Origin of the sequence: Arthrobacter sp. lap29 (assembly GCF_032458965.1) — a bacterium.
In the GTDB taxonomy this organism is placed as follows: domain Bacteria; phylum Actinomycetota; class Actinomycetes; order Actinomycetales; family Micrococcaceae; genus Specibacter; species Specibacter psychrochitiniphilus.
On sequence record NZ_JAUCEK010000005.1, the window covers coordinates 1 to 56,445 of the forward strand.

The window sequence follows — 56,445 nt, forward strand, 5'->3', positions numbered from 1 at the left end:
TAAGCCGGTCCTCCACCGGGCGCACAGGCCCCTGACCTGCATCATTGTGAAATTCACCCCGACAACGTCCCGTAACACCCGTCCGACCACCCGACCGGTGAAGGGGTGCTATATGGCACACTAAGTCGTATGTCTAAACTACTGATCGGTTACGCACGCGTATCCACGGAAGAACAAGACCTCACCGCGCAGCGTGATGCACTTGCTGCCCTTGGTGTTGGCAGTGAACGAATTTACGTTGATCATGGCTTTACCGGCAGGAACAAGAACCGCGCCGGTCTCCGCGAAGCCTTGGCAGCATGTCGCGGCGGGGATACCTTCGTCGTGACCAAGCTAGACCGCCTTGCCCGTTCCGTCCGCGACGCCCACGAAATAGCCGACGACCTCGCCAGCCGTGAAATCAAACTCAACATCGGCGGCTCTGTCCACGACCCTACCGATCCAATGGGCAAACTACTTTTCAACGTGTTGGCCATGATCTCTGAGTTCGAAGCCGACCTGATCAGCATGCGTACTCGCGAAGGAATGAAAATCGCCAAGGCCAAGGGCCGCCTCCGCGGGAAACAACCAAAGCTCTCCATCAAACAAGAATTACACCTCCTCGAACTGCACGCTGCCGGTGAACACACCATGGGCGAAATAGCCGAGCTGTTCTCCATCGGTCGCTCCACTGTCTACCGGGCCATTGAACGCGGTCGCACAAGGGCAGCCATACATGGCCGAGAAATTCACTAGCTTCAGCACCGACGACCGTGTGCTCGCAGAACGCGTTCGCCTGATCGTGTCTGAAAATGCTCCGGGGCTGCTACCGAAGACCTAGTACGGCATGCCAGCCTATGCGAACAGCAACGGCAAGGTCATTTTCTGCGTCAAGAATTCGGGCAGCTTAACACCCGCTACCCGACCGCCGAGTTCGAGGACGCGGCACGCCTCGATGGCGGGGAGATCTAGCCTGTGTCCTAGGCACTGAAAACGTGGAGCCCGGCAGTTGAGAAAAAGTCACAGAAGTGGTGAAGGTCGCCGTCTCCTAGAAGGGACCGCTTTTAGGGCCGTGCTCGGCTGAACTCAGCCTCGGCTTTTACCTGCGACGATTGAACCATGACGTCTTCCCCCGCAGCCGCACCTCTTCCCGACCAGTCCGCCATCGCCGCTCAGGAGGCACCGCTGGTAAACGGGCGGGTCTTCATGGTGGCCGGACTCGGCGCACTGCTTTCGGCTTTGCTGCTCCTGCTCGGTTCCGGTGACCCCGCCACCATCAGCGCGCCCGTGTTCTTCCTGACCCCGATGATCCCGGCCATCTGCGCCGTACTGCTCTGGCTCTCGCTCAAGTTCACGCCCAAGACGGAGGCGCGCCGCCAAACCACGGCGGCTGCCGGGGCCCTTGCCATTGTGGGTGTGGTGTTCTTCTTCGTGGAATTCTCGGTCCGCTTTGAACTGAGCCTGTACTTCGCGCTCATGTTCCTGGCGTGGGGCGTCCGGCTCAAGTTCGCGCCACTCAGCTGGGCGGCACTGCCCTATCTGGCCGCCGCCATCGTACTGCGCGTGCTCGACTTCCCCGGCGAGGCGCTCGTCCTGGCCGTCCTCGGCGCCCTGACCATCGCCTGGGCGTTCTTCACCGGCCGCCGCAAGGCTGCCGCGGTTACTGCCCCGTAAAGCCGGGCTTCCGTTTGGCCGTGAATGCGGCGAACCCTTCCGCATAGTCTGTTGTAGCTGACAGGGCCACCTGCGCCTCGTTTTCACGTCCGACGGCGTCCCACAGTCCCAGCCGTTCCTGCCGGATCCGCGCAACAAGGGTTTTGCTGGCGTTGAAGGCCTGGGTGGGGCCGGTTGCGGTTTTCACTGCTGCCGCCCGGGTGAAGTCCAGCAGCCCGTCCACCGGCATGGCTCGGCTGAACAAACCGGAGGCCACTGCCTCGGCCCCACTCATGAGCTCCGAGGTGTAAATGAGGTCGAGAGTGCGGTGTGCGCCGAGCGTTTCGGTGAACAGCCAGTGCCCTCCCGAATCCAGCGTGGCGCCTAGGTTGCCGAAGGGCGAACCGAACTTGGCATTCTCTGCCACGTAGACCACGTCCGTGGCTATCAACAGGCCCAGCCCCACACCGAGGCACGCGCCCTGAGCTGCGGCAAAGGTGGGTGCCGGAAATGCCGCCATCTTGCGCAGCAACGGCAGTAGCAGTCCCTCGAGGTAACCGCGGGCATCATCGTTGGCGCCGTCCACCCCGGCAATGTCGCGGCCGGCACAAAACGCCCGTCCCTCACCTCTGATGAGCAGCGCCCGAACGGTGCCCGCGGAGGCGGCGGCAGCAGCGTCGTCGTACGCGGCGGACAGCTCCCCCAAGGCGGCCTCGTTGAATGAGTTCAGCTTTTCCGGGGCGTTCAGCACAATCTCGGCCACGGAATTGGCGATGGACAGCTCAATCACAGGTCCTCCTGGGGATCAGCCGTCGTAGTCAACTGTGACCTCCGGCGTGGTTGGGTGGGATTGGCAGGTGAGAATGTAGCCAGCTTCCAGCTCGTCGGGCTCGAGGGCGTAGTTTTCATCCATCGTCACGTCCCCGGACACCAGCTTGGCGCGGCAGGTGCCGCACACTCCCCCGGCACAGGCGAACGGCACATCCGAGCGCACGCGCAATGCGGCGTTGAGAAGGGATTCGCGGGCGTGGACGGGGCTGCGCAGCTCGGCGCGCAGGCCGTCCAAGGTGAACGTGAGCTTCCACGTTTCCTCGGAGGAGTCGATCAGGACCGGGCGCCCGTGCTGTCCGGCGGGACGGTCCGGGCTTCCGGTGGTGAACAGCTCGAAGCGGATGGCGTCGCGTGGGACGTCCCGTGCCGCCAGCACGTCACGGCAGAGTTGTACCAAATCGAAGGGGCCGCACAGGAACCACTCATCAACACCGTCCGCGTGGATGGCCGTGTCCAGCAGCGTTTCCAGCTTCACCGCATCGAGACGGCCGCTGAGCAGCGGGGAGATGCGCTGCTCGCGCGAGAGCACATGATGGAGGGCAAAGCGTCCCGGGTACCTGTCCTTTAAATCCGCCAGGTCCTCCAAGAACATCACGTCCATGGCTGCCTTGTTCGCGTACACCAGATCCAGCCGGGTCTCATTGTTGCTGGCAAGCAGCGACTTTGCCAGCGCCATGACCGGTGTGATGCCGGAGCCTGCCGCAATGGCCACATAGTTTCCGGCGTGGCGGGCCAGCTCCTCCGGGTGGTTCATACTGTTCAGGATGTTCACGCCACCGTTGACGGCTGCCCCGGCGTGGCGGGAGACGAATGCGCCCTGGGGGCTCATGACCTCAATGACTTCCCCGGCGGCGAGTTCGGCGTTGGCCCAGGTGGAGAACTGCCCGCCGATGTCGCGCTTGATGGCAACTTTCAGTTCCGAGCTGCCGTCCGGGAATTGCACGGGGACGGCGCACAGGGAGTAGCTGCGACGCAATTCCCGGAGCACACCGGCCTCGTCGCGCATTTTCAGGCGCAGGGCCACGTACTGGCCGGGCAGATAATCGTAATGACCGGCGAGCTTGGCGGGGACTGTGAAGGTGACCTCGATGGCGTCCTCGGTCAGCCGCCGCACCTCGGTCACGGTCAGTGTGTGGAACGAGGCCCTGCGCCGGGCGGTGGCGTTCGCTGGGATGCTCATCAGATCACCTTGAAGTAGTCGAACGGTTCTCCGCAGCCGCGGCAGCAGTAGAGCGCCTTGCAGGAGGTGGAGCCGAAGCGGGAGATTTCGCGGGTGTCCAGGGACTGGCAGTGCGGGCATTTCACCTGCAGGGCCAGCCGGATGGGGCCGCTGTGCCCGCCGGCATGGGAGCTTCCGCTGGGCGGGGCGATGCCGAACTTTTCCAGTTTGTCCCGGCCTTCGGCGCTCATCCAGTCTGTGGTCCAGGCCGGGGCCAGCACGGTCACGATCTCCACATTAGATACGCCCGCCTTCTCGAAAGCGCTGCGCACGTCGGCACGGATGACATCCATGGCAGGGCAGCCGGAATACGTGGGCGTGATGGTGACCCGGACCCCGGTTGCGTTGGAGTGTACGGTGTCCACCCCCACGTCCACGGCGCGCAGGATGCCGAGGTCCGCGATGGTGAGGACTGGAAGTTCGGGGTCGCACACGGTGGCGGCGATGTTCCACGCCGTTGCCTGGTCCACCGCGTTTACTGATTTGTGTTTTGTCTGGGCCACGGCGCTCTTCGTTTCAGCCACGGCGCTCACCAGCTTGCCCCGGGATATTCGCGGGCCAGGACCTGCATTTCCGCCAGCAGGTACCCCAAGTGTTCCGAGTGCCGCCCATGCCGCCCGCCGCCGGTGGCCATGGGGTGCGCGGGAACCTCCAGCCCGGCCTCCGCCAGGACAGCAGCAGTGGCCCGGTCAAATTCTTCCTTCAGACTGGAAGGCACGACGCCGGCGTCCCCCACTTCCGCAATCAGCGGATCGTCTTCGAAGAGCTCGCCAACAAACGGCCACATCATCTCCAGCCCTGCGATCATGCGGCGGTTCGATTCCTCCGTGCCTCCGGCGAGGCGCAGCACCCATTGGGTGCTGTGGTCCAAGTGGTAGTCGACCTCCTTCACGGCTTTTCCAGCAATGGCCGCCAGCATAGGGTCGCTGGAGCGGGTCAGCTCCCTATATAAGAGGTACTGGTAGCTGGCGGCAATGAATTGGCGGGCAATCGTGACGGCGAAGTCGCCGTTGGGTTGTTCAAAGAGATGGGCTGAGCGGAATTCAGGCTCGCGGCGGTAATAGGCCAGATCGTCTTCGCTCTTGCCCCATGCGGCACCCGCATAGGTGAGGAAGGAGCGGGCATGGCCCAATTGGTCCAGTGCAATGTTGCCCAGCGCTACATCTTCTTCCAGTTCTGGCCCGCGAGAAATCCAATGCCCTAGGCGCTGGGCCAGGATGAGGGCATCGTCGCCAAGCCGGAGCGCATATTCGGCCACGGCTTCGCGCGGATGCGCCGTTCCTTCGGCTGCTGCCAGCGCAATATCTTCGGGACGCAACGCATTGCCGGGCGTGATCCTCGTGGCGGAGGCGGAGCTGTCGCCGAGAGAGTAGGGCGTGGGGTTCCGGTGAGGGGAGCCGGTGGGGATCATAGGTGTTTCACCCCTTCACTCTTCACGTAGTAGGTGGCGTGACGGTAGTCCTTGCCTTGCGGGGATTCGAAGAACGAGCCCTTTGAATCGGGGTCGGAGGCTGCGATGGCATCGGAGGGGACCACCCAGATGGACACGCCTTCATTGCGCCGGGTATAGAGGTCGCGGGCATTACGCAGCGCCATGGCGGAATCGGGGGCGTGCAACGAACCGGCGTGGACATGGCTCAGTCCACGGTTCGACCGGACAAAGACCTCCCACAGGGGCCAAGCCCTGGCACCCAAGGAGGCGCCCGGCGTCGAACTTTCAGAAGGGGAAGCGGGAGAATTGGGGGTCATGGCTACGCGGCCTCCCTGTCATTCGAAGCGGACTGTTTGGCAGCGTAAGCGGCGGCTGCCTCACGAACCCAGGCTCCGTCGTCGTGCGCGGCACGGCGGCGTTCCATACGCTGGGCATTGCAGGGGCCACGGCCGGCCAGGACCTCTTTGAACTCTGCCCAATCGAGCGGGCCGTAGTCCCAGGACTTGGTGTCCTCGTTGAAGCGGACGTCAGGGTCCGGCAGCTCGAGCTCCAGGACCTTGACCTGCTCGGCGAGCATGCCTACAAAGCGGGAACGGAGCTCGTCATTGCCAAATCTCTTGATGTTCCAGGCCATGGATTTGCTGGTATTGGGCGAATCGGCGTCCGGCGGGCCGAACATCATCAGCGACGGCGCGTACCAGCGGTTCACGGCATCCTGCGCCATGGCCTTCTGCCCGGGTGTGCCGTGGGAAAGCTCCAGCAGGATCTCGAAACCCTGGCGCTGGTGGAAGGATTCCTCCTTGCAAATACGCACCATGGCCCGGGCATACGGGCCGTACGACGCCCGGCACAACGGCACCTGGTTCGTGATGGCGGCACCATCCACCATCCACCCAATGGCGCCCATGTCCGCCCAGCTCACGGTGGGGTAGTTGAAAATGGAGGAGTACCGGGCCTTGCCGGCCAGGAGAGCCTCCGTCATCTCATCCCGGGTGGTGCCCAGGGTTTCCGTGGCGGAGTACAGGTACAGCCCGTGCCCGGCCTCGTCCTGCACCTTCGCCATGAGGATGGCCTTGCGCTTCAGGCTGGGGGCACGCGTGATCCAGTTGGCCTCCGGCTGCATGCCAATGATCTCCGAATGCGCGTGCTGGGACATTTGCCGCACCAGCGCATGGCGGTAGTCGGCGGGCATCCAGTCCTTCGGCTCAATCCGTGAATCCTTGGCGATGACTGCATCAAAGTTGGCTTGCCCGGCGTCATCGACGGCCTGATTCTCTGCCATGGTCTCTCCATTCAGGGCGGCCATTTATAATTACCGACCGTTCGTTCAGGATATAGTGGAGTGCATGGGCAGTCAATGAATCTACGCAGCCTTTGCAGGGCATCCCAAGGTGGCGGAGTGATTCCATTGACAGGCCGCGCACAAGGGTATTACCTAATGAACATTCGGTAGGAAACTTTGGGAGCACACATGGCTGCGGTTGATTCAGGCGTAGGGACCGAAGCGGGGCCCGCCCATGCGATCCTGCTCAATGACCGCGCGTCCAAGTGGCTCGGTATCGAGGTGCTCGAGGTGGCAAATGGGCATGTGGTCATCGCCATGACGCTGCGCGAAGAAATGATGAACGGTTTTGGTTCCACTCACGGCGGGATGATCTTCGCCTTCGCCGATTCCGCGTTTGCCATGGCCTGCAACCCTCCCGGCGGGGACGGGGACAGCGTCACTGTTGCCTCCGGCGTCGACATTAATTTTCTGACACCAACACACACGGGCCAGCGCCTCACAGCCGTCGCGACGCTGCGCCAGCAACAGGGGCGCAGTGGGCTGTACGACGTGCAGGTCTTCACCGGTGATGCCGATTCCCCCACCGTGGTTGCGGAATTCCGTGGCCGCAGCCGTACCATCCCCAAGAAACACCCGCACTGAAAGGCCCATCCCATGACCAGCACAAGCAATGAACAAGGGGCCGATCCTGCCCAGCTGGACCCCGCCGAGCTCATGAGCCGCGACGAGTTAGCGGCGTTGCAGCTCACCCGACTCCAACAGAGCGTGGCATGGGCCTATGACCGAGTGCCCCTCTACAAGCGCAAGTTCGACGACGCCGGCGTCCACCCCTCCGACGTGAAGGAACTGGCGGACCTGGCGAAATTTCCGTACACCACCAAGGAGGACCTGCGGCAGGAATATCCCTTTGGCATGTTTGCCGTGCCGCAAAGCCAGGTGGTGCGCATTCATGCCAGTTCCGGCACCACCGGCCGGCCCACGGTGGTGGGGTACACCAAGAACGACATCAGCATGTGGGCCTCGCTCGTGGCCCGGTCCATGCGTGCCTCGGGGGTCCGTCCTGGCATGAAGGTCCACAACGCCTACGGCTATGGATTGTTTACGGGAGGCCTAGGCGCGCACTACGGTGCCGAGGCGCTGGGCACCACAGTGATTCCCATGTCCGGCGGGCAGACGGAGAAGCAGGTGCAACTGATTCTGGACTTCGATCCCGACGCCATCATGTGCACGCCCACCTACTTATTGACCATCATGGATGCCATGGCGCACGGCGGGATCGACCCGCGGACCACCTCGCTGAAGTTTGCCGTGTGCGGCGCCGAACCATGGACGGAAGAGATGCGGACGGAATTAGAGACGGGCATGAGCCTGGACGCGTGCGATATCTATGGGCTGTCCGAGGTCATGGGGCCGGGGGTGGCCGGTGAATGTGTGGAGACGAAGGACGGCAACCATGTGTGGGAGGACCATTTCATCCCGGAGATCGTGGACGCCTTTGACCACACCACGGCGCTGCCGGACGGCGAAAAGGGCGAGCTGGTGTTTACCTCGCTGACCAAGGAAGCAATGCCCGTCATCCGGTACCGCACCGGGGACCTCTCCCGTCTCATGCCGGGCACAGCCCGCCCGGCCATGCGCAGGATGGAGCGCATCTCCGGACGCAGCGACGACATGATCATCCTGCGCGGGGTGAACATGTTCCCGTCACAAATTGAGGAAATTGCGCTGCGCATCCCGGAGCTGAGCCCGCACTTCCAGCTGGAACTGACCCGCACCGGGCGCCTCGACCAGCTGACCATCCACATTGAACCGAGGGAGAACACCAGCGCGGAGGAGCGCACTGGTGCCGCTGCCACGTTGCAACATCACATCAAGGCCACCATCGGCTCCTCCTGCACCGTGGACGTGGTGGAACCTGGCTCCCTGGCACGCTCCAACGGCAAGCTGCGCCGCATCTACGACAACCGCCCCGAGCCCTGACCCGCTGACCTACCCACCCCCGTGAGAAACTAGGAAACATGCCCAACTCCGCCCCCACCGGTACACCCGCACCTCCCGTCAAACGCGGCAGGCCTGGGTATGACCAGCAGTCAGTGCTGCGAATTGCCGTGGACGTTTTCAACAAGCACGGCTACGAGGCCACCTCCATGGGGATCCTCGCCGAGCAACTGGGCATCTCCAAATCCGCGATCTACCACCACTTCCCATCCAAGGAAGAACTGTTGCGCCAGGCTTTGGAGGAGGCGCTGGGTGGCCTCGAAGCTATGTTGATGCTCGACGGCGCCACGTCCGGAGCGCCCGAAGCCCGCCTCGAGTTTGTGCTGCGGGGGATGATCGCGGTGCTCGCGGACCGACTCCCCTTTGTCACCTTGCTGCTGCGGCTGCGCGGAAACACGGAGATGGAACGGGATGCGATGGCCCGCCGGCGCACCTTCGACCGCGCCATGACCGCACTTGTTGCAGACGCCCAGAACTCCGGAACGCTTCGGGATGACATCGAAGCCGCCTCCATCAGCAGACTGCTTTCCGGAACCATAAATTCAATCGTTGAATGGTACCGGCCAGGCGGGAAACTCACTGCCGAACAGCTAGCCGACGACGTGCTGGCCATGTCCTTTCAGGGGCTGCGCCGCTAATTCGGCCAGCTGCCGGCACAGCCGCTTCCTGTTCGAAATAGCTGATGAGAGGTAATTTTCCCGAACGATTCCTCCACAGTTCGAATAGTTTCTAGAGTTTTCCACATTTCATATATTTCACCGAACAATGTCAGTGCCTACGCGTAATGTTTGTCCTATGGAGACGACGGCAAAGGAGCCCGGTTACACCGGATCCCGGCAGGACGGCAGGGCAGTTGATGGACATGTCCACCATCTGCTGGCACTTGCCGAAGCGCTCGCCACATCTGCCGCCACACGCACGGATCCCAAGGCCTTCGTTGCCGCCCCCTTGGGCGTTGAGCTTGCTTCTCTTACGGACAACGATGTCGCGGCGTGGTCGCAAACCCTTGAGCACTTGAACCGCTTCCTGCAGGGGCTGATCGTACACACCTCCGGCGAACTGGCCGAACGCATTTCAGCCGGACGGTACCAGGAATCCGGGGCACGGACACCCGCAGACTTCCTGAGTTCATCCTTGAAGCTGAGCCGCGCAGAAGCCAACAACCGGCTGCGGCTGGCGCAAAGGTTCCTGCCGTCCACCGACCCACTGACCCACGTGGAGACCGAGCCCAGCCAGCAAACTCTCGGATCGGCCCTCTTCTCCGGCAAAGTATCCATAGAGCAGGCGCTGGTGGTGTCCGGTTTCGTCGACAAAGCCAGCCATCTAGCCAAATCGGGAGTTGTTGATGCCCAAGATGTGTCTTCACTTGAGAGCACGCTCAGCGAACACGCCGAAGTGGAGCCGCCGTATTTCCTACGGCATCTGGGCATCAGAGCGCTAGCGCTGCTTGACCCAGACGGGGAAAAGCCATCCGAGTCGCAACGGTTGGCAAAACAAGGACTTTCCTTCCACCGCCCGTATAAGGGGTGGGTCAGGATGGACGGCTACCTGACCATCAACCAATATGAACAAACAATGGCATGCATCGACTGGGCAACGAACCCCAAGCGGGCGGACAACCAGAGCGAGGAATCTTCCCAATCCCCCACCGAGAACGAGGCGACTCCGGGCGGCACCGGGGCGCAGCCTCCTCAGGAAACTCTGTTGCGGACTCTTCTCGGTGACACCGGTACGGGCCCATCTGCGCCCACAACAGGGCCAGGATGGCGCAGGCGCTTAAATCCGGACGAAATCCCGCCGCGACCGCCGGATGCACCTCCCCATGCGTCACCTCCGGTTCACGAAGGCGATTCATGGTTCTGGATTCCAGGTATCCCGGATCCTGGCCCCCAACCTTCGCCCAAGCAATGGCCCCCACCAGCAAGCCACGCAGCGCAGGAAACCGCAGAAAATTCCGGTTGGTCAGGATCGGATCTCGATGACACGGGTTATCTGGAAGAGGGTGGCTCCGCCGACGGAAGTTCCGCGGAAAGTACGGAACCGTGGCCACATCTGATCAATGGCGTCTCGGTTCCTGCACCAGGATCTGAAGATGCCCTACCCGGGTTGAGCCCCATCGATCCTGATAGCACTGATCCTGCAGTCAAGGACCGGCGCACTCGGGCACAAATGTTGTTGGACGGCATGCTCCATTGCCTCGCTATGGCTGCAGGTACGGGCAAATTGCCCCTGAATGGCGGGTTGAAGACCCAGCTGTACCTGTCACTGACACAAGATGATTTGGACTGCCGCAAGGGAGCGGGGAGTATCGATTCCCCCTACAGCGGACAAGTACCCCTGGCGCTGTTCAACGAAGAAGTGTGCGGCGCTGAAGTCACGGAAGCATTGCATGATAGCAACGGAGCAATCCTGGATGTCGGCCGTACGCAACGGCTTTTCACCTTCGCACAACGGAAAATTCTCGTGGCCAGGGACATGGGCTGCGTGTTCCCCGACTGCATGGCACCGCCGCAATGGACCCAGGCCCACCACATCATCCCTTGGCAGGACGGTGGGCACACCAGCATCGATAACGGAGTCTTGTGCTGCAGCCTGCATCATCATTACCTGCACGACAGGGGATGGACGGTCAGGCTCGACGGCGGCACCGCATGGTTCACGCCTCCTTGGTCCGAAGACATGACCCGCAGGGAACGCCGCAACACCTACCACCACGACCGTGGCCGTCACTAACCGCCCGCATCAGGGGTAAAGCGTGTTTTCCTTTTCCACGAGGGTCAGGACATCGTAGCTGGCCACGATGTCGCCGTTTTGATTGTGCAGCACAGTGTCCCAACACACCTCACCGTAGTCATCGGTGACGCGCGGACTGATTTGCTTGGCCGTGAGGGTAACCCGAATGGAGTCCCCGGGCGCGACCGGTGTCAAAAAGTGCAGGTTCTCCAGACCATAGTTAGCCAGGACGGGCCCCGGCGCGGGCTCGACAAACAGCCCGGCAGCCCAAGACACCAACAAATAGCCGTGTGCCACGATGCCCGGGAAGAACGGGTTCTTCTCCGCGGCAACCGGGTCCGTGTGGGCGTAGAACGTGTCGCCGGTGGACTGGGCAAATGCCGTGATGTCCGCCAAGGTGACCTGCCTCAGCCCCGACGCGAACGCGTCCCCGATCCGCAACTCCGCGAGCGACTTCCGGAACGGGTGCACAGCACCTTCCATCCCGCCATACTCGGGGTCACCAGCAACAACACGATCAGCGCCTGCGTGCCACACCCCGGTCACGGCCGTGAGCATGTTCGGCGAACCCTGGATGGCGGTGCGTTGCATGTGGTGCATGACCGAACGGATGCCGCCCAGTTCCTCACCGCCGCCAGCTCTACCCGGCCCGCCGTGCACCAGGTGCGGAACCGGTGAACCATGCCCGGTTGAGCTGCGTGCATCCTCCCGGTTAAGCATCAGCACGCGGCCGTGGTGCCCGGCAATACCCGTCACCACGGACCGGGCAAAGTCGGGATCGTTTGTGCAGACGGTCGCCACGAGGGAGCCGGCCCCCAGCGCCGCGAGCCGGACCGCCTCGGAGGCGCCGCCGTCGTGCATGGAAAAACCCAGCACCCCGCACACCGGGCCGAATGCCTCCAGGGTGTGCACGGCGGGGGAATCGGGGTCGGCCCAGTCCAGCAGGACCGGGGACATGAACGCGCCCCCACCGGCAGAACCAACGTCAGGGGCATCGAGCGTCCCCCAGGCGAGCGTGCCCCCGGAGTGGAGCATGGTGTCGACGGCGGCGCGAACGGAGGAGAGCTGGTCGAGGGAGGCGAGCGCGCCCATCGTGACGCCTTCGGTGCGCGGGTCCCCCACCACCACGCGCCCGGCCAGCCGGGCACCGATCGCCTCCATCACTGCCGGTTTCAACTGCTCCGGGACGATGGCACGGCGCACTGCCGTACACTTTTGCCCGGCCTTGACGGTCATTTCCGTAACCACAGAGCGGATGAACGCATCAAATTCCGGGGTCCCCGGCACGGCGTCGGGCCCAAGGATGGCTGCGTTGAGCGAGTCCGTCTCGGCGTTGAAGCGGACCCCTCCGGCGGCCACGTTTGGGTGTGCGCGCAGCAAGTTGGCGGTACTGGCGGAACCGGTAAAAGAGACCATGTCGCGGTAGTCCAGCGCGTCCAGGATGCTGCGGGCCGGGCCGGACAGCAGTTGGAGCGAACCCGGGGGCAGTATCCCGGATTCCACCATCATGCGCACGCCGGCAACGGCCAGTTCCATGCTGGGGGTGGCTGGTTTCACCACGGTGGGCACGCCGGCAATGAACGCCGGTGCAAACTTTTCCAGCATGCCCCACACGGGGAAATTGAAGGCGTTGATCTGCACAGCCACGCCGGGGATGCGTGTGTAAATGTGCTCTCCGGCAAACGAGCCGTCCTTGCTGAGCACCTCCAGAGGCCCGTCCACAATGACGTTTGAGTTGGGCAGTTCACGCCGGCCCTTGGAGGAATACGTGAACAGCACGCCAATGCCGCCGTCAATATCCACCATGGAATCACCCCGTGTGGCGCCGGTCCTGGCGGAGATCTCATACAGTTCCTCACGCCGACCGTTCAGATATGTGGCCAGTTCGCGCAGCTTCAAGGCCCGCTGGTGGAGGGTCAACTTCCCGAGCTCAGCCTGCCCCGTTGTCCGCCCATAATGTACTGCAGCGCTCAGGTCTAGGCCTTCGGTTGACACCCGTCCCAGCACCTCCCCCGTACTGGCGTCCAACGCCTCGGTGCCGCCGGATCCTTCCGGTACCCACCATTTGTCCTGGACATAGCTGGGCATCATTTCAATTGTGGTGTTCATGGTGCATTCCTTCGCTCGATTTCGGGCTCAGTCCAGTCGAAAAATCCCTTGCCAGTTTTACGTCCCAACTCGCCACGGGCCACCTTGTCGCGCAAAATCTGCGGTGGCGCGAATCTCTCCCCCAACATCGCTGCCAAGTACTCGGCAATCTCCAATCGCACATCCAGGCCCACGATGTCCGTGGTGCGCAGCGGCCCGGTCTGGTGCCGGTATCCGAGCACCATGGCCGCGTCGATGTCCTCCGCCGAGGCCACGCCCTCCTCCAGCATGCGCATGGCCTCCAAGGCCAGCGCCACCCCCAGCCGAGAGGAGGCGAACCCAGGAGAATCACGGACGACGACGGCCGTCTTGCCGAGTGCCTCAACCCACCCTTTCGCCGTGGTCGCTAGTGCGGGTGCAGTTTGTTGGCCCAGCACCACCTCCACCAGCGACGAGGCAGGAACCGGGTTGAAGAAATGCAGACCCACGAAGTTCTCGGGGCGTTGCAGCCCCCCGGCGAGAACGTTGATGGATAGGGAGGAGGTATTGGAGGCCAGGTACGCCTGCGGTGCCAGCTGTTTTTCTACCATTTGCAGGGCGGAGTTTTTCAGGTTCAGCTCCTCAGGCACGGCCTCCACCACGAGGGCGCAGAGGGCAAAGTCTGTGGAACTGGTGGAGACGGTCAGACGGGCGAGGATTTCGTCAGCACTGCCACGTTCGGCAGTGGGTTCCGGGTTCCGTTCGAGCGAGCCAGCCACCGACTTCGCCACCCTCGCGCGGGCCACAGCTGCCGCCTCGGCGTTGCGCTCCACCACAACTACAGCGCAGCCAGCCATGAGGAACGCGTGTGCGATCCCTGCCCCCATGCGCCCACCGCCGAGCACCCCCACAAGCTGTGGAAGGACTGGAGAGTGCGATAGCGTTGGCGAAAATGGCCCCAAAGGTGGGATAGCGTCTGATTGGGGCGGGGTCATTTCGTTTTCCTTCGGTCTAGGAAGGCCTGCATGCGCTCAAACTTCGCCGGAGACTCAAATAGCTCCGCCTGCTCCTTGTTGTCCGCCTCCGGGTGCGCGTCGCGGGGCAGGTGGAACACGCGTTTGGTGGCCTGCAGCGCCAACGGGTCCTGAACGCAGATCCGGTCCGCGAGGGCGTGGGCCGCAGCCATGAGTCCGGCTGATTCCACGAGTTCGGTGATGAGTCCGGCACGCAGACAGCCCTCGCCAGTGAGGATGCGTCCGGCCAACAGCATTTCCTTCGCGACGGGCTCCCCCACGAGTTCCTTCAGCCGCCACGTAGCGCCGGCCGCGGCCATGATCCCCAGGCCTGCTTCCGGTTGGCCCATGCGCAGGGCTCGGGTGCCAATGCGGAAGTCGGCCGCGTAAGCCAGCTCGGCCCCGCCACCCAATGCGTACCCATCTAGGGCCGCAATGACGGGCAGGGGCAGGCGGGCAATCCGCTCAAACAGCCCGGAATTAATGCCGGCCAAGGCATCCTCCCGGCACCGCTCCTTCAGCTCGGCAATGTCCGCGCCGGAGGCAAAAACGCCCTTCGTGCCAGCGGCTTCATCCGCCGGGGTGCCGGAGAGGATGAGCACTTTGGGTTCCGCTTCCAGCATCGCGCAGACGGTGTTCAGCTCCGCCACCATGGCCGCATCAATCGCGTTGCGCACCTGCGGCCGGTTCAGCCGGACGGCAACACGGTCCGCAGACTCGGTGACCAGCAGCGTGGCGAAAGTTTTGGGCAGGAGGTGGTGCTCGGCGCGCTCCATCAGAGTCCCTCTACGAGCAGTGCGGCGCCTTGGCCCACGCCGACGCACATGGTGGCCAGACCCAGCCCGCCACGGGCTTCGCGTTCCAGCCGCCCCAACAGCGTGATGACAATGCGTGAGCCGGAGGAGCCCAGCGGGTGTCCCAGGGCGATGGCGCCGCCGTCAAGGTTGACGGTGCCGGGGTCCAGTCCGAGCTCGCGGATGCAGGCCAGGGACTGTGAGGCGAACGCTTCGTTGAGTTCGACGGCGGCGAGCTGGCTAACGCCGATCCCTTGCCGTTCGAGGAGCTTGCGGGTGGCTGCGACGGGGCCCATGCCCATGATTTCCGGGGCGAGCCCGGCCGTGGCGCCGCCGACGATGCGGGCGCGCGGGATCAGCCCGTACCGTTTTACGGCGGCTTCGGAGGCGACGAGGATGGCGGAGGCACCATCGTTCAGGGTGGAGGAGTTGCCAGCCGTGACCACAGTGCCGCCGCGCACCACCGGCCGGAGTCCGGCCAGGACGCTGGCGGTGGTGTCGGGGCGTGGCCCTTCGTCGTCAATGACCATGGTGTTGCCGTTGCGGCCGGGGACTGTGACGGGCACGATTTCAGCCGTGAAGTGGCCGGCGGCAATGGCTGCCAGGGCGCGTTCGTGGGAACGGAACGCGAAGGCGTCGCAGTCCTCGCGGCTGGTGTTGAACCGGCGGGCGACCTCCTCGGCGGTTTCGGTCATGGAGAACGTCATTTTGCCGTCGCGGGACAGCTCGCCGGAGAGGAAGCGCGGGTTGGTGAAGCGCCAACCTATGGAGGTGTCGAAGCTGGCGCCGGGCTTGGCGAAAGCCTTCTCCGGTTTTGCCATGACCCAGGGCGCGCGGGACATGGATTCCACGCCGCCTGCCACCACTAAGTCCGCATCGCCGGCGCTGACCATGTTTCCGGCCAAGGTAATGGCACTCATGCCGGAGGCGCACAGCCGGTTGACTGTGATGCCGGGGACGGTGTCCGGGAAGCCTGCCAGCAACCATGCCATGCGGGCCGCGTTGCGGTTTTCCTCCCCTGCCCCGTTGGCGTTGCCGAGGATCACCTCGTCCACGGCGGCCGGGTCGATCCCGGTGCGGGCGACGAGTTCCCGGACCACGAGAGCGGCGAGATCGTCGGGGCGAACGCTGGATAGCGCTCCCCCATAACGGCCCACGGGCGTGCGCACGCCATCCACCAGGAACGCCTGCGGCACCTTTTGTGACATGGCCACACCCTTCACGGATCACGTGGGTGTGCGGAACGGCGGCGGCCTTCCGCACGGCACGGCCAGCATCATTACCGACCGTTCGTTCTATAAATATTCCATGCGCCGGGCAGGCGGTCAACCACCCCGGCCGGAAGGATCTAGCGCAAGGCCGGGGAGTTGGCTGGGACCAGGACCTTGACGGCTTGCAGCAGCACCCCGATCTCCGCGGGCAGGGGTGCAACCAGCTCGCCGTCGGCGTATACGTTGAGGGGCTTGCTGGCCTTGATGGTCACGGCGGCGCCCCGACTGAACGTGATGTTGCGCTGGCCCAGATGCGCGCCGCGGTAGGAGCGCAGGAAGGTGGCTGCCACGCCCAAAATTCCCGCCCGGCCCAGGGACACCACATCCAGCTGGCCATCGTCCACCTTGGCCTGCGGACAAATCCGCAGCCCGCCGCCGTACTGGCCCACATTACCCACAGCTACGAACCAGCCGGGAAACACCGCCTGGCGCCCGTCCACGGACAGCGTGAACGTCACGTTTTTCCAGTCCAGGAACGCCTTGAGTCCGCCATAGAGGTAGACGAACGGGCCCAGGTTCAGACGCGCCGAGTTGCCATATTCGTTGGCCAGGCCGTCAAAGCCAACATTCGCCACACCAAGATACGGCCGCCCGTTCACGGTTCCCATGTCCAGGTCCCGGGTGACCAACCGGCCGAGGCTGCCAATGGCTTTTACCGGGTCCAAGGCCAGCCCAAGACGGCGCACGGTGTCATTGCCGCGGCCACCTGCCAGCGGCAGCAAGACGGCCCCCGACTCCTTAGCACCTGCGGCACTGGCACCTAGAAAGCCGTCGCCACCCAGCACCGCGACGATGCTGCCTGCTGCTGCGGCGCGGGCGTGTTCGGTGGCATCGGCCAGGTTCTCCGTGATGTGGACGGTGGGCGTGAATCCTGCGCCTTCCAAGGCTGCAACCGTGCGTGGCAGCAGCTTCATGCTGCGGCCGTGACCCGACGTCGGATTGACCAGAAGTAGGATGGGCCCGCCACTTATATCAGGACTCCCCGGCCTGCCACGTTGGGCACTCATTGCGCGCCTCCCCTACCGAAGGCCCCGGAGGCTGCCAGGGCAAGGATCTGCGCCACACGCTCCCTCGCCTTGTCTGCGTCAGCGGGCACAAAAGCCAGCCGGGTGCGCCGCTCAAGTAGGTCTTCTACGGTGGCGGCGCCCTCGGCGAGCACTGCGAACAGGATTTCCGCACCGGTAATGTCGGTCCCTTCAAACAGGGGCTCGGCAAGGATGGTCTCCAGCAGCGCAAGCTCGTGGACCTCAACAGCTTCGGTGCCGTATTTCGCCACCAGCCGGGCTGGCACAGGGAGGTTCCGCAGCACTGTGGCCGGCGCCGCCCCTACCAGCGGCAGGGTTTTGGTGCGGCACTGCGCGCTGGAGCCGAGCCGTCCCACAACTGCATCCACCGCGTCTTGGGCCATGCGCCGGTACGTGGTCATTTTTCCGCCCACAATGGTGATGGGCATGCCCGGCTCGTTGCGGACCAGGTGGCGTCGGGAGATGTCGGAGGTGCCGTCAAACCCGTCACCATGAGCAGCCTCGGCCAGGGGCCGCAACCCGGCGAAGGTTCCCACAACGTCGTCGTGCGTCAGGGGCACCGCCAGGGTGGCATTGACAACGTCCAGGAGGAAGTCGACGTCGTGCGGCGGCACCAGCGGATGGTGTCCGTCCGCGCTGTGGTCTTCCTCATCGGTGAGCCCAATGTAGACCCGGCCGCCGGGTTCCGGGAGCACAAAGACGTAGCGGCCAAAGTGCCCCGGCACGGCCACAGTGTGCGCGGCGTGAGGCCGGCCGAGCCGCTCCGCCCGGACCACCAAGTGGGTGCCGCGGCTGGGCGTGACGGTCAGGCCGGGGTCAAACTCGGCAGCCCACACACCCGTCGCGTTCACCACGGAACGGGCCCGGATGCGCAGGGGCGCACCGTTGCGCACATCGACGGCGTCGACGGTTTCCGCCGTCATGGCGGTTGCCCGGACGTCGCGCAGGATGTGCGCGCCAAGCCCGGCCGCAGTGCGTGCAACACCCACAACGAGCCGGGCATCATCCACTACTTGGCCGTCCCAGTACAGGTAGCCGCGCCGCAGTTTGGCGACATCGAGGCCGGGAGCCAGCGCGGCAACAGCCTGGCTGGAAAGCAGCTGCGGGCGTGGCAGAACCTTGCTGCCCAATCCGGAAAGGCGCCGCAGGGCGTCATAAATAACTGTCCCAAAACCGGCCACCAACCCTTCCCAGACCGGTGCGCTGCGGGCATCCGGGATGACAAAACCTAGTGGCCGAATCAGGTGCGGGGCAATGGTGGCCATGAGCCAGCGCCGCTCCCTTGCCGACTCCCAAGCCACGGGGAACTCCATTTTTGCCAGGTACCGCAGTCCGCCATGGACCAGTTTGGAGCTGTAGCCGCTGGTCCCAGATGCGAGGTCGCCGCTCTCAATCAGCGCCACGCTCAGGCCCCGACTCACCGCATCCAGCGCCACTCCCGCCCCGGTGATGCCGCCGCCCACCACCGCCACATCCACCATGTTTTCGGCCACGTGCACCAGCGAGCTCTGCCTGGTGGTCTCGTTGATCCAGCTGGAGTTCGGCGTCATGATTGGCTGCCTTCGCCTGTGACGTTCGAGGGCGTGAGGTAGCGTTCCAGCATTTTCGTCAGCTCTGTGAGGGATTCCTCGAAGGCGCCCATCCGGAACAGGACCCGGCAGGACAGTGCGAGTCCCTGGACGGCGAGCAGAAGCATTGTGGCCGTGCCTTCTGCGGATTCAATGCTGCCGTCCCGGACACCGGAATCCAGCAGCTCATGCAGTTGGTCAAGGATGAGCTGCTGGCTGGCCCCAAGCCTGTCGGTGACGTAGGGGATCAGAAATTCCGGGTCACGTTCGGCTATGGAACCCAGCAGGTCGGAGGTGGCGAAGACCCGCACACTTTCCACGGCGAAGTGGACCAGCTGTTGGCGGCCGGTACCAGCCGGGGTTCCGGTCTGCACTGTTGAGGTGTAGGCCCGAAACTCCTGCGTCAGGGCCGCCAGCACTGCGTTCTCCACGGATCCCATGCGGCGGTAAAACGTCATGCGGGAGATGCCTGCGCGCTCGGCAATGTCGTTGGCCGTGGTGCGCCGCACCCCGTGCAGCACCACTGACTCCCTGATCGCGGCGATCAGCTTTTCATCCGGCATCTTTTCATCTACCGGCAAGATGGTACGTTGAGATGCCATGTGTCACACTGTATCCCATGGTGACCCACGTTACAGATGAAGTTCCCCGCTCTGTTTGGTATGGCTGGGGTGACCCCTCCCGGGGGAAACCACTGGGGTCGCACGCCTTGGAATTCCTGCGTCGCACACTCAAATTGGGCAGCGTCGCCCAGAATCACCCACCGGTGGAGCTGTCCGATGTGCGTGTTGGACCTGTCACCTTGGCCGATGACGTAGTGACGCAATTGCGGGCCATCACGGGAGCAGACCACGTTGCCACCGACGCCACCACCCGCATCCTGCACGCTGGCGGAAAGAGCACACCAGACCTGATCCGGCGCCGCAGCGGCGACGCGCTGGATGCTCCCGACGCCGTCGTCTTTCCCGGCACCGCCGAAGAAGTCCGCGCAGTCTTGGCCCTCTGTGTGCAGCGAAAACTGGCTGTTGTCACCTTTGGTGGCGGCACGTCCGTGGTGGGCGGCGTGGAACCGCTGCGGGGACGTTTTGCCGGCGTCATCACCGTAGACATGGCGCGCATGGACAAGCTGCTTCATGTGGATTCGTTGGCCCGGACGGCAACGTTTGAGGCCGGCATCCGCGGCCCGGCCATTGAGGCTGCGCTTGCCCCATATGGCATGACGCTGGGCCATTTTCCGCAGAGTCATCAGGAGGCGACGCTGGGCGGATACGTGGCCACCCGCTCCGCAGGCCAGGCCTCAACCGGTTACGGCCGCTCCAATGATCTGGTCAAGTCCGCGCATCTTGAAACACCTGCCGGTGCGTTCGACGCAGGCTCCCCGGCCCCCGGAACGGCCGCCGGCCCCAAGTTGCTGGATGTGGTGGTTGGCAGTGAAGGGACCTTGGGCGTCATCACGAGTGCCACGGTCAAGGTGGTGCCCGTGCCGGCGCAGAAGGTGTACGGATCATGGGCCTTTCCCTCTTTTGAGGCAGGTGCAGAGGCCCTGCGCAGGCTCAAGCACGACGGCGCACGAGGTGACATTCCGCATGTGTGCCGGTTGAGCGATACGGATGAAACGGCGTCGACCTTTAAGCTGGGCGGTTGGAAAACCGGGGCACTGGCACGTTATCTGGGCATTCGCGGGCAGAAGACACCGGCCATGGCGCTGTTCGTGTGGGAAGGTGACGCGCGGGAAAACAGGGCAGGCAAGCGGCGCAGCGCCAAGATCATGCGGGCCGCTGGCGGCATTTCCATGGGCCCGTTGCCTGGAAAGTCGTGGGAGCACGGGCGGTTCAGCGGCCCGTATCTGCGCGATGAGCTGCTCACGCGCGGCGTGTATGTGGAGACGCTGGAGACGGCGGCCACGTGGGGACTGCTAGCGGGAACGTACGCCAGTGTCAGGGCGGCCATCCTCGATTCCCTGCAGATAAACGGCGCCGCAGCGTACGTGCAGACCCACATTTCGCACGTCTATTCCGACGGCGCATCCCTGTACTTCACATTCCTGTCCGGTCTGGAAGCGGATGGCCTGGCCCAGAACGCGCGGGTGAAGGCGGCGGCGTCGGGAGCCATTGTTGCCGCCGGCGCCACCATCACCCACCACCACGCCGTCGGAATAGACCACGCACCGTACATGGGTGCCGAGATCGGGGAGTTGGGCATCAAGGTGCTGGCTGGCATCAAGAACACCCTGGATCCCGAAGGCATCATGAACCCCGGCAAGCTGATTCCCCGTACCACCGCACCTCCCGTCACCACCTCCCCCACCACAAAGGAAACCCCATGAGCAACACCCTCGAAAACCTTTCCGGCCAGACCATCCTGATCACTGGCGCCGCCATGGGAATGGGCAAAATGTACGCCCACCTGGCCGTGGCGGACCACGCCGCGCATGTTGTGTTGTGGGACATCAATGCTCAGATGCTGGAGCAGGCCGCAGCGGAAATGCGCGGGCGCGGGGCTGAAATTCACGCCTACGCGGTGGATGTCAGCAAGCTCGAAGACATTGAGGCGGCCGCACAGAAGGTGCGGGATGAGGTGGGCACCCCGGACGTCCTGATCAACAATGCCGGCATTGTGCGTGGCAAGTACTTTTGGGAGCACGACCAGCGCGCAGACATTGTCGCCACCATGTCCATCAACACCCTGGCCCTGATGCACATCACCCGCGAATTCCTGCCGGAGATGATTGCCGGAGGCAGGGAGTCGCGGATTGTCAACGTCGCCTCAGCCGCGGGGCTGCTGGCCAATCCCCGGATGAGTGTCTATTCCTCCTCCAAGTGGGCCGTGATTGGCTGGAGCGATTCCCTGCGGCTGGAGCTGAAGCAGGCCGGCCACAACCAGATCAAGGTCACCACATTCTGCCCCTCCTACATCAAAACAGGCATGTTCGAAGGTGCCCGCGGGCCACTGTTCACCCCTCTCATGGAACCGGCAGCTGTCACGGAGCGCGTGTGGCGGGCCATGAAGGAAGGCACGCCCATGCTCATGATGCCTTGGACCGTGAAGTTGAGCACGGCCCTGCGTGGAGTGCTGCCGATCGCGGCATGGGACGTGGTGGCCGGACGCGTTTTTGGCGTCTACAAGTCAATGGAGCATTTCACGGGCCGCAAATAACTCCCGGCTCTCTGCTGTTGGCTGACACCCCGCCGCATTTCATGCCTCCCTCTATAGAGTGGATTCCATGACTCTTGCTGATGTGAATACTGCGCCCGATTCGTCTCCCACACCCCCGGTTGCCAAGAAGGTTCCCGTGGAGCGCACCCACCACGGCGATACTTTTGTGGATAACTACGAATGGCTGCGGGAGAAGGAAAACCCGGATGTGGTGGCGCACCTGAACGCCGAGCAGGCGTACACGGACGCCGTCACGGCCGGTCAGGAGCAGTTGCGCACGGACATCTTCAACGAGATCAAGAACCGTACCCAGGAAACCGACCTGTCGGTGCCCAGCCGCAAGGACGGCTGGTGGTACTACTCGCGCATGGTTGAGGGTCAGTCCTATGGCATCCAGTGCCGGGTGAAGGCCGAAAGTAACGGCACTCTTGAGGATTGGACCCCGCCGCTGGTGGAGCCGGGTGTTCCGGTGGATGGCGAGGAAATCTTGCTGGACGGCAACGCAGAAGCGGAGGGCCAGCCCTTCTTCTCTCTTGGCGGCGCCGCCGTGACCCGCGACGGGAACCTGTACGCCTACGCTGTGGACAATGCAGGAGACGAGCTGTTCACCATTCGCATCAAGGATCTGCGCACCGGGGAACTGTTGAACGAAACCATTGAGAACGCCTTCTACGGATTGGCCTTCTCCCCCGATGGGCGCACCCTCTTTTACGTACTTGCCGATGATTCATGGCGTCCGCACCAGATCAAAACCCACGTCCTGGGCACACCGGTAGAGAGCGATCAGATCCTCTACCAGGAGGACGATGTGGCCATGTGGACCGGGTTTGGTCTCTCCGCTGACCGCCGCCACCTCATGATCAGCATCGGCTGCTCCGAATTCAGCGAGACCCGCCTGCTGGACTTCGCCGCCCCGGAAAAGGGCCTGCAGGTGCTTATCCCCCGCAGTGCCGAGATCCTGTACGACGCCGAACCTTTCCTTTTAGACGGCACCGAAAAGGTCCTTCTCACCCATGACCGTGACGCCGTGAACTCCATGATTTCCCTGGTTGACGCCGCGGAGTTCAGTAAGCCTGTGGAGGAACAAACGTGGGCCACAGTGGTTGCCCACGATGACGCCGTTCGCATCAACGGGGCCACAGTCACCGCCACCCATATGGTGGTCTCACTGCGCAAGGACACCATTGAGCGTATTCAGGTGACCGCGCTGGAAGGGTTGGGAACGCCCGGCCAGAGTGCCGCCGTCGAGCCTGTCTTTGACGAGGAGCTGTACACCGCGGGCATGGGTGGGAGCGAGTATGAATCCCCCGTCATCCGGCTGGTCTACACTTCCGATTTCACCCCGCCGCGCGTCTACGATTACGTGCTGCCCGCCGCGGGTGCCGAGGGTGAGCTGCTGCTGCGCAAGGAAACTCCGGTGCTGGGCGGCTACCGATCCGAGGATTACCTGGCCACGCGTGAGTGGGCCACTGCCAGCGACGGCACACTGGTTCCGCTGTCCGTGCTGCGCCGCGCGGACCTGACCCGGGACGGTTCAGCCGCCGGAGTGGTGTACGGCTACGGTTCGTATGAGGTCAGCATGGATCCCGGCTTCGGTGTGCCGCGGCTGTCGCTGTTGGACCGCGGCGTGGTGTTTGTCATTGCGCACGTGCGCGGCGGCGGCGAGATGGGCCGGCACTGGTACGAGGACGGCAAGAAGCTAAACAAGAAGAACACCTTCAGTGACTTTGTGGCAGCGACCGATTGGCTGGCAGCGTCCGGCTGGGTAGATCCGGCGCGGATTGGCGCCATGGGCGGCTCGGCCGGCGGGCTGCTCATGGGCGCCGTGGCGAACCTGGCCCCGGAAAAGTATGCGGCCATTGTGGCGCAGGTGCCTTTTGTGGATGCCTTGACCACTATTTTGGATCCGGAACTGCCCCTGTCAGCACTGGAGTGGGAGGAATGGGGCAACCCCATCACGGACCCCAACGTGTACAAGTACATGAAGGACTACACGCCGTACGAGAACGTGCGCCCCGTGGCTTACCCCAAGATCGCGGCCGTCACCAGCTTCAATGACACCCGTGTGCTGTACGTGGAACCAGCCAAGTGGGTGCAGGAACTGCGTGCCGTTTCCACCGGCTCGGCGCCGATTGTCATGAAGATTGAGATGGATGGCGGCCACGGCGGGGCATCGGGCCGCTACGAGGGCTGGAAGACCCGGGCGTGGGACTACGCGTTCCTGGCCGACGCGATCGGCGCCACGGAACTGCGCTAAACCGGGGAACTTACGCTAAACCGGGCCGGGCACACAAAGGACGGTGTTCGCGGGTAAAGACGGCGGCCTACCACCGTCTTTACCCGCGAACACCGTCGTTATCCGTTAACGCCGCCCGAACCGGCGGCACCGAATCGGCCTTGGTTAGAAGACTGCGGTGAGCGGGTTCCACCCGTTTCCCACTTGGGCCTTGGGCAGCCAGCCACCAGCACCATTTCCCGGATACAGCCACAAACCACCCACAGCATCCCGCTCCAACACATCCGCACGGCCATCACCATTGAAATCCCCCGGACTCAACAACGCCGTAAACACGCCCCACCCGTTTCCCACCCGCACCCTGGTTGCGAAGCCACCGCGCCCGTCGCCGTCATAGGACCACAGCTTCCCGGCTGTGTCGCGGGCCAGGATGTCTGAGGTGCCGTTGCCGTTGAAGTCACCGGGAGTGAACATCGCGTTGTAAATGTTCCAGCCCCCACCAACACGCACCTTGGGCAGCCAACCAGCGCTTCCATTGGCGGGGTAGAGCCATAGGGTTCCGCCCGCATCCCGCGCCAGCACATCTCCCAACCCGTCGCCATTGAAGTCGGTCAGGTAGTTCGTTGCCCCATTGCCAAACGCACTGGGAATTGTGGCGGCCTTGAGTTGGAGCACCTTCAAGGCTGCCGCGTTGATCACTGCGGCAAAGGACGGACTGGCCTTCGCCAGGTTGAACACGGCGCCGTACATGGCGGGGATGCTGGCGGGGTTGGCACACAGGAGCATGGTGCCGCCTGCGTTGAAGAAGCTGGTTGCCCGGGTGGCGAGCGACCACGGTGCCAGCTGTACCGCGTTGCAAAGGTCATCGGAGATGATCACGCCGTTGAAGCCGATGTTTCGGCGCAACATGGTCTCCATGATGGTCGCCGAAAACGGGCCGATATGGTTGGGGTCGATCTTGTCGTAGTAGGCACTGGAAATCATGACCATGCCAATACCTGCGTTGACGGCCGCCTGGAACGGCTGCAGATAAGCATCGTTGATGGTGGTGAGCATGTCATGGACATTGCCCGTCACATCGGTGTTGGCCGTGACTCGACCGAGCCCAGGGAAGTGCTTTGCCGCAGTGACGAGACCGGCCTGTGCCATGCCGTTGTTGAAGGCTAGCCCGTGGCTGGAAACTGTTTGTGGCGCATATCCGTATTCACGTTCGTAGTAACCGATGGGGGCGTTGGAGGGGGCAAACGCGGCGCTCGGCACAGTGTCAAGCACGGGCGCCAGGTTCAGGTTCAGCCCGGCCGCCGCCAATTGCCGGCCCCACGCCAGGGAATTGGCCTGTAGGGTGGCCGGCGCCTGGGTTCCTTGGGACAGTGCTGTGGGGATTGTTGAGAACCCCGGCCCGCTCAGGACCTGGACATAGCCACCCTCCTGGTCGGTGCCCACGAGCAATTTGACGCTGCCCGTGGAGCTAGGGGAAACCTTACTGGTCATGGCCCTGACCACGCCTGCCGTTGTTGTAGTTCCCGTAGCACTGCGGCCGGAGAGGTACACATTTCCCACATGGTTGGCGGAAATCTCTGAAAGGGTAGCTGCGGAAGCTCCCGTGGCACTGGCGGAGACCATGAAGATTTGGCCGATGCGCTGTTGCATCGTCAGGTGGGCTAGTTGCACCGACGGCGACACTGTTGTGGTGAGCGCAGCTGTTGTGGTGAGCGCAGCTGTTGTGCTTGGCAAGGACACGGCAACGGTGGCTTCTCCCGGGGCGGGGCCGGCACCGAAGGAAGCGACGAGGGCTGCGGCAGTTACACAGCGGGCCAGTCTGCTGACAATGATTCGCATGGTTCACGCGGCTTAGGGTGGCAATACTGGGTTGCGTTTAACCTTACGGCCTTGGCCGCAATTCCACCATGGTCACTATGTGCGTACACTTCACACCATGACCATGGTGGAACAGCCGCTGACGCGTAGAACCGTAGCCGGATACGCGATCGGCTCCCTCGGTACAGGAGGATTCTCCACCCTTCCGGGCCTGGTGTTGATTTACTACATGACGGACACCTTGGGCATTGCTGCCATTGCAGCTGGACTCCTTGTGACAGCGGCCAAGGTGTGGGATGTCATCATCGATCCCATCATTGGCGCCAAGTCTGATTATTCCCTTGCCGTCACCGGTTCAAGGCGCCGCTTCATGGTTCTAGGCGGGCTGCTACTGCCACTCTTCTTTTTCTTGACCTTCGCTGTCCCAGCCGGGATGGGCCCCGGGCTGGCCGGTGTGTGGGTGCTGCTTGCCTTCATGGCGACGGCAACTGCATTTAGCCTGTTCCAGGTCCCCTACATTGCTCTGCCAGCTGAGCTAACTTCCAGTTACGATCAGCGGACCCGGCTACTTACTGTCCGCGTGGTGGTCTTATCGCTCGCCATTTTGTTGTTCGGAGCGGGCGGGCCGGCGTTGCGTTCTCTGGGAGGAGACAATGAGCCCGTGGGCTATCTGCTCATGGCGGCGGTTGCTGGCGTGCTCATTGGATTTTTCATGCTGCTCTCCGCACGAGTGGCCCCACAGGGAATCCAGCGTCGTGGCAAATATGGCCAGTTGGGCGCATCTAGCCAATCTGGCAGTATTGCCAGCAACTACAGGGATGGCTTCGCAGCTCTCAAACGTAGCCCGGCTTTCCGCTCCCTCCTCTTCTGCTTTGCGCTGCAAGGGTTGGCCACTGGCAGCATGCTGGCCGGTGCCCAATATGTGGCCACGTGGGTGCTGAAGAACGAGTCGGCAGTGACAATCCTGTTCATCGCCCTGATTGGCCCGGCTCTACTCTTCGCCCCACTCTGGCGTCTGCTTGCGGGCCGGATAGGAAAAGAACGGTCCTTTAACTACGCCAGCATCATGTTTGGCCTGGCCGCGCTGGTAATGGTGGGTTTACTGGCGGCGCCCGGCGAGTGGATCTATCTGCCCGTAGCCCTAGCTGGTGCCGGTTACGCGGGAATGCAGTCCCTGCCCATGTCAATGCTCCCCGATGTCATCTCCCATGATGGGCAAAAACATGGGGAGGGCTCGGCAGGGATCTTCGGTGGTGTCTGGACTGCAGGAGAAACCACAGGCATGGCCTTGGGGGCCACCGTTCTGACGGCGGTGCTTACTGCCAGTGGCTATGTTCAATCTGTAGCCGGTGAAACAGTGGCCCAGAGCCCCGCCGCAATCAACGGCATCATCCTCAGCTTTAGTCTGGTCCCGGCGCTGTTAGTTGTTGCCAGCTTGCTGGTATTCCGCCGCTACCCACTGCGTCAGCAGGACATTGATGCGGGCCAGAACATCTCAACAACACCCCGTAGGGAAGGAACCTCATGATCCAGTTCGCCGCCACCGCTGAAGAAATCCTCCATGAGCTGGCCACCCTGCGTGCCGCCGACGCCCCCACTCACGGCGGTAAGGTCCTCTCCTATGTGTACGATTCAGGGCTGGCGGCCCTCGACGATCTTGCGGCGGCAGCCATGCTCGCCGTTCAGCCACTCAACGGTCTGGACCCCACCACGTTCACCTCGGTGGCCGCCATGGAGCGCGACGTCATCGCCTTCACGCGCGAGTTGTTGGGCGGTGATGAGGACGTTGTTGGCACCGTGACCAGCGGCGGGACGGAAAGTTGCATGCTGGCGGTCAAAACGGCGCGGGAGAACTTTCGCGGGCAAGGAGCCCCGCGGCTGTTGGCCCCGGCGTCAGTGCATGCCGCCTTCCACAAGGCCGCACACTACTTTGGGCTGACCCTTGAGCTGGTCCCTGTCGGCCCAGACGGCAGAGCCGATGCCGCCGCTATGATCACTGCCATGGTTCCTGGTGTGGCCCTGGTTGTCATCTCAGCCCCCTCCTATCCGCACGCCATACTAGACCCGGTCACTGAGATCGCTGCAGCCGCGCAGGCCAAGGGTATAGACCTTCATGTTGATGCCTGCATTGGCGGGCTGGTGCTGCCGTTCTGGCCGGATCTTCCCGCCTGGGATTTGGCCGTTCCCGGCGTCACGAGCATTTCTGCGGATCTGCACAAGTACGGTTACGCCCCCAAGGGCGCCTCTGTGCTGCTGACACGCGGCCGGGACCGGCAGCGGGCCCAGTACTTTGCGAGCACATCCTGGCCCGGCTACCCCGTAGTGAACCCCACCCTGCTCGGATCAAAGTCCGCTGCGCCGCTGGCCGCCGCCTGGGCAATTATCAAGTTCTTGGGCACCGCCGGCTTTGCGGAGTTGGCAACGTCCTGCCACCGCTCCACGGGGGCACTGCTGGAAACGGTGGCGGGCATTGAGGGGTTGGCGGTGGCGGGAAACCCTACCGGCCCGCTCTTTGCCGTGGCTGTTGATGAGGGTGTTCCGGAAGCAGGGCGGATCGATCCGCACCATTGGGCGGACCGGCTAAAAAGTTACGGTTTCACAACCCAGTTACAACCAGCTTTCATCCAAAGCGATGGCTCGGTTCTGCCCAGGACAACGCACCTGACCATCACGCCCGTCACGGAGTCCCGCCTGCCGGAGCTTCAACAGGCCATGATCCAAGCCGGTGCCGATGTTCGCGGGGTGCCCGGAATCGATCCTCAGCAGGTGCTGGGCCCGGCGGATGGACCCATGGCTGCACTGTTGGCAGGCGCAGCGCAGTTCCCCCGGAATTCCGCCACCGCCCGCCAAATTCTAGGTGCCATGGGGCTGAACGGTGGCGGACTGCCAAGCGCCATGGCCCCGGTGCTGGCACTGGTGGAAGCCTTGCCCAGTGGCGTCACAGAATGGCTCCTCACCGAACTGCTGGCCGAGCTTCTGGAACCCTAAGCAACAGGCCCTGCCGCCCGTTTAGTCCCTGCTATTCCCCGCGGACCACGGCGGCTGTTGCCTCCGCGATCGCCTGCTCTTCATCGGTGGGCACCACCAGGACCGGAATGAGTGAATCCGGGGCGCTAACAACCCGGGGCTCCCTGGAACGCACCAGGTTCGCGGCGCCGTCGAGCTTCACCCCCAGGGCACTCAAGCGGGAGACCACCAGTGCACGGAAGTCTGCGGAGTTCTCCCCAATGCCCGCGGTGAACACCAACGCCTGAGCCCCTCCCACCGCCACGTGGTAGCCGCCAATGTACTTCGCCAACCGGTAGGAGGCTATTTCCAAGGCCAGCGTGGCCCGGGCATTACCGGCGTTGGCCGCATCAACAATGGCCCGCATGTCATTATCGCCAAAGAGCGCCTTGAGCCCCGATTCCTTGTTCAGCATGGTGTCAATATCCTGCGCTGACATGCCCTGACGTTGCAGGAAAATGAGGATGGACGGGTCCACGTCGCCGCTGCGGGTACCCATAACCAGGCCCTCCAGTGGAGTGAATCCCATAGACGTGTCAATGCTGGCTCCACCCTGGATGGCGGTGAGCGAAACACCGTTGCCCAGGTGAGCTACCACTGCGTTGAACGCGTGCACGGGCACACCCAGCAGTTCGGCGGCACGGCCCGTCACAAACTGGTGGGAGGTGCCATGGAAGCCATAACGCCGGATCCCGTATTGGCGGTACAACTCATCCGGGATCGCGTAACGCCAGGCGTGCTCAGGCAGCGTGCGGTGGAAAGCAGTGTCAAAAACAGCCACCTGCGGCATGTGCGGCCACTTGGCTGCGATGGCCCGGATACCCAGCACGTTCGCGGGGTTGTGCAGGGGTGCCAACGGATTCAACCGCTCAATGGAACGGGTAATTTCATTGTTGATCAACACCGGCTCGCTGAAACGCTCCCCGCCGTGCACCACTCGATGCCCCACGGCATCCAGCGGCCTTTGCGCCAGCTCATTTTCTAACGCAGCCGCTACCTGATCCATCGCCTCGCCGTGATCCGCAGGCCCGCCGGCACCTTCTCCAATACGGTCAATCAGCCCGTTAGCCGCCACCTCATTGGTGTCTGTATCCCGCACCTGATACTTCAAGGAGGAGGATCCGGAATTGATCACGAGCACGCGCATTAGAAATCCTTCACTTGGCTGGTTTGGGCCTGGATGGCGGTGATGGCTACAGTGTTCACAATGTCTTCCACCGTGCAGCCGCGGGAGAGATCGTTGATGGGTTTGTTCAACCCCTGCAAAACGGGTCCCACGGCAACAGCACCTGCAGACTGCTGCACCGCCTTATAGGTGTTATTGCCGGTGTTCAGGTCAGGGAAAATGAACACCGTGGCCTGTCCTGCCACTGCTGAGGCCGGCAACTTGGAGGCGGCAATGGAGACATCCACGGCGGCGTCGTACTGGATGGGACCCTCAATGGCCAGATCCGGGCGGGCAGCTCGGGCCAGTTCCGTGGCGCGGCGAACCGCGTCCACGGCCTCGCCGGAGCCAGATCCGCCGGTGGAATAGGAGAGCATGGCGATGCGCGGCTCCACCCCGAATTGGGCGGCTGTGGCCGCAGACGCAATGGCAATGTCCGCCAGCTGTTCCTCATTGGGCTCCGGGTTGACGGCACAATCGCCATACACCAGCACCCTGTCTGCGAGCAGCATCAAAAATACGGAGGAGACAATCTTTGCGCCGGGACGGGTCTTGACGAACTCCAGTGCCGGGCGGATTGTGTTGGCCGTGGTGTGGGCCGCGCCGGAAACCATACCGTCTACGTGGCCCAGCTGAACCATCATGGTGCCAAAGTAGGAGCCGTCCAGCATGACCTCCCGCGCGTGGGCTAAGTCAATACCCTTATGGGCGCGCAGCCGGTGGTATTCAACAGCGAAGGCCTCCCGTAACGGGGAGAGCGCCGGGTCAACAATCTTAATCCCGTTCAGGTCAATGCCGTGGGAGGCAGCCAGTTCCTCCACCGCACTGACAGAGCCCAGAACCGTCAACTCGCAGACATCCCGGCGGTGCAAAATCTCGGCGGCCGCCAGCACCCTTGAATCATTGCCTTCCGGGAGCACCACGTGTTTACGTTCGCTGCGCGCCCGCTCAATGAGTTCGTGTAAGAACCGCAGCGGGGTCATGGTGGCCGGACGGGGCAAGGTAAGGCGTTCTAATAGTTCGCTCTCATCCACGCTGCGGGCCCATGCGCCCATGGCGGCAGCCACCTTCCGCCGTTGACCCGTAGTGATTTCACTGCGCACTTCACTCACTTCTTGAGCGGCACGGAAGGTATCGCCGTCGTGCGCAAAAACAGGGAAGGGGGCGTGGGCAAGGAACGTTAGAACATGAGGATCCGGGGCCAGCCCACCCGTCAGAATCATGCCACTGGGCACCGGGAATTCAGGGGAAAATGCGGAGGCCAGCGTGGCCACCATGACATCGGCGCGGTCCCCCGGGACAATTACCAGATCATTGGCTTGGAGCTGACTGAGGAAATTCCCCACGGTCATGGCGGCCACCTTGATGGCGTGGACGTCACGGTCCAGCTCAGAACTGCCAGCCATTTGGCGTAAAGAAAGGGCAGCGGCCACCTCCCCCACTGTGGGCCGGGAAATTTCGTCAATCTCGGGGATGGCATAGACGGGGCGGTGGCTGTGGCCCGGACGGATAGCTGCAGCAATTGCTTCCATATTTGCCGGATCGGCCCGGTTGACCATCATGGCCAGCAGTGAGCAGTTCACTGAGGCTAGTTCTTTGCGGGCCACGTCAACGGCGTCAGCAACCTCTGCTGCTGCCAAGCCGCGGGCACCAACCACGGCCAGCATGGGCAGGCCCAAATTGTTGGCCAGGCGGGCGTTGAGATCAAATTCCACAGCCGCATCCTGACCGGTGAGATCAGTACCTTCAACAATGATGACATCCGCGTTCTTGGCAATCTCGGAGAAAATCTCCACGGCGCGAGCATCTATTTCCTCGCGTTTGCCGGCGGCCAGCAGCATGCGTGCCTCTGAGCTGCTCATTCCGGCGCGGCACACCTCTGGGCTCAACCCATAGATGCGGCGCAGCATGGCCACGGTGGGATCGGATTCGGGGTCCGCTGCGGAGGTGATGGGCCGGAAAAAACCGATCCTGTCCGCCCGCCTGTGCAAGGCATCAGCCAAGCCCAGAGACACTAACGTTTTTCCGGATCCAGGAGTGGTTGCACTGACATAAATTCCACGGGCCATGGTCATTTTCCGCCTTTCACGGGTATCTCCCAATCCAAGCACTCTCCAGTGACTTCTGAGGCAAATTGCGGCACGAATCACCCCGCTATTTGCCAGAAGTAAGCAAAGTTCAGTGCCCCCTTTAGAGTGGAGGCATGGATGGAATGAGCGATCTGCTTTTTGGCCGTACGTCCGGAACCCTCAGCGTGATAGTGGTGTCCTTGAACGTGCTGAGCGTGGCCGTGATGTGTGCTGCTTTGGCGCTTCTGGGCCGGCGGAACCAGCTGGGTTGGTGGCTGGTTGCGGCAGGTTTCATCTGCGCAAGCGCAGCAGCTTTGATCAACAATGTGAGCTCCGCAGGTGGTTCTACAGTGGTACTGGCTCTGACTTTGATCAGCCTTGTTATTACCCTGGTGTTGACTGCGGGTGTGGGAGTTTACGGCCTCCTCATGTTCCAAAAATTTCCGCCGGCTAACTCAATGATCCGAGACTTCACGTTGCGGCGCTTTGCAACCTCGGATCTGTTGTTCCCGCTACTCGTGGCGATCCTCTATACGGGCGTATCGCTGCTAGCCACCTTGAGTATTTTCCTCAGATTTTCAGCCAGCACGCCACCCGTTGGAGTGCTGGGCGTCCTGGCGTTGAACGGATTCTTGTTTGGTTTGCTGCCAGCGGGACTGCTGGGCCTGGCACAGCGGTCCCGATGGGGCTGGTTCTTGATTGCGGCGGCCTCGCTGACCGGAATTGTGGGCACAACGCTCTCCGCCGGTGGTTCGGTGCTGATCTTCCTGTTCTTGGCGCAAGGACTCCTGGCGTTGTACGGCTGGGGCCGTTGGGGCTCAATTCCTAAGAGCAGCTGATGCGTTGTTGATCCGCCCCTGGCCGAACGGCAACCACGGTGCCCGGTAGTAAAAGGGTCCGTCAGCTCCAGGGCGCAGAACAAAGCTCGCTTCTCCGTACTTCCACAACCGGTTGAATAAGAACACTGTGACTGTGAGCTCCTGTGCCTCAGGGACTTTCCAATTCCGGGTACCCCACTGGGCGGGTTGAGCGTCTCCACTGACCACCACCGTGGGCCTGGGATACCAGCCCAGCTTCGGCTTGCTGAGGGTCATTTCAAAACGGCGCGTTGCTTTCGGGATGTGACTCACGCCTGCCAGCTTATCCCCGTAGTCCTGTTCAGGGGGCAAAGACGCACCTCGCCAGAGCACCACCGCAGGAGGTCTGGGTGCCAAGAGACCGCACTGGATGCTCTACTCTTCAGGAATGAACAACGCAGCGCAACAGATCACAAATGCCGCGTCCACTTGGTGGAACGCGGTACTGGCAGGCTTCACCCGCACGGATCCTTTAAGTGTCCCTGCCGGAATCCTGCTCGGCATTGTGGCCGTTGCCGTCATTGTGAGTATCCCGCGGGTAACGTGGCGCTGGTTTGGGCTCTATGTGACGTTTGTGCACGAGCTTGGCCACGCCTTTGCAGCACTCATGACGGGGCGCGTGGTTCACGGGCTCAAGATTGGACTGGACCATTCCGGCCAGCTGGTGAGCAGCGGACGGCGCGGTTTCAGTGCCACCTGGTCAGGTTTCTGGGGTTATCCGGCCCCGGCAGTAGTTGGGCTGGCACTGGTTTGGTCTGTTTCTGCTGGCTGGGCCGGTGCTGCAGCCTCCATCGGCGCCCTGATCCTGTTGGTGGCGTTGTTGTTTTTGCGCAATTTCACGGGGATTGTAGTGGCGTTACTGAGTGCTGGCATAGCCCAAACCCTTGTCATGTTCGCGGATGCGCGGACTGTCAGCTGGGCTGTTTTGGTACTGGGAATAGCCCTGGGCGTGGGCTCCGTGCGCGACTTCTTTAAGGTGGCAGCCGTCCATACGCGCCGCCGCACTCAGCTTGCCAGCTCCGATGCCTACCTTCTGGCTCAGGCGACAGGCGCGCCGTCGTTCATTTGGCTCAGTGGATTTGCGGCGGTGATTGCAGGGTCCGCCGCGGTCTCGGCATGGCTGGTGTGGGGAATGCTGGCCCGCTAGCCGCGCGCAGTCACCCGGCACTGGAGACTGTGTAGTGGAGATGCACGACGCCGTTGCCAAAGGCGCGCTGGCCCAGCAGTTCCAGCCGGGTTGCGTAATTAGGCGGCAGCATGGCTTTGCCCCCTCCAACAACAATGGGTGAGAGGAACATGTGGATCTCATCAACCAGCCCCGCCCGCAATGCGTGGGCGGCAAGGTTAGCTCCGCCTACGGAGATGTCCATGGACGAGCCGGCCTTGAGCGTGCGGATGGCCTCCGGATCAAAGGTGCGCTCCAGGCGGGTCCGTTCCGTATTCACGCTTTCAAGCGTTGCGGAGAAAACAACTTTGTCCGTTCCGTGCCAGATTTCGGCGTATTCTTGCATCACGGAATTTTGTTCCGGCTGGTGGTAGATCTGCTCCCACACCTTCATGGTTTCGTAGAGGCGGCGCCCGTAAAGGTAGGTGCCAATGCCTCGTTCTAACTCATTGACATAGCCATGGACCTCCTCATCTGGCATGGCCCACGTGAAACTGCCTTCGCGGTCCTCGAGGTAGCCGTCCAGTGACGTTAATGTGGCGTAAATGAGCTTGGCCATGGCGCGGGTCTCCTGCCGGAACGTGACTGTGTTTTTCTCAAGTATTCACGGGTCACGGCGTTGGATGGAAGCTATTTTCCCAACTTTTTCAACAACCACTTAATGGCTTGGTCTCCCGGGTTGCCGAAGGGGTTCTCATCCACCACATACGTCCAGGTGGTGGAGCCGCTGCGCACTCCGGCCGCGTCTAAGTCCACGTGCCCGTCCACCACGTCCAGCTCTTCAACAGTGGTGAGGGCTTCTGCTCGGGCGTCGTCGAGGAAGCCCTCAAAGACTCTGATGGTTTCGCGCCGGAATTCATCCAACGGGTTCTGCCGCCCCAGCGCCCGCAAGTGGATCGCGGCCCGCTGCTCAGACAACTGGGCCAAGTGATCGCTCCACATCCCGTCCAGCACAAAGAGCATTACGGCCTTGCACACGCGGGCCAGCTCCTCCTCCCCCACGGCTTTGAGGAGTTCATCCAGCCGGGGGCCTTCGGCAATGGCATCCAACGCATCCAGTGCCGCTCCCGGGGTGCGCAGGAAACGGTCCCGTTGGGCCAGCACCACCCTGCGCTGGTAGGCGATCAACTCGTTGTACTTCCACGAGTTTTGCTGCGTGGTGAAGCGTTCCTGTTCCGCGAGCCGCTGCGCCCGGTCCAACAACGTGGACACGCCCGCCTTGGTGACCAGTCCGGCGTCGTCCAAGTCCTGGGCAACAGCATCCGTGAGTTCTAGACCGTGCGCCTCCTCACCATTGGCGGCGGGATCCTCCATGCTGGAGAAGATAATACTGGCGCCGGGATCACCCTGCCGCCCGGCCCGGCCCCGCAGCTGGGAGTCCAACCGCGGCGAGTAGAACCGGCCCACGATGACCACCAACAGGCCGCCCAGCGCCGCGACCTCCTTGTGCGCCGCCGGGTCCGCCGGCGATCCACCGAGCAGAATGTCCGTGCCGCGACCGGCCATCTGGGTCGAGACCGTGACGGTGCCACGCCGCCCGGCCTGGGCGATCACCTGCGCCTCCACGCTGTCATTGCGAGCATTCAGGACCTGACAGTCAATGCCGGCGGCCTGAAAAAGTGTGGCAAACCGCTCCGAAGTGGCCACGTTGTGGGTGCCCACCAGAACGGGCTGGCCCGTGGCATGGGCGTCCTGGACCGCCTGAATGACGGCGGCATCGCGCTGCCCGGCGGTGGCATAAATCTTCTCAGGCAGGTCCTGGCGGATGCACGACTTGTGGGATTCGATCCGGCCAGCATCCAGCTCATAGTGCGTGCGCAGGTACTCCGAAACCGCCACGGCCGTGCCGCTCATACCCGTCACGGACTTGAACGACTTAATGAGGTCCCGCACCAGCAGTTGGTCCAGTACCTCGCCCTGCTCCGTCGCGTTCAGGCCCTCCTTCGTTTCCACGGCGGCCTGCAAACCGTCCGGCCAACGCTGCAACGCTGCAACCCGGCCGCGAGAATCGGAGACAATCTGGGCTTTGCCATCACGGACAATGTAGTCAACGTCGCGCTGCAGCAAAACCTCTGCGTGCAGAGCGGTGTTGATGGAGGAAAACAGCGGCGTGCCTTCACTGGAATAAAGTTCGACGCCGGGCCACCTCACCTCGACTTTGGCTAGCCCGGCGTCGGTCAGGGACACGTTCCGCTTGTCGGATTCAATGGTGTAGTCGCGGCCTGCGTGAAGCGTTTTGACGAAGTCCGCCACGTCAACTGACTGCAATTCACTGCGTGCCCGGCCGGCCAGGACCAGCGGAACCGTCGCCTCATCCACCAGGACCGAATCAATTTCATCCACAATGCACACCTCGAAGGGCGCCACCATGATTTGTTCCGGTTCGGTGCACGTGCGGTCCCGCAGCACATCGAAGCCAAGCTCATTGACGGAGACATAGACAATGTCGGATGCATGGGCGCGGCGGCGGTCCTCCGACTCCATGTCCTCGGTCACCGCGGCCGCCGTGACACCCAGACGCGCAAAGAACGGGCCCATCCACGCGGCGTCTCGCCGGGCAAGGTAGTCGTTGACGGTCAGAACATGAACGCGGCGCCCGCACAGGGCATGGGCTCCAGCCACCAGTGCGCCCACTAAGGTTTTTCCTTCGCCGGTGTCCATCTCCACCACGGTGCCGCGCAGCATGTTGGCGGCGGCCAGCAGCTGGGTGTCAAAGGGTGTCATGCCTAGGGTCCGGGTTGCTGTCACGGAGGCAGCAAATAAATAGTCTTCGAGTTCCTGATTGCTCCATGAGGCCGCGGGACTGCTCCCAGAGGAGGCGGCGGAACTGCTCCCAGAGGGGGCGGTGGAACGAAGCTTCTGCAGCAGCGCCTCGATCTGCTCGGGCGCGGCGCCACGGCTAGCAGCACGTTGGACGGCTTTGCTGACAACGCCACCGAGGCCGCTGGTGTCTACAACCCCTGGGGCGTTGAAGAGCCAGTTCTTGAACTTGTTAGGCAGGCGCAAAATACCTCGAGTCTCTGGGAACCGGTCCAGCCGGTGCTCCTACCAACGTACCCTCCTCGGCTGTAGTTTCACCGGCGGTTCCGGCAACAGCGAAAGTTCAGTGCCGCGGCGTTTGCCCGGTTGCGCTCAGTACTTTTGCGAAGGCAGCCACAGCCTACTCCTCTGTTTCTGGCTCCCGCCTCTCCCCATGACCTCAGACACGCCCACGCACAGCGCCCTACCGTTAGTGCGCTGCGTCACAAAAGGATCATTTGCCACTCAGTTGGGCTGCGGGGGCGACTTTTTGCGGTCTCAATGCTAAATTGTGATGCATAACACTGGCGGCGAGGGCGGCGCCGGAACTCCCGAATCGCCGGAAGGACCTCGCTTGATTAAGAAAATGTCCAACCTCATTGCCCTGCTGTGGCGCGAGGTGCTTAAGTTTGGCGCTGTGGGCGGTCTGGGCTGGTTTATAGACAACGGGATCTACACGTTACTGTGGCACGGCCCCATGTCAGATGGCACCATCAAGGCCCGCGTGGTCTCTACCATCATCGCCACCTTGTTCGCCTGGTTCGCCAGCCGGTACTGGACTTTCCGCCACCGCCGTTCCGAGCGGGTATGGAAAGAATTTGCACTATTTCTGCTGATGAACGGGCTAGGCCTTGGCATTGCGCTGGCCTGCCAGGTCATCTCCCGCTATGTTCTGGGATACACCACCTTCACGGCAGACTTCATTGCCGGCGGCGTGGTGGGCCTGGTTCTGGCCACCATTTTCCGCTTCCTGGCCTACAGGTACTTCGTGTTCAACGAAGAGCTCGGCGAGAAGCTCCAACCCGTCCCGAGCGGATCAGGCCCGGCTCTGGTCGGGGCAGGTCAGCGCTGACACCACCAGCGCTATCTGAAACCTGGCACTGGGCCGCTAGCACCACCAGACACTGAGCACCGAGCCTGCCAGCCCCTCCTACTCGAAACGCATGGTCCCCAACACGGCGGGGGCTGCGGGCGGCCCGTCTTGCTGACCATTTGATGTTCCTTGGTCAGCTACTTTTTCCACAGCATCTAAGCCGCCGTTCACTTCACCAAATACCGTGTATCCCCCGGCGGCGTCCCGGCCAATGCTGGTGTCCCCGTAGACAATGAAGAACTGACTACCGTGACTGTTCGGTGAGCTGGTTCGCGCCATGGCGAGGGTGCCGCGTTGATACACATTGTCCGAGGGCGCGTTTTCAATGGGGCCAAACTCGTAGCCAGGCCCACCGGCGCCTGTGGCGGTGGGGTCACCGCACTGCAAAATATCGAAGCCGCCCGTGGTCAGTCGGTGGCAGGTGGTACCGGAAAAGAAGTCCGTCTCGGCCAAGTGAAGAAATGAGGCCACCGCGGCCGGCGCCTTATCGCCAAAGAGTGTCACATCCATGGTTTCACCGTTGAACTCCATGGTTCCAGTCCATTCACGGCTCTGCGCCTTGCTAGCATCAGGGGCTGCCACCGCGTCTGGATCTCCACTGGAATCCGTTTCAGGTATCAGCACCAGCACCGCCCAAACAATGCCCACTATCACCACCACCAGTGCGGCAATCAGCGCCACCATCTTTTTAGAATTGGCACTGGCAGTCTTCTTCAATGTGGGATTGTGCATGCGGATCAGTCTAGGAGACATCCAGGCCCTCCCCCGCCAGAGCGCTACCGGCGGCTGCGGGCAATCACAGCCTCAATCTCCACCGCAGTGACACCATTGGCCAGAAGGAACGCCCGAACATTCACTCCCTCAACAAAATTCTCCACAGCCTGCCCGCGCCCCTGCACCACCGCGGAGAGCTCTCCCGCCTCCAGATGCCGTTCATAGGGATGTTTCACGGGGGCCACCAAATGCCACTCATTAATACCCCGTGTGGCCCGTTCGTCCTCCGCAACCGCCAACTCCGCCTGCCCCAATAACATCAATAGCAACGTGGCAATGAGCCCGGTCCTATCCCGCCCGGCCGAGCAATGAATCACCACCTTGCCCTTTGCCGCAGCTAATTCCTTGAACACGGCCGCCACCCGTTCCGGAAACATCTCCAGCATGTCTGCATAGAGCCGTGGGTGGTTCATATAAGGATGGAAGTGGTCCCGATAACGTGGATGCTCAGGGTCCTCCGTGGGTGAATGGACCACGTTGAACCCCGCCTTGGCGGCCTCACTCACCACCGGGTCGCTGGGCCTGTGCTTACGCTCGCCAGAGTTGCGCAGGTCAATGACGGTACGGACGCCGTCACTGTACAGTTCTCTCCAGCCACGTTCGGTGAGCCACTCGCTGCGTCCCATCCGGTAAATATCGCCTGCAAGCAGATGCGCATTGACGGCCCCCTCCCACTGCGGCCCAGTCACCGCTTTTTGGCCAATCGGTAGTCAAGGCCGTTGCGCACTTGCGGCCATTCGGCAGCCAGAATGGAGAAGACCGCTGTGTCCCGCAACGAGCCATCAGCCATGCGGATGTGCGCGCGCAGCACGCCGTCCTGTTTGGCGCCGAGCCGGGCAATGGCTTCGCGTGATTGCATGTTCATCCAGTGCGTGCGGAATTCAACGGCCACACAGCCCAGACTTTCAAAGGCGTGCCCTAGAAGCAGCCGCTTGGCGTCTGGGTTGGTGCCGCTACCTTGCACGCTCGCGGCATTCCACGTGGAGCCAATCTCCAAGCGAGGCACGCCTGCGTCAATGTTCATGTAGGTAGTCATGCCGATGACCTGCCCAGGCTCTCCCGTCTCCGGATCGTTGAGTCTTATGGTGAACGGCAGCATGGAGCCGACCTCTTGGAGGGCAAGACGCCGCTGAATCTCCTGGCTCATTGCCTCTGGCCTCGGAACGGAGGTGTACCAAAGGTTCCACAACTCCCCGTCTGAGGCAGCAGCCACCAAACCCTCATGATGTTCCAGACTCAGCGGCTCAAGCGTTACGTACTTACCCCGGAGGGTAACTGGGGCAATCTCGGTCATGGGAAAACCCTAGCCGATGCCGTGCCCTGAACTTATGCGTACCTCACACTGATGAACCATGCGCATATTGGTTGATGCGCCACCCAGCCCAGCGCAGCGCATATTTTTTCGCGGCACGGCGAATCCGCACACGCTGGCCGCTTGGTGGTCTGAAACCATGAGCTGGCAGAGGTGGAACCCTCCGATGAGGCGTTCATGTGTGGGCGTTGGGTCAGCGCATTTTGGGGGAAGGCCTACCAAAGGCCGCAATCCTAGTTCACCATGGCCAATCCCGAGGGCAATGAATTCTGCATCGGCTGAAAGCTAGATACAACAAAGGCCGGACAGCGGTGTAACCGCTGCCCGGCCTTTGTTCTACAACTCTTAGATGCCGAGCCCTATGAAACTAGTGACGACGGCGGACCGAGAGTACTGAGAACGCGCCCAGCGCAAGCAGCATCAATGCGGCACCGATGAATATGACCGAGCTCGTGGAACTCAGACCCGTATGAGCCAGATCATCCTCGCCAGCCGGAGTCGTCGCAGGCGTCGTAGCCGGGGTCGTCGCGGGTGTACTAGCAGGCGTCGTAGCCGGGGTCGTCGCGGGTGTACTAGCAGGCGTCGTAGCCGGGGTCGTCGCAGGCGTCGTAGCCGGCGTCGTCGCAGGCGTCGTAGCCGGCGTCGTCGCAGGCGTCGTAGCCGGCGTCGTCGCAGGCGTAGTAGCCGGCGTCGTCGCAGGCGTAGTAGCCGGCGTCGTCGCAGGCGTAGTAGCCGGCGTCGTCGCAGGCGTAGTAGCCGGCGTCGTCGCAGGCGTAGTAGCCGGAGACGGGGTCGGGCGCACGTCTACTTGGCAGCCGAAGTCATCGTCTCCGAGCAACGGGAAAGCGTGCATCTCAGATCCAACTCCACGGTGATTCAAGTTCCCCGCTACGAAGATTCGGCCGTTCGTTCCGGACGCAGAGACCTCAGTAGTCCCTCCTGAGGAGGGCACCAAGATGCTGCCCGGAATTTGTGCCGAACCGCCAACACTCACATTGGCCGCCCCCTCGAAGTTCCACACCAGCCGCGCCGCAATGGCACCAAACGGAGACTCCTCCGGCGCTGTGGCGTTAGTGCTCATGACAGAGCCAGCATCATCCAACAAGGCATTGAAGAAGAGTCCAGCGGTAGGTACGCCCGTCACGTTGACAACAACACGTGTGTTGGCAGGGATGTCCTTGAACTGCAGAGAGAGGTTGATTGCGGCGGTGCCCAGCTTGCTGCCATCCACAGTAAAGACTTGAGGGGATGAGACGCCATCGCCCGTCAACACAGCGGACCAAGCATCCAGTGCGGCCGTGCCGGTGTCAGGCAGGGCGGAGAACGCCTCTGAGCGCTCTTTCAATAAAGCACTGAAATCCGTGTGGCTAGAAACTGCGGAGGCATCCGGAACGGACAACTCGCCACCATTTGTGACCAGTTTCCCGGCCGGGACTTTGTTGGCACCCGCAATACGTACGGCCCCGCCTTGGTCCGTGCCGAATCCAACGTCAAGGGTGGTCCCGTTGCTGCTTGCATCCCCGCCCACCAGCAGCATATCCGCGCCGGGTGTAGGTCTAATCTGCGAGCCAACTCCAACAACCCCAATGTTGTACCGGCTCGCATCAGCCTTATTAAAAGAGGCATCTCCCATGACCACAACGAGCCCTTCAGCTTCAGCTGCCTTCTCAGACACCGTGAAGTTGCCGCCAACAAAAATATTGGTGTTGTTGTCAAACCCTTCCACCGCACCGTTGCCCAGCCCGGGCATGTTCTCCGGGCAGGCAAACCCGCCGTCAGCATTTGCCGTGGGAATCACTGCCAAGAATCCGCCCACAGTCAACGCTGCCGCCAATGCGGACGCGGCCAGAATGGCTGAGCCCCTGACGGAACTCGAACTACTTTTTTTCAAAATTCTCAACCCCAATTGTTTGCAACCATGACACCCCGTACTCGTGGGTAACATATTTGAAACTATCCAAAAGGACCATGAAGCGCACCTCAGTCCATCTTCTCCCGCAGATCGCTGAGCGTTCGGGCTGAAACAACGTCAAGCAGGGAGGGTTGAACTTGTTCGATATTGATTGATAATGGCCCACCCTGACCATTCGGGCAAGCAACATTCGCTAAACTAGCTATTTGGCCAGTAGCGCGCACGTCACCCGCTGACAGCTTTTTTGAAAATCCATCAACTTTACTTATCGACACATTCCGTCACATTGTGACGCGCCCCATCACGCACCCCTCCCAGCTAAGATCGTTAGCGTGAATGCAATGAATCTTCCTCCCCAGGTATCTGACATCTTCGATCCCACCCGGTGGCGCGTGGTGGAAGGCTTCGACTTCACTGATATGACCTACCACCGGCAAGTGGAAAGGGACTCCGATGGCGCCATTGTCCGTGACCTTCCCACAGTCCGCATCGCCTTTGACCGGCCAGAGGTGCGCAATGCATTCCGCCCGGCCACAGTCGATGAGCTGTACCGGGCCATGGACCACGCCCGCATGACCCCTGACGTGGCCACCGTGCTGCTGACCGGCAACGGCCCCTCCCCCAAGGACGGCGGCCACTCCTTCTGCTCCGGCGGCGATCAGCGCATCCGCGGCCGCGACGGCTACAAGTACGCAGAGGGTGAAACCAAGGAGACCATTGACCCCGCCCGCGCCGGGCGCCTGCACATCCTTGAAGTGCAGCGGCTCATGCGCACCATGCCCAAGGTGGTCATTGCCGTGGTCAATGGCTGGGCGGCTGGTGGCGGGCACTCCCTCCACGTGGTCTCGGATTTGACCATCGCCTCCCGCGAGCACGGCAAGTTCAAGCAGACGGACGCCACCGTGGGCTCCTTCGACGCCGGTTACGGCTCCGCCCTGCTGGCCCGCCAGATCGGGCAAAAGAAGGCCCGCGAGATCTTCTTCATGGCCCGCGAGTACTCCGCCGAGGACATGGTGTCCATGGGCGCCGTCAATGAAGCCGTGGCCCATCAAGACTTGGAAAACGTGGCGTTGGAATACGCGGCTGATATTGCCCGTCAGTCCCCGCAAGCCATCCGCATGCTCAAATTCGCCTTCAATCTGGCCGACGACGGCCTGGCCGGCCAGCAGGTCTTCGCTGGGGAAGCCACCCGCCTGGCCTATATGACGGACGAGGCAGTGGAGGGCAAGGAAGCGTTCTTGGAAAAGCGCGATCCCGACTGGTCTTCCTTCCCCTACTACTTCTAGGAAACACCTCCTGATGAACATTGAACCCCTGCTCAAAGCACTCTCAGACGCACTCGCTGGCGAGGGCCCCGCGGTCCAGATTTCCCCCGATGGCAGCTTCATACTCATCCCGCAAGCCGAGCTGGGACTGCCCGCCGGCAGCGATACCGAGATTGCCGCCGTCGTACTGACCTCCGGGAGCACCGGCACCCCCAAGCGCACCCTGCTCAGTGTGGATGCGCTGGCCGCCTCAAGCGTGGGAACGGCGATGGCGCTCTCGGGTGAGGGGCAGTGGCTCTTGGCGTTGCCCATGAATTATGTGGCCGGGCTGCAGGTTTTGGTGCGCAGCCTGTTCGCCGGAACCCGCCCTTGGGCCATGGATTTGAGCGGCGGATTCACACCTGAGGCGTTCACGGAAGCCGCCTTAGAACTGACGGACAAGATGCGTTTCACCTCGCTGGTGCCCACGCAGCTCAGCCGCCTGTTGAAAAATCCCAGCGCCGAAACGCTGACCGTGTTGCGCCGTTTCAACGCGATCCTGCTCGGCGGCGGGCCTATCAACCCGGTGCTGCTTGAGGCCGCACGCGGTGCCGGGCTGAAGGTTGTGACCACCTACGGCATGTCTGAGACCTGCGGCGGGGCCGTATACGACGGCGTCCCGCTCGACGGCGTGCACCTCACCATCCGCGATGGCCGGGTGCTGCTTGGCGGGGACGTGGTGGCTTCCGGATACCTGGGAAATTCGGCCCTCACCGAAGCATCCTTCTTCGAGGAAGAGCACCACGGCGAGATGGTGCGTTGGTATGCAAGCGGAGACCTGGGCGAGTTGGATGACCAGGGACGGCTGCGTGTTCTGGGCCGTGTTGACGATGTCATCATCACCGGTGGGCTGAAGGTTTCCGCGGCTGCTGTCACCAATGGGCTGCACCGGGTGCAGGGCGTGCGCGAAGCGTTTGTGGTGCCCGTAGATTCCCTTGAATGGGGACAGCAGGTAGCCGCCATGGTGGTTGCCTCCTGCTCCGAGTCTGAACTATTACAGGGTGCGGCAGCTGTTTTGGAGCCACATTTAGTGCCCAAGACTGTGGTGTTAGTCTCCGAACTGCCCTTGCTAGCCACGGGAAAACCTGACAGACGCGCCATTTTGGCGGCACTGACCGAAGCCTCCCGCTCCGCCTGAGCGCGGAAAGAGGCAGAATTAACGTAGGGCTCTCTGGCCCGCTGACTTTTTTATCTATATAAGGAGTAACGCTGTGGCCACTGTGGGTCAATGGATTGCCGGGGCCCGGCTGAGGACCCTTCCCATGGCAATTGCCCCCGTAATCATCGGTACTGGCGCAGCCTACGATTTGGGTGCTCTGCACTGGGGGCGCGCCGTCTTGGCCGCCCTGGTGGCGTTGTTGCTGCAGATCGGGGTGAACTACGCCAATGATTATTCCGATGGCATCCGCGGCACGGACGAGGTCCGGGTAGGTCCGTTGCGCCTGGTGGGCAGTGGGGTTGCGAAGGCCTCGCATGTGAAGATGGCGGCGTTTGCGGCGCTGGGACTGGCCATGGTTGCCGGGTTGGCCCTGGTGTTGTTGTCCCAAGCGTGGTGGCTGTTGTTGGTGGGCGCCGGCGCGGTTCTGGCTGCGTGGGGGTACACCGGCGGCAAGAACCCCTACGGCTATATGGGGTTGGGAGATGTTTTTGTGTTCATTTTCTTCGGCCCTGTGGCAACGTTGGGTACCACCTTCACCCAGGCCGGGCAGGTGAGTACGGCGGCAGTGTTGGGCTCAATCGGCACTGGACTGATCGCCGTCGCACTTTTGATGGCCAACAATGTCCGTGACATTCCCACTGACACGGAGGTGGGCAAGCGGACTCTGGCGGTGCGGCTGGGCGATAAGAACGCGCGGCTCAGCTATGTGGTGATGCTGGTGTTGCCGCTGGTGCTCATGATGATTCTGGTGCCAGCCAAGCCGTGGATTTTGCTGGTGTTGCTACTGCTGCCGTTCATGCTGATGCCCAGTTGGTTGATGCTCAAGGGCAAGAAGCGCAAGAGCCTTATTCCTGTCTTACAGCAGACTGGGCTGATCAATCTTGGATTCAGCGTGCTGTTCGCCGCGGCTATGGTGCTGACCGCGCTGTAATTGCTCGGCCCCTGCTCCGTAACTGCTGAGCCGGGCGGACCGTTGCGCGAGCAGCTCAGGCGGGTTCGGCGCCTGCGGGCTTGTCCAAGGTGGCTGTGCCTGATTTGCGGTCGGCGTCAATCCAGATGTCCGGGTTTTCGTCGATGAGTGCATCCTCGGCGTCGGCGTCCGCCATGGCACCGGCCGACTGGCTGGTGGTGGCGTTGGGGGCGAAGGTTTTGGCAACCATAGCGGTGGCCCCGTCACGCTGCTTGCGCAGGAAGAAGAAGCTGACCACAAACGCACACAGGGCCGCAATGAGGGCTGCGGTGAGCGGGGTGAAGTTCAGTGCCATGTAGGCGATGAGGAAGAATGCCAAGAAGAGCACGCCGCGGATCAGGGAGTATTTGATGAAAGCCACGTTCTCAGTTTAGCCGCTGAAGCTGGGCATCTGCCCTACGTCACTGCCGAGCCCGATTTTTCGCACAACGCTAGAATGAAGTATGCGCTATATCATTCCATTGACTTTAGGTGTTGTCCTGTTTGTGTACGGACTCATTGACTGCCTTCGCAGTGAACCCAGTGACGTACGCAGCATCCCCAAGCCTGCATGGGTACTGGTGATCATCTTCTTGAACGTCATTGGTGTGGGGCTGTGGTTCCTGTTCGGCCGCCCACAATACGCCTCTGCGTCTTCGGGTGCTTCTTCGGGTGCCGCCACCAAGTTTGGACCGTCCTCGAGCGGCCAACGCAGCCCGGCCTCTTCCGGCGGCCACCCGCGTTCCTCCGCGCCCGACGACGATCCCGAGTTCCTGCGCAACCTTGCGGTGAACAGGGCCCAGATGCTTGAGGCAGAGAGGCTTCGCAAGCTCAAGGCAGAGTTGGAGGCCCGTGAGGCCAAGCTCCGCGAAGAGCACCCCAACGACGAAACGAAGAAGTAGCTTCCCCGCACTTCCTGTGTGAAGAAAACGTTCTCCGGAGGGTGCCTCGCGGTAAGGCCAGCTCCGGTTCACAGCGCGTGAATTCCCGCCAGGGTAGAAAGCACTTCAGAGTCACAATGAAGAGGGGCGGGCAAGAGATGCACACGCATGCATCTTTTGCCCGCCCCATAGGGTTAATTACTGTGGTCTTCTCAAGCTGTCGAGGACCACTTACTGCTGGTATTACTGGCACTACTTGTCTTGCTACATCCGTCTCCTCCTGCTTGACGGCCCGGTATTACTGGTACTGCTGTGGTTGTCTCAAGCTGTCAACAACCACCTAATGATGGCACTGCCATGGTCTTCTCAAGCTGTCGAGGACCACTTACTGCTGGTATTACTGGCACTACTTGTCTTGCTATATCTTGTATTGCTATATCCGTCTCCTCCTGCTTGACGGCCCGGTATTACTGATACTGCTCTTGCTGTGGTCTTCTCAAGCTGTCGAGGACCACTTACTGCAACGGTGCTTCCCCCTCGACAACCAAATACAACTACTTTGAACGGGGGAACTTCCGTTCTCTTTTTCTTACGAGAAAAAATATAACCACTCTTTGAAGTCTCGTCAAGTCTAATTTTTGTCCGTCTGAGTCAGGTCATATGTTGGGGATGGTTCAGGACCATCTTTGTGCCTGGCACTGGCTCCTTTGCTGAGTCAGAACTGCAGGGTTTAGTCACCGAAACTGCGGACTCAAGGCTACTAATCTTTTCTGAATTGCGCGCCCATCCCGAATCGGGGATGGCGTGCTTTAGGTGCGGTGGGACAACTTGGCCTTGAGGAGTGCGTTCTCGGTTTCCAAGGCGAGAACCAAGCGGATTCCGGAGAGGTTCAGTCCTAGTGCGAGCAGTTCGGCTATCCGGTGCAGCCGGGTGAGGTCATCTTCACTGTATCTTCGTGTTCCCCCATCGGTGCGGCCCGGCTCTAGGAGCCCTTTGCGCTCATAGAGCCTCAGGTTTTGTTGGCCCATCCCCACAATCTCAGCTGCGACGGAGATAGCGTACACCCCGCGGGCCCGTGGATGTTCTGCCACTTTCGTCACTCCCTTTCAATGGTTCAGCTCAATGATCCATCAGGTTCTACTAAAAGTTATCTTGCATCAGCGTGTCAGTCATGTTATAAAAATTCTATACCCGCCAACACAGATCGAAGCGGGGTAGTTACAGAAAAATAGTGTGACACTGACAAGGAGTGACTAACCATGTTGATGCGTACAGATCCTTTCCGGGAACTCGACCGGATTGCCCAGCAGGTTCTGGGCACAGCTAACAGGCCCGCAGCCATGCCCATGGATGCTTGGCGTGATGGGGACACCTTCGAAGTTGAGTTTGATCTACCCGGGGTGAGCCCGGACTCGATCAACCTAGATGTAGAACGCAATGTCGTGACGGTCAGGGCTGAACGGCCAGCCTTGGACGGGAAACTGGAAATGCTGGCATCCGAACGGCCACGCGGGGTGTTTAGCCGGCAACTGGTCCTCGGTGAAAATCTGGATACGGAGCAAATCCAAGCCAGCTATGACAGTGGCGTGCTGACCCTCCGCATTCCCGTTGCCGAGAGAGCCAAACCACGCAAAATCTCCATCACCACCAACGAAAAGGAGTACGAAGCCATCAATGCCTAACCTTCCAAAAACCAGGCAGCTCCTGTTCTGAGGGGGGCGGCAGGGTAGAGACAGTGGCGGTCCCCGGACATAGGGCCGGGGACCGCCACTCACAGCTATTCCCGCAAGGAAGCCATCACCCTTGCATAGGGGGCTTTCCCTCACGGCCTAAGGCAGTGAAATGGTATGAAAGAAGCTTCTCATCTCTACACAGCCCACTCCATATTGATCCGGAGGCTACAGGCGTTGCGTTAGGGATTCGAAAAGATTGCAGCAGTGGGAACCAGCCACCAGGAGGTGCAGTTAGATGAGCGCATGGCGTCGTTACGATTCTCCCTTGTTACCAGCCTTCAACGAACGTTTTGAACAACGTTGGGGCAAAGGCACAGCTCCCTTTCTTGACCCTGAATTACACGAACAACCCCTACCAAGAGCGCAATGGATCAATGTGGACACCGGAGCGGCAGTAGCCGTAGTCCCAGTCTGGGCTGGCGATGAAAGCAACCGCTCCTTCGCTACCTTCTATCTGCCACCGGGAGGAGATATATGGCTACTGCGCCCCGGCAGCATCGACTATCTGGAATCCCAAACAACCCAGCACATCACCCTCCGCAACCAGGCGTTCAAAAAAGCAGTCGAGTACGCAAAAGCCTTCATCTACGGACCCGACGACCACGACTTCTAAAGCCACGCCCTCAGGCCGGCTTCAGCAGCTAATCCGCTGCAAAGAACCATTGGGCGGACGGTCAGGTGCGTGCTAAGAATGACGGGATCGGCCGAAAGTCACAAGTTAGATGTCAACTAAACCTTGATCAGACCCAAAGAATGCCTCCGCGGCTACTTTCGGTCGTCCTGAGCAGTGACGGAGTGCGTTTAGGAAACCCGGGGCCGGTCTTTCCAAGCGCCGGTTGACCACAAGGTCACCGCGATGAGCGCTGGCTGGAAGAAGAGTCGCACCAGACGCTTGGAGTCGGTGTCGAGCCCAAAGCCGTCGCGCGCATGCAGCCACTGGGCGATGTTCCCGGGGAAGACGGCGATAAAGAACAGTGCCACCACCCACCCCACAGGGACGCGCCGACGCGCGAGCAACATCAGCGCCGCACCAAGGGTGATCTCGACAATGCCGGAAGCTACGACGACCAGGTCGGCATCAAGGGACACGAACTTCGGGACCTGCGCCTGGAATTCCTCGCGGGCTACTGTCAGATGGCTGACGCCGGCGAACGCAAGAATTGCACCCAGTACTAGACGAACGATCGTGCGTGGCGTGGATGTGCGTCCCGACGGCGCGACGAGTCGTGCCAGGAATGACTTGCCGTGATCAGTCATTGTGAACCTTCCCAAGAATCATGCCGTGGTTTTGTGGTGCGCGTCGTAGGATCACGAGCTGATTTCACGAGCATAGTAGCTTTGCTCATACTCTTCAGGGGCGTGGTGTCCCATAATCTAAGTGCCTCTAAACCTATGGGATACGAGACACTTAGGTTACGAGACAGTCGAGGGCAGTTTTTGCTAAGACGGCTTGACACCGCCGAGGAGTGGGACACAGAAATGCCCCGGACCTTGATCGGTTCGGGGCATTTCTGCGTCCTGGTGAGGGCACGGTGACGGGTTGCTGTGTGCCGCTTCACTGGATGATGGCCCAAAGGTCAACGAAAGATTGGAAGCGGCTAAACTGGCTCTCCGCGTTTCGTGGTGAAATCTGGTTTCGTGTCCTTGAACGTAGGTGGCTCGTAGCCCTGTTGTGATGGATGTTCTGACGCATTCATCGATGACAGGACTACGAGCCTTGAACGAGCTTACTTTGCCGCACCCTGATGCTGCCACCACGATCTTCAATCTCAAGGACTACCGTGTCTTGGAGACCCAGAATCTCGCGCATGGACATCGCCGAATACATATTGAGAGTACCGTCGAGTCTGGCTGCCCTGGGTGCGGAGTCATAGGGACTCGCCGCCATTCCAGACGCTGGCAACGCGTGCGAAACATTCCCGTGGCTGGCCCGGTCGAGGTCCTCTGGCGCAAGCGCCGATACTTTTGCGATGAGACATTATGCGAGCGGAAGACCTTCTTTGAGACCACGCTTGAGGTCCCCGTCCGGGCTCGATCCACCCGCCGGCTCCATGGAGCACTCGTGGATGCGGTGGTCTCTTCGGGGCGGGCAGCGACAGAGACAGCCATTGCCCATGGTGTCTCGTGGTGGCTGGTGCAAAAAGCGCTGACCATGGCGGCAACTAAACTTCCCAACGTTGATCTCCTCCGGCCGCGGATGCTCGGCATTGATGAGCACCGCTTCCGTTCTGTCCGCTTCTTCAAGAACACCGAAACCAATGCGTGGCAACGGATCGAGCCCTGGATGACGACCATCGTTGACCTTGATACCGGACAGATCCTGGGTGTTGTTGACGGCCGAGACCACACCGGGGTCGGTGAGTGGCTGATCAAGCGGCCCCTAGAGTGGCGACTCGGCGTACAAGTCGTCGCCATCGACCCCTCAGCAGCGTTCAGGAAAGCATTGCGGATGTGGTTGCCCCGCACGGCCGTCTCCGTTGATCACTTCCACCTCATTCAGCTAACGAATCAGGCGCTGACGGAGGTACGCCAGCAACTTTCTCACAAGGTGCGTGGGCGTCGTGGCCGGGCCGTGGATCCGGCCTGGGCGCACCGGATGTTGCTCCTGCGAGCCGCTGATTCACTGTCGGAAGCAGCTACGTCCCGGTTGGAGAAGGTCTTCGCCACCGACGATCCAACCGGAAAACTCAAGGCAGCATGGGACGTGAAAGAACAAGTGCGAACACTGCTGCGCACCGGTTCGTTGGAAGACGCCGAGCTTGCCAAGGAAGACCTCGAGCGGCTGGTGAAGGAATCCAATCAACCCGAGACGACTAGGCTCTGGCGGACGATTTGCCGGTGGTGGGCAGAGATTGAAGTCCTCATCGTCACCGGAGCCACCACAGGGAAAGTAGAAGCGAACAACACCAGCATCAAACACATCAAAAGGACCGGCCGCGGCTTCACCAATACCACCAACTACACAACACGCATTATGCTCAGAAGCGCCGCCCGAACAGCGGTGAACAATCCATGACAACAATGGAATTCACCACGAACCGCGGAGAGCCGCTAAACTTGAGGAAAAATTCTATGATCAAGATATTTTATCGATATTCTGACATAGAGTAGTGCCATGAACATACAGTGGATGCGCGAAGATGACGTATTTGAATATCCTGATCCCGCCACCTATAGAGTGCGTATTTGGACTCCTCCGGTGATAGAAAATTACTCATGGGCTGTTGATGAGTATGAGGTGACTGACGTGCAAGATGTGAGGGAAGCATTGGCTTGGGCTGAAAATGAAGCTGCCGGTAGGCCAATGGAGTTTTTTGTTAAATGGTTTGAAACTCAAATAACTTCAAAATTCGAATTCATTTCTACTCCCCAAATGACAAAACTTTTTGGATTAGCGCCCAAAGAAGACTAATAGTCTCAAGAAATAGATGACAACCCTAACCTGCAATTCTCGATGCAGGTCCGCAGGCTACACCCATCCAAGGAGTGTAAAGGTTATCGGCTTTTGGAGTGCTCGTTGAATATCGTTTAACCACATAGTCAACTCTTGTGCGAAAAGTTCCCGGTCCTGCACTGCATGAGGACGCTGCAGTCGACTTAAATCCAAATGAGTTTAAATAATCCAATGCAGGCCTTGTCCATGAAGCACCATTGTATTTCTCTAGGGTTACTTTCAAGTAGAGGTTAGATGCACGTGTTGGGCAGCTGATTGTTCCTACCCCATCAATAGTTCCGTTGTAATGAACCGAAGGATGAGGGTTGTTCGAGTGAACTGTGCAGCCATCAACGCGTATGTCAACTGCTTGTGCCGGTGCAGCAATTGCTAGACCCGCGCCAACAAAGATAATGCTCAAAATCGCCGCTAGAAATGGACGTTTTTTACTCATTATATTCCCCAGATATTTTTCTCAAAGAGCAGTTGTTGTCGAATAATAGTATCGTCCACGAACCGGGGGAAGTTGTCAATAGAAGGCCAGGGCGGCTGCAAAGTCGTTTAGCTGATAGTGACGCCGGCTAGTTTGAGGGCGCGTTCCGGGTAGTTGCGGGCACCACGGGTGGCTTTGGCGAGGTTACTTTCTCCTTGCAGTCGGAGAATCGTGATGGCGATGTTTCTTAGCGATGCCATCACGCGGGGTGCTTCACCGTTGCGTACTTGGCTATGGTCTTCCCGAAAAAGAACGTCCCGGCGCCAGTGACGTGACGATGTAAACCGTCTCTGTGTGCCACTTCCGGGTTCCCACTGGCCGGGACTTTCGGACGATCTGAGCGGATTGGGCTGCGTGGGGAAAGTTGATGCCCTCAGCAATGCTCACGCACTTCACGGTCCGCTCAATATCCCGACCGTTGGCCCTCTCCACGGTCCTGTTCCCTGCCCTGACTCGTTTCCACGGCAGGTCCACGCATTGCTTGTGCAGACCAGGCTGGTTTCCCTTCACCGTGAGCACGTAGAAGGTGCCCCGGCCATGAAGATACTCGGCATGCTTACGCTGGGTATGGAGTGCATCCGCCGACACGACTACCCCGGTAAGGTCCGTAATTCCGTCCAATAGTGTTGAAAAATAGGGGATCTCATTAGATTTCTCGGCCACCGATACCTGCCCCAGCACGGCCCCGGTTCCGTGATCAATAGCCGCCATCAGATGCACTCTTGTACCGCCGCCATTCTTGGCACCGCGGACTTCTTTCCCATCGAGAGCGACCGCTGCCAGAGGCGTTGCACCCTGTGCCCATGCCCCGGCCAAGCGGTCCAGCATGTCAGCATCAAGACGTTCGAATACCCTCCCCAACGTGGTGGCGTGTGGCGAACCGATCTCCAAGGTGGCCAGCTGGTTCCGCGCCGTGTCAGCGGCCCATTCAGCCATCTCGACCAGCGTCGTTGCCCCTGCCAACACTGAGCAGACCATGATCACCAGCAAGTGCGGGAAACGGTACCTGACCCCACGTTTCTTCCGAGGATCCGGGAGTTCACACAGAGCCGCAAGGACCTTACCCGGATCAACCCGAACCACATCCATTGGAGCGAATTCGTCAATGAACAAAGCAAAGTGAGAAGATGACATACGAGAACTCCTGGCAATCCAGCGGCTTAGACACCATCTGGCTTAACAGGAGTTCTCGACTTTAAACAGCCACAGCCTCGTTCGTCTCACATATTAAGACGCTATCCCCTAACAAAAGACTTTGCAGTCACCCTGCCCTTTGGGCCAACACCGGTTCCTCTCAAAACGCCTGGTCGTTCAATCAGCAGGCGCGGGAAAGGATACCAACTGAATTCAGCGTCCAAATTAGCAATGGGCTGCTGCGGGTCGAGCGGCAGCAGACCCATGACTTAACTGCAACACCCTTAATGTCTTATATCTCTAGCGATATGAGACGCCTCGCTGAGTTTCTGGTGGGTTCAGTGGCTTTGCCCCGATTTCCACCACATCACGCGTAGCGGCCGTAGCCGGCGATTCTCGCAACTATGCCTCATAACCTGCCGCTTGAATCGGTGTATTCATCGTTAGTTATAAGACACCGCGGAACGGTCCAAACCGCGGGTTGCCCGAACGCACTAACGCCCCTCCAACTCTGCCCCAAACCTGGCGGGCCCTGGACGCAAAAGCCAGGTCTCGCCGTCGTACGTGAAAAACTTTTAGGGTACTGCCAAGTGAGTCAGCACCCTACCCGTTGAAGCGATTTCCTTTTTCACTCGGCCCGCAGGAACGCCAAGTTGGCCAACAGGGTGAGACCAAAGGCGAGTAGAAGCGCCGTCAGCATTGCCAGAATCATGCCTACAGTGTTGGTGGAAATGAAGGGTGCCACGATCGCCAGCAGGTAGGCGGATGCTTCGGCTCCGGTCAGGCCCACCACGGCTCCACCGGCCATGGCCAGGGCAGCCAGAGCCCGACCAGAAGGGGGCTGTACGTCAGTGCTGCTTCAATGCCAATCTCGACGGCATCGCCCGCAGCACTTGTGACCGGTCCCAGCGCGTAAAAGACCAGCAAACCAGGGATGACGCCCGCGAAAGCGCCCGTGACAATGTTCGCTGTTGTGGCAGGGAACTTGTGTGAGAGGGTCCACCTGATCAAGTACACCGCCAGTAGACCGGAGATTTTCCATGCAGCCACCGCAGCCATCGCTCTAGGCAGGCCCGCAATCAGAACATCAAAAACCTTGCTCAGGAACTCCGCTCCCGGGATCTTGCTGATGGCAAGCACCAGAGCCAATTGGGCACTCCTATCATTCTGCATTGTCCTAGCCCTCGGCCCGGATATCCGTAAAACCGCTCGCCAAAAGATGATTGGAACAATCAAAGGTGCCCGTCAGCGTGACCTCGGACGTGGATTAGAAACTTTGGGCAGCTAAAGCCCAGTTCCGTGACATACCTACACCTGTGCCTCAATGCCTCTTTGTCAGTTCCTGCGCCTACCATGGTCAGTGAAGCAATCACCACCTTTTTGGAGTTCTTCATGGACTACTTTTCAATCAACTCCCTGCGTGAGAACCACGCCGGCTGGTCCCTGCTCCGCGCCCAAAATGCGCCCCTGGCCCTGACGTTCTTCATGGCGGCGTTCACCGGCCCCAACCAACGTAATCTGGGCCGCCAGGATCTGGTGGAAATCCTTGATGATGTGCTGTTCAGTTTGCGGGACACCTTAGGTGAAGAACGGTTCCCCCGCTCCGCCAGCGAATACCTTGATGACTGGGCCGAACCGGCCAAGGCGTGGCTGCGAAAATTCTATGCTGAGAACCGTGATGAGCCTGTTTATGATCTCACCGCCTCCACCGAAGATGTGATTCGCTGGGTTGAAGCATTGCGCGGACGCGACTTTGTCCCCACTCAATCGCGACTGTCCAGCATCTTCAACCTCCTCAAAACCCTGGTCCACGGTTCTGAAACGGACCCGGACGCACGGCTGGCGGAATTGCAACGTCAGCGTGATGACATTGACGAACAAATGGAACTGATCCGCTCCGGCACCATTGCCGTCATGAGCCGCCCCGAAGCCGTGGACCACTTCCACCAACTCACCACACAAGCCAAGGACCTGCTCTCGGATTTCCGCGAAGTGGAGGCGAACTTTCGCAAACTTGACCGCAAACTACGTGAACAGATCTCCCTCTGGGAAGGCGGTCAGGGTGACCTCCTCGAGTCAATTTTCTCCTCCCAGCAGGACATCAGCGGTTCCCTGCAGGGCCGCACGTTCCAAGGTTTTTGGGATTACCTGATGTCCCCCCAGCTGCGCTCCGAGCTGCACGAACTTCTGGAACGGGCCACCCACATTGATGCCCTTGCCACGCAGGAGGGGCTGCACTCCATCACGTCCATGCAGAAGGACTGGCTTCCTGCCGTAGAACAGACCCAATCCACCGTGCGCCAGCTCTCGGCCCAGATCCGGCGCCTGCTCGATGACAAGGTTTTTTTGGAAAATAAGCGCATCATGGCGTTGATCCGCAACATTGAATCCGGTGCCGTAGCCGTCCGCGCCATCCCTCCTACGGGCGTGTTTGCCGATCTGCCCGGCCATGACGTGCCCGTGGCGCTGCCCTTTGAACGGCCACTGTATGAGCCCAGCCGCCAAACACCCATCAACGATTTTGTCGATGTTGCCGATGACCTCGATGTGGACGCCCAAGCGCTCTTCGAACAGTTCCATGTGGATCCGCAAAAACTGGAAGCCAACATTGATGCGGTCCTGGCAGACGCCGAACAAGCCACCTTGGCTGAGGTCACGGACGCTTTCCCGCTTAGTCAGGGGCTGGCCGAGCTCGTCACATATTTTCAGCTCGCCACCGCGTCAAGTTCGGCAACCATCGACTCCGATTCTGTTCAAACCCTTTCCTGGACACTCCCCGACGGCAGCCTGCGGGAAGCCACCGTTGAAAAAATCATCTTTGTGAGGCCATCATGACAGCCATCCTTGAAGACTCTGCCCAACCCGATGACATCCTAGGCGTTGCGGCACGAACCCCTGACGGGCTGCCCCTTGTGGTCACCAAGCTGTTCAAGGGCGTGCTCTACCGCGAAGGCGACGAAAAACTGTGGCAACGGCTCACGGAACTGTCCGCCCAGGCCCGCGATTATGTGGCTGTGCTGGGCTTGGAACTGGTCCTTGATGACGGTGAAGGCTACGCATTCCTGCGTTCACATCCCGACGCAGATACAGACCTTCCCCGCCTCATCCCCCGCCGCCAACTGACCTTCC

General features: G+C 61.3%; 54 protein-coding genes (1 of these 54 only partly in view). 24 read left to right on the forward strand and 30 right to left on the reverse strand.

Features of this window, described 5'->3' with window-relative positions; all coding sequences use genetic code 11:
* Window positions 1-129: 129 nt before the first annotated feature.
* Window positions 130-735 carry a recombinase family protein gene (locus RY113_RS09570; protein WP_315914388.1) on the forward strand — a complete coding sequence of 202 codons (606 nt, stop codon included), beginning with the start codon at window positions 130-132 and terminating at the stop codon, window positions 733-735.
* Window positions 736-1,098: 363 nt separating this feature from the next.
* The gene (locus tag RY113_RS09575; RefSeq protein ID WP_110105409.1) at window positions 1,099-1,653 is read left to right on the forward strand and encodes a hypothetical protein; all 555 of its coding nucleotides are present in this window, start codon (window positions 1,099-1,101) and stop codon (window positions 1,651-1,653) included.
* Here the strand turns inward: RY113_RS09575 and RY113_RS09580 are convergent.
* Genes RY113_RS09580 through paaA form a run of 6 tightly spaced genes read right to left on the reverse strand, consistent with a single transcriptional unit; the run spans window position 1,640 to window position 6,396 of the window.
* On the reverse strand, window positions 1,640-2,422 hold the full coding sequence (locus RY113_RS09580) for an enoyl-CoA hydratase-related protein (protein ID WP_315914389.1): 783 nt from the start codon (window positions 2,420-2,422) through the stop codon (window positions 1,640-1,642). The two genes, RY113_RS09575 and RY113_RS09580, sit on opposite strands and share 14 nt — an antisense overlap.
* Before the next feature lie 15 nt (window positions 2,423-2,437).
* A complete protein-coding gene (gene paaE, locus RY113_RS09585; RefSeq protein ID WP_315914390.1) occupies window positions 2,438-3,643 on the reverse strand; it encodes a 1,2-phenylacetyl-CoA epoxidase subunit PaaE in 1,206 nt (401 codons plus the stop codon).
* On the reverse strand, window positions 3,643-4,185 hold the full coding sequence (paaD, locus tag RY113_RS09590) for a 1,2-phenylacetyl-CoA epoxidase subunit PaaD (RefSeq protein WP_315914628.1): 543 nt from the start codon (window positions 4,183-4,185) through the stop codon (window positions 3,643-3,645). The genes paaE and paaD overlap by 1 nt, the downstream gene beginning before the upstream one ends.
* Before the next feature lie 26 nt (window positions 4,186-4,211).
* Entirely contained in the window at window positions 4,212-5,093 is an 882-nt protein-coding gene (paaC, locus tag RY113_RS09595) for a 1,2-phenylacetyl-CoA epoxidase subunit PaaC (protein WP_315914391.1), read from the reverse strand.
* Complete coding sequence (gene paaB / locus RY113_RS09600; protein ID WP_315914392.1) at window positions 5,090-5,431, reverse strand: 1,2-phenylacetyl-CoA epoxidase subunit PaaB; 342 nt, start codon at window positions 5,429-5,431, stop codon at window positions 5,090-5,092. Before paaB ends, paaC begins: the two co-directional genes overlap by 4 nt.
* Before the next feature lie 2 nt (window positions 5,432-5,433).
* Entirely contained in the window at window positions 5,434-6,396 is a 963-nt protein-coding gene (gene paaA / locus RY113_RS09605; RefSeq protein ID WP_396334233.1) for a 1,2-phenylacetyl-CoA epoxidase subunit PaaA, read from the reverse strand.
* A 189-nt stretch (window positions 6,397-6,585) separates the two neighbouring features.
* On the opposite strand from paaA, the gene paaI reads away from it, so the two are divergent.
* The 4 genes from paaI to RY113_RS09625 all read left to right on the forward strand — a co-directional run bounded on the left by paaI (window position 6,586) and on the right by RY113_RS09625 (window position 11,130).
* Window positions 6,586-7,041, forward strand: a complete 456-nt coding sequence (paaI, locus tag RY113_RS09610) for a hydroxyphenylacetyl-CoA thioesterase PaaI (RefSeq protein WP_315914394.1) — start codon at window positions 6,586-6,588, stop codon at window positions 7,039-7,041.
* Between the two features lie 12 nt (window positions 7,042-7,053).
* Window positions 7,054-8,379: a phenylacetate--CoA ligase PaaK gene (paaK, locus tag RY113_RS09615; RefSeq protein WP_315914395.1), complete on the forward strand. Its 1,326-nt coding sequence runs from the start codon at window positions 7,054-7,056 to the stop codon at window positions 8,377-8,379.
* A gap of 38 nt (window positions 8,380-8,417) precedes the next feature.
* On the forward strand, window positions 8,418-9,035 hold the full coding sequence (locus tag RY113_RS09620; protein WP_110105401.1) for a TetR/AcrR family transcriptional regulator: 618 nt from the start codon (window positions 8,418-8,420) through the stop codon (window positions 9,033-9,035).
* A 157-nt stretch (window positions 9,036-9,192) separates the two neighbouring features.
* Complete coding sequence (locus tag RY113_RS09625) at window positions 9,193-11,130, forward strand: DUF222 domain-containing protein (RefSeq protein WP_315914396.1); 1,938 nt, start codon at window positions 9,193-9,195, stop codon at window positions 11,128-11,130.
* A gap of 9 nt (window positions 11,131-11,139) precedes the next feature.
* Here RY113_RS09625 and paaZ read toward each other — a convergent pair whose 3' ends face one another.
* The 7 genes from paaZ to RY113_RS09660 form a co-directional block, all read right to left on the reverse strand.
* A complete protein-coding gene (gene paaZ / locus RY113_RS09630) occupies window positions 11,140-13,239 on the reverse strand; it encodes a phenylacetic acid degradation bifunctional protein PaaZ (protein WP_315914397.1) in 2,100 nt (699 codons plus the stop codon).
* Complete coding sequence (locus tag RY113_RS09635; protein ID WP_315914398.1) at window positions 13,236-14,192, reverse strand: 3-hydroxyacyl-CoA dehydrogenase family protein; 957 nt, start codon at window positions 14,190-14,192, stop codon at window positions 13,236-13,238. Before RY113_RS09635 ends, paaZ begins: the two co-directional genes overlap by 4 nt.
* Window positions 14,189-14,986 carry an enoyl-CoA hydratase/isomerase family protein gene (locus RY113_RS09640; protein WP_110105396.1) on the reverse strand — a complete coding sequence of 266 codons (798 nt, stop codon included), beginning with the start codon at window positions 14,984-14,986 and terminating at the stop codon, window positions 14,189-14,191. The genes RY113_RS09635 and RY113_RS09640 overlap by 4 nt, the downstream gene beginning before the upstream one ends.
* Window positions 14,986-16,200 (reverse strand): acetyl-CoA C-acyltransferase, encoded by a 1,215-nt coding sequence (locus RY113_RS09645; RefSeq protein WP_315914630.1) that lies wholly within the window; start codon window positions 16,198-16,200, stop codon window positions 14,986-14,988. Before RY113_RS09645 ends, RY113_RS09640 begins: the two co-directional genes overlap by 1 nt.
* Window positions 16,201-16,352: 152 nt before the next feature.
* Window positions 16,353-17,282, reverse strand: a complete 930-nt coding sequence (locus RY113_RS09650; protein WP_315914399.1) for a diacylglycerol kinase family lipid kinase — start codon at window positions 17,280-17,282, stop codon at window positions 16,353-16,355.
* Window positions 17,279-18,850, reverse strand: a complete 1,572-nt coding sequence (locus tag RY113_RS09655) for a glycerol-3-phosphate dehydrogenase/oxidase (RefSeq protein ID WP_315914400.1) — start codon at window positions 18,848-18,850, stop codon at window positions 17,279-17,281. The genes RY113_RS09650 and RY113_RS09655 overlap by 4 nt, the downstream gene beginning before the upstream one ends.
* Window positions 18,847-19,470, reverse strand: coding sequence for a TetR/AcrR family transcriptional regulator (locus tag RY113_RS09660; RefSeq protein WP_110105392.1), 624 nt, complete (start codon window positions 19,468-19,470; stop codon window positions 18,847-18,849). The genes RY113_RS09655 and RY113_RS09660 overlap by 4 nt, the downstream gene beginning before the upstream one ends.
* A 17-nt stretch (window positions 19,471-19,487) precedes the next feature.
* Between RY113_RS09660 and RY113_RS09665 the strand changes: the two genes are divergently transcribed.
* From RY113_RS09665 to RY113_RS09675, 3 genes are all read left to right on the forward strand, one after another.
* Complete coding sequence (locus tag RY113_RS09665) at window positions 19,488-21,194, forward strand: FAD-binding oxidoreductase (protein WP_315914401.1); 1,707 nt, start codon at window positions 19,488-19,490, stop codon at window positions 21,192-21,194.
* Window positions 21,191-22,024, forward strand: a complete 834-nt coding sequence (locus RY113_RS09670) for an SDR family oxidoreductase (protein ID WP_315914402.1) — start codon at window positions 21,191-21,193, stop codon at window positions 22,022-22,024. Before RY113_RS09665 ends, RY113_RS09670 begins: the two co-directional genes overlap by 4 nt.
* Window positions 22,025-22,091: 67 nt before the next feature.
* Window positions 22,092-24,281, forward strand: coding sequence for a S9 family peptidase (locus tag RY113_RS09675; RefSeq protein ID WP_315914403.1), 2,190 nt, complete (start codon window positions 22,092-22,094; stop codon window positions 24,279-24,281).
* A gap of 144 nt (window positions 24,282-24,425) precedes the next feature.
* Here RY113_RS09675 and RY113_RS09680 read toward each other — a convergent pair whose 3' ends face one another.
* Window positions 24,426-26,099: a glycoside hydrolase family 3 N-terminal domain-containing protein gene (locus RY113_RS09680; RefSeq protein WP_315914404.1), complete on the reverse strand. Its 1,674-nt coding sequence runs from the start codon at window positions 26,097-26,099 to the stop codon at window positions 24,426-24,428.
* Between the two features lie 97 nt (window positions 26,100-26,196).
* Here RY113_RS09680 and RY113_RS09685 point away from each other — a divergent pair, with 97 nt between their 5' ends.
* Both RY113_RS09685 and RY113_RS09690 read left to right on the forward strand, forming a co-directional pair.
* Window positions 26,197-27,606 (forward strand): MFS transporter, encoded by a 1,410-nt coding sequence (locus RY113_RS09685; protein WP_315914405.1) that lies wholly within the window; start codon window positions 26,197-26,199, stop codon window positions 27,604-27,606.
* On the forward strand, window positions 27,603-29,066 hold the full coding sequence (locus tag RY113_RS09690; RefSeq protein WP_315914406.1) for an aminotransferase class V-fold PLP-dependent enzyme: 1,464 nt from the start codon (window positions 27,603-27,605) through the stop codon (window positions 29,064-29,066). The genes RY113_RS09685 and RY113_RS09690 overlap by 4 nt, the downstream gene beginning before the upstream one ends.
* A gap of 31 nt (window positions 29,067-29,097) precedes the next feature.
* Here the strand turns inward: RY113_RS09690 and RY113_RS09695 are convergent, their stop codons facing one another.
* Window positions 29,098-30,231: an acetate kinase gene (locus RY113_RS09695; protein WP_315914407.1), complete on the reverse strand. Its 1,134-nt coding sequence runs from the start codon at window positions 30,229-30,231 to the stop codon at window positions 29,098-29,100.
* A complete protein-coding gene (gene pta, locus RY113_RS09700; RefSeq protein WP_315914408.1) occupies window positions 30,231-32,318 on the reverse strand; it encodes a phosphate acetyltransferase in 2,088 nt (695 codons plus the stop codon). The genes RY113_RS09695 and pta overlap by 1 nt, the downstream gene beginning before the upstream one ends.
* 134 nt (window positions 32,319-32,452) lie before the next feature.
* Between pta and RY113_RS09705 the strand changes: the two genes are divergently transcribed.
* Window positions 32,453-33,157 carry a hypothetical protein gene (locus RY113_RS09705; protein WP_315914409.1) on the forward strand — a complete coding sequence of 235 codons (705 nt, stop codon included), beginning with the start codon at window positions 32,453-32,455 and terminating at the stop codon, window positions 33,155-33,157.
* On the opposite strand, the gene RY113_RS09710 is transcribed toward RY113_RS09705, so the two are convergent.
* Window positions 33,137-33,487, reverse strand: coding sequence for a hypothetical protein (locus tag RY113_RS09710; protein WP_146212997.1), 351 nt, complete (start codon window positions 33,485-33,487; stop codon window positions 33,137-33,139). The genes RY113_RS09705 and RY113_RS09710 overlap by 21 nt on opposite strands.
* Before the next feature lie 76 nt (window positions 33,488-33,563).
* Here RY113_RS09710 and RY113_RS09715 point away from each other — a divergent pair, with 76 nt between their 5' ends.
* Window positions 33,564-34,322: a M50 family metallopeptidase gene (locus RY113_RS09715; protein ID WP_110105647.1), complete on the forward strand. Its 759-nt coding sequence runs from the start codon at window positions 33,564-33,566 to the stop codon at window positions 34,320-34,322.
* Window positions 34,323-34,332: 10 nt separating this feature from the next.
* Here the strand turns inward: RY113_RS09715 and RY113_RS09720 are convergent, their stop codons facing one another.
* Both RY113_RS09720 and secA2 read right to left on the reverse strand, forming a co-directional pair.
* Window positions 34,333-34,899 (reverse strand): dihydrofolate reductase family protein, encoded by a 567-nt coding sequence (locus RY113_RS09720; protein ID WP_110105384.1) that lies wholly within the window; start codon window positions 34,897-34,899, stop codon window positions 34,333-34,335.
* A 71-nt stretch (window positions 34,900-34,970) separates the two neighbouring features.
* Window positions 34,971-37,346, reverse strand: a complete 2,376-nt coding sequence (gene secA2 / locus RY113_RS09725) for an accessory Sec system translocase SecA2 (RefSeq protein ID WP_315914410.1) — start codon at window positions 37,344-37,346, stop codon at window positions 34,971-34,973.
* 367 nt (window positions 37,347-37,713) lie between these two features.
* Here secA2 and RY113_RS09730 point away from each other — a divergent pair, with 367 nt between their 5' ends.
* The gene (locus RY113_RS09730) at window positions 37,714-38,211 is read left to right on the forward strand and encodes a GtrA family protein (protein WP_315914411.1); all 498 of its coding nucleotides are present in this window, start codon (window positions 37,714-37,716) and stop codon (window positions 38,209-38,211) included.
* 78 nt (window positions 38,212-38,289) lie between these two features.
* Here the strand turns inward: RY113_RS09730 and RY113_RS09735 are convergent, their stop codons facing one another.
* From RY113_RS09735 to RY113_RS09750, 4 genes are all read right to left on the reverse strand, one after another.
* Window positions 38,290-38,964: a peptidylprolyl isomerase gene (locus tag RY113_RS09735; protein WP_245932086.1), complete on the reverse strand. Its 675-nt coding sequence runs from the start codon at window positions 38,962-38,964 to the stop codon at window positions 38,290-38,292.
* A 44-nt stretch (window positions 38,965-39,008) separates the two neighbouring features.
* Window positions 39,009-39,695 carry a tyrosine-protein phosphatase gene (locus tag RY113_RS09740; protein WP_315914412.1) on the reverse strand — a complete coding sequence of 229 codons (687 nt, stop codon included), beginning with the start codon at window positions 39,693-39,695 and terminating at the stop codon, window positions 39,009-39,011.
* Window positions 39,692-40,300 carry a GNAT family protein gene (locus RY113_RS09745; RefSeq protein WP_315914413.1) on the reverse strand — a complete coding sequence of 203 codons (609 nt, stop codon included), beginning with the start codon at window positions 40,298-40,300 and terminating at the stop codon, window positions 39,692-39,694. Before RY113_RS09745 ends, RY113_RS09740 begins: the two co-directional genes overlap by 4 nt.
* 385 nt (window positions 40,301-40,685) lie before the next feature.
* Window positions 40,686-42,209, reverse strand: a complete 1,524-nt coding sequence (locus RY113_RS09750; RefSeq protein ID WP_315914414.1) for a choice-of-anchor A family protein — start codon at window positions 42,207-42,209, stop codon at window positions 40,686-40,688.
* Window positions 42,210-42,571: 362 nt separating this feature from the next.
* Here RY113_RS09750 and RY113_RS09755 point away from each other — a divergent pair, with 362 nt between their 5' ends.
* From RY113_RS09755 to RY113_RS09765, 3 genes are all read left to right on the forward strand, one after another.
* Entirely contained in the window at window positions 42,572-43,516 is a 945-nt protein-coding gene (locus RY113_RS09755; protein ID WP_110105644.1) for a 1,4-dihydroxy-2-naphthoyl-CoA synthase, read from the forward strand.
* A 13-nt stretch (window positions 43,517-43,529) separates the two neighbouring features.
* Window positions 43,530-44,672: an AMP-binding protein gene (locus RY113_RS09760; RefSeq protein ID WP_315914415.1), complete on the forward strand. Its 1,143-nt coding sequence runs from the start codon at window positions 43,530-43,532 to the stop codon at window positions 44,670-44,672.
* Between the two features lie 73 nt (window positions 44,673-44,745).
* Window positions 44,746-45,624 (forward strand): 1,4-dihydroxy-2-naphthoate polyprenyltransferase, encoded by an 879-nt coding sequence (locus RY113_RS09765; RefSeq protein ID WP_315914416.1) that lies wholly within the window; start codon window positions 44,746-44,748, stop codon window positions 45,622-45,624.
* A 55-nt stretch (window positions 45,625-45,679) separates the two neighbouring features.
* Here the strand turns inward: RY113_RS09765 and RY113_RS09770 are convergent, their stop codons facing one another.
* Window positions 45,680-46,024: a DUF4229 domain-containing protein gene (locus RY113_RS09770; RefSeq protein WP_315914417.1), complete on the reverse strand. Its 345-nt coding sequence runs from the start codon at window positions 46,022-46,024 to the stop codon at window positions 45,680-45,682.
* A gap of 82 nt (window positions 46,025-46,106) precedes the next feature.
* Between RY113_RS09770 and RY113_RS09775 the strand changes: the two genes are divergently transcribed.
* Window positions 46,107-46,544 carry a PLD nuclease N-terminal domain-containing protein gene (locus RY113_RS09775; RefSeq protein ID WP_315914418.1) on the forward strand — a complete coding sequence of 146 codons (438 nt, stop codon included), beginning with the start codon at window positions 46,107-46,109 and terminating at the stop codon, window positions 46,542-46,544.
* A 788-nt stretch (window positions 46,545-47,332) separates the two neighbouring features.
* Here the strand turns inward: RY113_RS09775 and RY113_RS09780 are convergent.
* A complete protein-coding gene (locus RY113_RS09780; RefSeq protein WP_245932084.1) occupies window positions 47,333-47,614 on the reverse strand; it encodes a MerR family transcriptional regulator in 282 nt (93 codons plus the stop codon).
* A 168-nt stretch (window positions 47,615-47,782) separates the two neighbouring features.
* Here RY113_RS09780 and RY113_RS09785 point away from each other — a divergent pair, with 168 nt between their 5' ends.
* Entirely contained in the window at window positions 47,783-48,205 is a 423-nt protein-coding gene (locus RY113_RS09785; protein WP_110105375.1) for an Hsp20/alpha crystallin family protein, read from the forward strand.
* Window positions 48,206-48,491: 286 nt separating this feature from the next.
* Window positions 48,492-48,869: a hypothetical protein gene (locus RY113_RS09790; RefSeq protein ID WP_110105374.1), complete on the forward strand. Its 378-nt coding sequence runs from the start codon at window positions 48,492-48,494 to the stop codon at window positions 48,867-48,869.
* 188 nt (window positions 48,870-49,057) lie between these two features.
* Here RY113_RS09790 and RY113_RS09795 read toward each other — a convergent pair whose 3' ends face one another.
* Window positions 49,058-49,513, reverse strand: a complete 456-nt coding sequence (locus RY113_RS09795; RefSeq protein WP_315914419.1) for a MauE/DoxX family redox-associated membrane protein — start codon at window positions 49,511-49,513, stop codon at window positions 49,058-49,060.
* Window positions 49,514-49,955: 442 nt separating this feature from the next.
* Here RY113_RS09795 and RY113_RS09800 point away from each other — a divergent pair, with 442 nt between their 5' ends.
* Window positions 49,956-51,272: an ISL3 family transposase gene (locus RY113_RS09800; RefSeq protein WP_315914420.1), complete on the forward strand. Its 1,317-nt coding sequence runs from the start codon at window positions 49,956-49,958 to the stop codon at window positions 51,270-51,272.
* A 99-nt stretch (window positions 51,273-51,371) separates the two neighbouring features.
* A complete protein-coding gene (locus RY113_RS09805) occupies window positions 51,372-51,668 on the forward strand; it encodes a hypothetical protein (protein ID WP_315914421.1) in 297 nt (98 codons plus the stop codon).
* A gap of 582 nt (window positions 51,669-52,250) precedes the next feature.
* Here the strand turns inward: RY113_RS09805 and RY113_RS09810 are convergent.
* From RY113_RS09810 to RY113_RS09825, 4 genes are all read right to left on the reverse strand, one after another.
* Window positions 52,251-52,382: a hypothetical protein gene (locus tag RY113_RS09810; RefSeq protein WP_315914422.1), complete on the reverse strand. Its 132-nt coding sequence runs from the start codon at window positions 52,380-52,382 to the stop codon at window positions 52,251-52,253.
* 31 nt (window positions 52,383-52,413) lie between these two features.
* Entirely contained in the window at window positions 52,414-53,316 is a 903-nt protein-coding gene (locus tag RY113_RS09815; RefSeq protein WP_315914423.1) for an ISAs1 family transposase, read from the reverse strand.
* Between the two features lie 628 nt (window positions 53,317-53,944).
* Window positions 53,945-54,124: a hypothetical protein gene (locus tag RY113_RS09820; protein WP_315914424.1), complete on the reverse strand. Its 180-nt coding sequence runs from the start codon at window positions 54,122-54,124 to the stop codon at window positions 53,945-53,947.
* Window positions 54,097-54,489, reverse strand: a complete 393-nt coding sequence (locus RY113_RS09825; RefSeq protein WP_315914425.1) for a hypothetical protein — start codon at window positions 54,487-54,489, stop codon at window positions 54,097-54,099. Before RY113_RS09825 ends, RY113_RS09820 begins: the two co-directional genes overlap by 28 nt.
* A gap of 219 nt (window positions 54,490-54,708) precedes the next feature.
* Here RY113_RS09825 and RY113_RS09830 point away from each other — a divergent pair, with 219 nt between their 5' ends.
* A complete protein-coding gene (locus RY113_RS09830; RefSeq protein WP_257032769.1) occupies window positions 54,709-56,151 on the forward strand; it encodes a DUF3375 domain-containing protein in 1,443 nt (480 codons plus the stop codon).
* A protein-coding gene (locus tag RY113_RS09835; RefSeq protein WP_315914426.1) for a DUF4194 domain-containing protein crosses the window boundary here: on the forward strand, window positions 56,148-56,445 show its start. The gene runs 362 nt beyond the window's last position; the window shows 298 of its 660 coding nt (coding positions 1-298); the start codon lies at window positions 56,148-56,150; the stop codon falls past the right edge of the window. Before RY113_RS09830 ends, RY113_RS09835 begins: the two co-directional genes overlap by 4 nt.

Excerpts from the sequence above, each read along its gene's own strand:
- RY113_RS09795 (WP_315914419.1), bottom strand. The coding sequence starts at position 49,513 with ATGACTGATCACGGCAAGTCATTCCTGGCACGACTCGTCGCGCCGTCG.
- RY113_RS09680 (WP_315914404.1), bottom strand. The coding sequence starts at position 26,099 with ATGCGAATCATTGTCAGCAGACTGGCCCGCTGTGTAACTGCCGCAGCC.
- RY113_RS09685 (WP_315914405.1), top strand. The coding sequence starts at position 26,197 with ATGACCATGGTGGAACAGCCGCTGACGCGTAGAACCGTAGCCGGATAC.
- paaZ (WP_315914397.1), bottom strand. The coding sequence starts at position 13,239 with ATGAACACCACAATTGAAATGATGCCCAGCTATGTCCAGGACAAATGG.
- RY113_RS09760 (WP_315914415.1), top strand. The coding sequence starts at position 43,530 with ATGAACATTGAACCCCTGCTCAAAGCACTCTCAGACGCACTCGCTGGC.
- RY113_RS09745 (WP_315914413.1), bottom strand. The coding sequence starts at position 40,300 with ATGACCGAGATTGCCCCAGTTACCCTCCGGGGTAAGTACGTAACGCTT.
- RY113_RS09635 (WP_315914398.1), bottom strand. The coding sequence starts at position 14,192 with ATGACCCCGCCCCAATCAGACGCTATCCCACCTTTGGGGCCATTTTCG.
- paaK (WP_315914395.1), top strand. The coding sequence starts at position 7,054 with ATGACCAGCACAAGCAATGAACAAGGGGCCGATCCTGCCCAGCTGGAC.
- RY113_RS09660 (WP_110105392.1), bottom strand. The coding sequence starts at position 19,470 with ATGGCATCTCAACGTACCATCTTGCCGGTAGATGAAAAGATGCCGGAT.
- RY113_RS09805 (WP_315914421.1), top strand. The coding sequence starts at position 51,372 with ATGAACATACAGTGGATGCGCGAAGATGACGTATTTGAATATCCTGAT.
- RY113_RS09640 (WP_110105396.1), bottom strand. The coding sequence starts at position 14,986 with ATGGAGCGCGCCGAGCACCACCTCCTGCCCAAAACTTTCGCCACGCTG.
- RY113_RS09690 (WP_315914406.1), top strand. The coding sequence starts at position 27,603 with ATGATCCAGTTCGCCGCCACCGCTGAAGAAATCCTCCATGAGCTGGCC.
- RY113_RS09695 (WP_315914407.1), bottom strand. The coding sequence starts at position 30,231 with ATGCGCGTGCTCGTGATCAATTCCGGATCCTCCTCCTTGAAGTATCAG.
- RY113_RS09675 (WP_315914403.1), top strand. The coding sequence starts at position 22,092 with ATGACTCTTGCTGATGTGAATACTGCGCCCGATTCGTCTCCCACACCC.
- RY113_RS09755 (WP_110105644.1), top strand. The coding sequence starts at position 42,572 with ATGAATCTTCCTCCCCAGGTATCTGACATCTTCGATCCCACCCGGTGG.
- RY113_RS09720 (WP_110105384.1), bottom strand. The coding sequence starts at position 34,899 with ATGGCCAAGCTCATTTACGCCACATTAACGTCACTGGACGGCTACCTC.
- RY113_RS09620 (WP_110105401.1), top strand. The coding sequence starts at position 8,418 with ATGCCCAACTCCGCCCCCACCGGTACACCCGCACCTCCCGTCAAACGC.
- RY113_RS09715 (WP_110105647.1), top strand. The coding sequence starts at position 33,564 with ATGAACAACGCAGCGCAACAGATCACAAATGCCGCGTCCACTTGGTGG.
- RY113_RS09705 (WP_315914409.1), top strand. The coding sequence starts at position 32,453 with ATGGATGGAATGAGCGATCTGCTTTTTGGCCGTACGTCCGGAACCCTC.
- RY113_RS09825 (WP_315914425.1), bottom strand. The coding sequence starts at position 54,489 with ATGCAGAATGATAGGAGTGCCCAATTGGCTCTGGTGCTTGCCATCAGC.
- RY113_RS09800 (WP_315914420.1), top strand. The coding sequence starts at position 49,956 with ATGACAGGACTACGAGCCTTGAACGAGCTTACTTTGCCGCACCCTGAT.
- RY113_RS09815 (WP_315914423.1), bottom strand. The coding sequence starts at position 53,316 with ATGTCATCTTCTCACTTTGCTTTGTTCATTGACGAATTCGCTCCAATG.
- RY113_RS09820 (WP_315914424.1), bottom strand. The coding sequence starts at position 54,124 with ATGGCCGGTGGAGCCGTGGTGGGCCTGACCGGAGCCGAAGCATCCGCC.
- RY113_RS09570 (WP_315914388.1), top strand. The coding sequence starts at position 130 with ATGTCTAAACTACTGATCGGTTACGCACGCGTATCCACGGAAGAACAA.
- RY113_RS09665 (WP_315914401.1), top strand. The coding sequence starts at position 19,488 with ATGGTGACCCACGTTACAGATGAAGTTCCCCGCTCTGTTTGGTATGGC.
- RY113_RS09625 (WP_315914396.1), top strand. The coding sequence starts at position 9,193 with ATGGAGACGACGGCAAAGGAGCCCGGTTACACCGGATCCCGGCAGGAC.
- RY113_RS09830 (WP_257032769.1), top strand. The coding sequence starts at position 54,709 with ATGGACTACTTTTCAATCAACTCCCTGCGTGAGAACCACGCCGGCTGG.
- paaC (WP_315914391.1), bottom strand. The coding sequence starts at position 5,093 with ATGATCCCCACCGGCTCCCCTCACCGGAACCCCACGCCCTACTCTCTC.
- RY113_RS09655 (WP_315914400.1), bottom strand. The coding sequence starts at position 18,850 with ATGACGCCGAACTCCAGCTGGATCAACGAGACCACCAGGCAGAGCTCG.
- RY113_RS09810 (WP_315914422.1), bottom strand. The coding sequence starts at position 52,382 with ATGGCATCGCTAAGAAACATCGCCATCACGATTCTCCGACTGCAAGGA.
- RY113_RS09575 (WP_110105409.1), top strand. The coding sequence starts at position 1,099 with ATGACGTCTTCCCCCGCAGCCGCACCTCTTCCCGACCAGTCCGCCATC.
- pta (WP_315914408.1), bottom strand. The coding sequence starts at position 32,318 with ATGGCCCGTGGAATTTATGTCAGTGCAACCACTCCTGGATCCGGAAAA.
- paaI (WP_315914394.1), top strand. The coding sequence starts at position 6,586 with ATGGCTGCGGTTGATTCAGGCGTAGGGACCGAAGCGGGGCCCGCCCAT.
- RY113_RS09790 (WP_110105374.1), top strand. The coding sequence starts at position 48,492 with ATGAGCGCATGGCGTCGTTACGATTCTCCCTTGTTACCAGCCTTCAAC.
- RY113_RS09735 (WP_245932086.1), bottom strand. The coding sequence starts at position 38,964 with ATGCACAATCCCACATTGAAGAAGACTGCCAGTGCCAATTCTAAAAAG.
- RY113_RS09670 (WP_315914402.1), top strand. The coding sequence starts at position 21,191 with ATGAGCAACACCCTCGAAAACCTTTCCGGCCAGACCATCCTGATCACT.
- paaE (WP_315914390.1), bottom strand. The coding sequence starts at position 3,643 with ATGAGCATCCCAGCGAACGCCACCGCCCGGCGCAGGGCCTCGTTCCAC.
- RY113_RS09775 (WP_315914418.1), top strand. The coding sequence starts at position 46,107 with ATGCGCTATATCATTCCATTGACTTTAGGTGTTGTCCTGTTTGTGTAC.
- paaA (WP_396334233.1), bottom strand. The coding sequence starts at position 6,396 with ATGGCAGAGAATCAGGCCGTCGATGACGCCGGGCAAGCCAACTTTGAT.
- RY113_RS09650 (WP_315914399.1), bottom strand. The coding sequence starts at position 17,282 with ATGAGTGCCCAACGTGGCAGGCCGGGGAGTCCTGATATAAGTGGCGGG.
- paaB (WP_315914392.1), bottom strand. The coding sequence starts at position 5,431 with ATGACCCCCAATTCTCCCGCTTCCCCTTCTGAAAGTTCGACGCCGGGC.
- RY113_RS09785 (WP_110105375.1), top strand. The coding sequence starts at position 47,783 with ATGTTGATGCGTACAGATCCTTTCCGGGAACTCGACCGGATTGCCCAG.